Raw genomic sequence first — 57,554 nt, 5'->3', positions numbered from 1 at the left:
TTAAGTGAAGAGGCCATCCGCAAGGATGGCCTTTTTGCGTTTCTGCGCTGCACAAACTAATCCCCCAACGCCCTGCTTATACGGTAAACTACCTGCGTTTTTGCATCAGGATAGCGTCTATGAACCACTCCCTTAAGCCCTGGAATACCTTTGGCATTCAACGTAATGCTAATCAAATTGTACGTGCCGATACTGCACAGCAGCTGCTGGATGCATGGCAAAGCGCAACAGAAAATAACGAACCCGTACTGATTCTGGGCGAAGGAAGCAATGTCCTGTTTCTCGACGATTATGCGGGAACGGTGATCGTTAACCGCATCATGGGCATTGGTGTGGAAGAGCATGCCGATAGCTGGCATCTGCACGTGGGGGCCGGAGAAAACTGGCATCAGTTGGTGCAATTTACCCTCGAAAAAGGGATGCCGGGTCTGGAAAACCTGGCGCTGATCCCAGGCTGCGCCGGATCGTCACCCATCCAAAACATCGGTGCCTACGGCATCGAACTGAAACATGTCTGTGAATATGTCGACTGCATCGAACTGGCGACCGGAACGGCTAAGCGCTTAACGGCAGAACAGTGTCGGTTTGGCTATCGTGACAGTATCTTCAAGCATGAATATCAGGATCGCTACGTGATTGTCGCCGTGGGCCTGCGTCTGCCAAAGAACTGGCAGCCGGTGCTGACCTATGGCGATTTAACGCGTCTCGATCCGGCAACCGTCACTCCCCGCGACGTATTTGACTCAGTTTGCCATATGCGAATGACCAAACTTCCCGATCCGAAAGTAAACGGAAATGCAGGAAGCTTCTTCAAAAATCCGGTTATTAGCAGCGAAAATGCAAAAGCCTTTCTTGAAGGATGGCCCACTGCGCCACATTATCCTCAGGCAGATGGCAGCGTGAAGCTGGCCGCTGGCTGGCTGATCGATCAATGCCAGTTAAAAGGCACGTCCGTAGGTGGCGCTGCCGTTCACCAGCAGCAGGCTCTGGTACTGATTAATCAACGCGATGCGACCAGCGATGATGTTGTACAGCTGGCGCATTATGTTCGTCAACGTGTGGGCGAAAAGTTTAACGTCTGGCTGGAGCCAGAAGTCCGCTTCATTGGCCGCACAGGTGAAGTGAATGCCGTGGAGACCATTGCGTGAAGGACAATACCATTCCGTTAACCCTGATTAGCATCCTTGCTGACGGGGAGTTTCACTCTGGCGAACAGCTGGGCGAGCAGCTGGGCATGAGCCGTGCCGGCATTAACAAGCATATCCAGACGCTTCGCGACTGGGGCGTCGATGTGTTCACTGTGCCGGGAAAAGGCTACAGCCTGCCGGAGCCAATTCAATTGCTGAATGAAGACGTCATCCGCAGCCAGCTTGGACACGGCAACGTTGCGGTGCTGCCGGTGATTGATTCGACGAACCAGTACCTTATGGATCGGCTGAGCGAACTCTCATCTGGCGATGCCTGTGTTGCTGAATACCAGCAGGCCGGTCGTGGCCGTCGCGGTCGCAAATGGTTCTCGCCATTTGGCGCCAATCTCTATCTGTCCATGTACTGGCGTCTGGAGCAGGGGCCTGCAGCAGCCATTGGCCTGAGTCTGGTCATTGGTATCGTCATGGCGGAAGTGCTGCACGATCTGGGTGCCGATCGGGTCCGCGTTAAGTGGCCAAACGATCTGTACCTTAACGATCGTAAACTTGCCGGTATTCTGGTCGAACTGACGGGAAAAACCGGTGATGCGGCGCAAATTGTTATTGGCGCGGGCCTCAATATGGTGATGCGTACTGTCCAAAACGACGTGGTGAATCAGGCCTGGACCAATCTCCAGGAGGCGGGGATTGTCATCGATCGTAACAACCTTGCCGTGCGCATGATTAAAGAGCTGCGCAGTTCACTCACGCTTTTTGAACAGGAAGGCCTGGCACCGTTCCTGTCTCGTTGGGAAAAGCTGGATAACTTCATCAACCGTCCGGTGAAGCTGCTGATTGGTGATAAAGAGATTTACGGCATTTCCCGCGGTATTGACGCACAGGGCGCGCTGCTTCTGGAGCAGGATGGCGCGATCAAGCCCTGGGTGGGCGGTGAGATTTCCCTGCGAAGCGCCGAATAACCGGATGGAGTAAACGATGCGAAAATCCGTCTGCGCTACCCAGGCATTTAACGATGGGGCAGCCTTCCAGAGAGCCCGAAATCACCTCTAAAGACGACGACGCTTCGGCAAGTCTGAAAATGCGGGTGTGGATTTCAGCGCAATAATGACGCACTGACTATCCCCTCTCCCCTGTGGGAAGAGGGGTAAATCAGTTACTGCGGATACGGTACCCAGTCCCCGCCGTTCAGGCGAACGTACGGTTTGTTTTGATACTGAATCACTACCGCGTTGGCGTTCTCGGAGACTTCAGCCGTTTGCGGCAGGTTGCTGGTGAGCTGATCCCAGTTAACGCTATCTTCCACAAACAGCTTCCCGTCAACGGCGCGGGCAACCAGTTCTGAAATCGCCAGATAGCTGCTTGGCTGGGTAATCTCAATTGGTGTGCCCTGGTGCGGTGCCTTCATACCAAAGAATTTAATGCCTGCAGGCACGTTGGTAATGGACGGGCTTGGGATATCGCGCAGGCCGGATACCTGCATTCTGTCGCCTTTCAGCGCGCCACCGTGCTCAGGTACCACGACCACCATCACTTTACGGCCAGATTTTTCCAGCTCCGTGAAGAACGCGTCCAGCTCGTCGAAGAATTTCTGCGCCCGCACTTTGTAATCCGCCGTTTTACTCACCCCCGGGAAGTGGTTACCGTCGTGAAGCGGCAGGGTGTTATAGAACGTTGCACTGCGCGGATTACTGTCTTTTTCGATGGTCTGCAGCCAGCGCTGCAGCACGGCGGTATCGTCATAAACCGGCGAGCCATCGAAGCCCAGCAGCGTAACGGGAAGACCGGTTTGATCCATCAGTGGCGCCTGCATGCCACCCTGTTCACGTACCTCTTTCAGGAAGTTACCGAACTGACCGTTATGCCCCAGCATCAGGTGCTGCGTAAAGCCCAGCTTCGCGAGATTATCGAATAAATAACACTGGTTGCCAGCGGGCTGATACAGGTTTTTATGCGATGCCTGACCGCAGCTTGCTCGCAGCAGGCGGATTGCCGCCGGGCCGCTGTATGAGGTGGCAGAGTTAAAATCTTTAAACTGGATGTCAAAGTGGGACCACAGCGGGTGAGACATCAAACCGGCGGCATCCACGTCGGCCCAGGAGAGGGAACAGATGTTAATCACCAGCAGCTCAAACGGCTGTGCATCGGCTGGCAGCGCATCCGGGAATTTCGTCTGTCGCTTATCTTCAGCGGTATAGAAGCTGGAGAGCCAGGCATTAAGATTGGTGGAGGTCGGCGGTGCAGTCTGCGTTGGAATATCGCCCATCACCGGCGTATCGCCTGCCGTTGTAACGGTAGCCGCTGCGCTTCCTCCCGTCGTGGTCACCGTTGTCGTCGGCTGGCCGGCAGGCCACAGCGAAAAGCTTGGCCCCGCCAGCGTCAGCACGTTAAGCCAGATCATAATGGCGACGACAAACACCGTGACGCGGATCCACTGAGACAGGAACAGCCAGGCAACCAGCAGGACAAAGACGGCGCCAATCATCTGCCAGTTAATGAAACGCTCAACCAGGTCAAGCATATAGTCTGCGCTGAAGCCCGCGACCTGCGATCCCTGGCTCATTATGCTTTCCGGACCAGGCAGCCAGGTATCGTGCCAGAACAGCGCAAAGCCGATGGGGATGGCCACCCAATGGCGTAAACGATGCAGCCTGATGTTCGGCAGAGGCATCAGCAGGAAGGCCATAAACACCAGGTTAAGCAGGGGATGGAAATTCAGATAACCTGCCCAAAGCAGGCCAAACTTCACCAGAAAGTAGAAGTTCCAGCCGGAAAGGCCGCGCCAGTATTGCCAGAGCGGCGAGGGTGACGAAGCGGTATAGGAAGAATTAGTCATGTTTACGGTCTGCCTTGACGTGTGATGCCCGTGTCAGTGTTCCGGCTGGTTTTACATAGCGAGGTTTTACAAACATCACTCTGGCCGTATCACGGATACGGCGTATGGAATGGCGTGCATAGTAGCCAAGCGGGAAAAAGATCAGCGCGCAGAATACGACCAGTTGGATGATATCGCTGATATTCATGATGGTGCGTTCTCCCCGTTCTCAGTTAATAAGCGAAGGGGTTCCGGAACCCGACGCCAGACATGTCCGTCATGTCTGGCATTGAGGAGCGGTTTTACATCGCTCGTGATTGCGAGCGGTTTAACCCATTGTTCAGGCTGGAGAGCGCGCATTTGCACCAGCTCTGCGCTGATAGCATTATCTTCGAACCAAATCATACGGTTCGAGAAAATATCCCCGGTAGGCAGGGGGAAGATGTGGTTAAGCGCGGTATCAAGATCGTTGACCCGGCAAAACGACAAAAACAGCACCAGGCGATTGTCGCCAATGGTCATGATGTCCCCTGTACGGTTCGGGCGACACAGGGTGAGCGCCTGCTCAACGCGAATGCCCGGGACCGGCCGCAGAGCAACCATAACCCCTTTCCCGTCCGCCGGAAGTAACGTGTTGCTCATCATGTTGCCGACGGAATCGCAGAACGTATCCCATTTCTGGTAGCCACGCAGCTTCATCGGCTGGGTCATGGAGAGCAGCGTGGAGATATCTTCCGGTACATGGCGGCTGAACTGCTGACCCTGAACGCTTTCAATAAGCGTCAGGCAGCGTGACAGTGGCGCATTCCAGGGGATCACCATATTTGCCCCGCAGCCCAGAAGCAGACGCTCATCGGTAGCGCGCAGGCTGGTATTATTTTCGCGCACCACAATTTTTAACGCGCTGCCACGCTGGCGGCGCAGGGTGTGAATTTGTCTCGCCAGCGTTTCAATCTGATTATTCTGCATCAACGAGAAAACGAGGGTGGCTGCCTGGGTGGTGCGGGCTTCATGAAAAAGCGCTTCGTTAGACTCAAACAGTGACCAGTTTTCCGAAAGCGCGGGCGCGCCCTCTAAAACCGCGATATGGCTCAGGATGCGCTTTTCATCGCTGCGCGGCTGCACCACGGTTTCTTCCTGCTGTGCCAGGTGCCATTTCCCCTCAATATGTTTAAGAGTCAGCTGTTGCCTGGCGCTCACGCCCTTTTCATTGCACCAGAAGGCAATATCGTAGAGATAGCTGCCTGCCTGGTCACGAAGACTTGCCAGTCCGAACAGGGAGCGATATTCGCCCATCAAAAGTGAGAACAGCTTGTCATTATTACTGCCGGGGTTGACGACCAATAGCGTGCAATTTTGAAACTTTGCCCATTTATTGATTTTTTCCAGCCACGACAGCAGTTTTTCAGCAGGAATATTTTGCAGTATGTTATTTGCACATTTAAGAATCACTAAATAGTGATCCGGATCAATAGAGCACTGAACGTCGCGGGACAAAAAGTATAGACTATCCGCTTCCGCTGACATAGAAAACAAACGTACTTTCTGGGGGCCGCTGCCGCTTTCCAGCGTAATTATTTTCTTCGGCTCTTCGCCCATGCTAATGACGGCCACGCGGGAATCCTTATCCTGAGCGGCAATTGTCTGGTTTACCAGGCTGATAGCGTCTTCATTACGATCCGTATTAATCCACCAGACTCCACCGACTGGCATGTGGCTCAATTCGTCCCATAATGACTGGATGCCAATAGAAAATATGGAGTCCACGATGTCCCTCTTTTCGTCTAATTTGCCTGTATCTCAGTTTACTAGCGAAAGCGTAGAAATAAACCTAACATTGAAATTAAAGAACATCAGATTTAGCATGTAAATGAAATTTGTCAGGGCAGGATGCCCCGCAACTTCCGAGCGTGCGATTTTCCTCAAAGGGATGGAATAAGAATGGATAATAACGAACCTGCAACCCCAGTCGACTCGACTCTGGGTTACACATTCCAAAACGATTTTCTGGCGCTGGCGCAGGCCTTTTCTCTACCTGAAATAGATTACACCGATATTTCCCAGCGGGAACAGTTGGCTGCTGCTATTAAACGCTGGCCGTTATTAGCTGAATTCGCCCATCAACATTAAGGGAGCCATTGATGGCCATACTCGGATTACAGGGCGTCCGTGGCGGTGTGGGTACCACATCTGTTACCGCGGCGCTGGCGTGGTCATTACAGCTTTTAGGTGAATCGGTGCTGGTGATTGACGCCTGCGCCGATAATTTGCTGCGTATGTCGTTCAACGTCGATTTCACTCGCGAAGAGGGCTGGGCCCGCGCGCTACTTGATGACAAAGACTGGCGGGATGCGGGGCTACGCTATACCTCCCAGCTGGATTTACTGCCTTTTGGCCAACTGACCACCACAGAACGCGAGAATGAAGCCGCCTATCAGCGTCTGTTTTCGCAGTTCACGCTTGCGCTGCAGAGCCTGAAAGAAAAGGGGCACTACCAGTGGATCCTGCTGGATCTGCCGCACGGCGCCGGGACGCTGACCCGGCAGCTCATCGCCCAGTGCGATCATGTACTTTCCGTGGTGAACGTCGATGCGAACTGCCATATTCGCCTGCATCAGCAGGGGCTGCCTCAGAACGCGCATCTCCTGATTAACGATTTACGTATCGGTAGCCAAATCCAGGACGACCTCTATCAGGTGTGGCTGCAAAGCCAGCGCCGCCTGCTTCCCATTGTGATTCATCGGGATGAGGGGATGGCGGAATGCCTCGCCTCCAAGCAGCCGCTGGGCGAATACCGCAGCGACTCGCTGGCAGCAGAAGAGATCCTGACGCTGGCGAACTGGTGTCTGCTGAACTTCGCCAGCAAGGCGGAGCCTGCTGGGAGTTCGGTATGAGTCGACTCGCCAGCTGGCTTCTCATTCCGCCGGTCAGTTCGCGTTTGAGCGATCATTACCGGCACTTTCGCCGGCATGGTGCTCCGGCATTCAGCGCCGCGCTCGGCTGTTTCTGGCTGATTCTGGCCTGGACGTTCATTCCACTCGAGCACCCGCGCTGGCAGCGCATCCGTGCGCGTCACGGCGAATTATACCCACACATTAACCCCGACCGACCACGGCCTTTGGACCCGGCGCGCTATCTTATTCAGGCCGTCTGGCTGGCAATATCGTCATCCCGAACGGAGAAAATAACGCCGCACTGGCGCAGCTATTCCCGCGTACAGCAGTTACGTGAACGCTATTACCAGTGGCTGGATAAACTGCCCGCTAACGTCAGCGATAAGACCAGCCATCTGGATAACCATAAAGAGCTTGGGCATCTCCACCCAGGCTTGCGGCGTTTTATTCTCGGCGTGATTGTCGTGTTCTCGCTCATTCTGGCGCTGGTCTGTATTACGCAACCTTTCAACCCCCTGGCGCAGTTCATCTTCCTGATCCTGCTGTGGGGCGTGGCGTTACTGGTTCGTCGTATTCCGGGCCGTTTCTCGGCGCTGATGCTGATTGTGCTGTCGCTGACGGTTTCCTGCCGCTACATCTGGTGGCGTTACACCTCAACGCTGAACTGGGACGACCCGGTCAGCCTGGTGTGCGGTCTGGTGCTGCTCTTTGCTGAGACCTACGCGTGGATTGTGCTGGTGCTAGGCTATTTCCAGGTGATCTGGCCGCTCAACCGCCAGCCGGTTCCGCTGCCTAAAGACACCACGCAGTGGCCGACCGTCGATCTCTTCGTCCCGACCTACAACGAAGACCTGAGCGTGGTGAAAAACACCATCTATGCCGCGCTGGGCATCGACTGGCCGAAAGATAAGCTCAAAGTCTGGATCCTGGATGACGGCAACCGTCCGGCGTTTCGCCAGTTTGCGGAGGAGGTCGGCGTTGAGTACATCGCCCGCCCGACTCACGAGCACGCGAAGGCCGGGAATATCAACAACGCCCTGAAGTATGCCTCCGGGGAGTTCGTCTCGATTTTTGACTGTGACCACGTGCCGACGCGCTCGTTCCTGCAGATGACCATGGGCTGGTTCCTGAAAGAGAAAGAGCTGGCGATGATGCAGACGCCGCACCACTTCTTCTCGCCGGACCCGTTTGAACGTAACCTTGGCCGCTTCCGCAAAACCCCGAACGAAGGCACGCTGTTCTATGGGCTGGTGCAGGACGGGAACGACATGTGGGATGCCACCTTCTTCTGCGGCTCCTGCGCGGTTATCCGCCGTAAGCCGCTGGATGAAATCGGCGGAATTGCCGTTGAAACGGTAACGGAAGATGCGCATACCTCGCTGCGCCTGCACCGTCGGGGCTATACCTCTGCCTATATGCGTATCCCTCAGGCCGCCGGTCTGGCGACGGAATCACTCTCCGCGCACATCGGTCAGCGTATTCGCTGGGCGCGCGGCATGGTGCAGATTTTCCGCCTCGATAACCCGCTGATAGGCAAAGGGCTCAAGCTGGCGCAACGTCTCTGCTACGTCAACGCCATGTTCCACTTCTTGTCCGGCATCCCGCGGCTGATCTTCCTGACCGCGCCGCTGGCGTTCCTGCTCCTTCACGCCTATATCATTTACGCCCCCGCGCTGATGATTGCGTTGTTCGTTCTGCCGCACATGATCCACGCGAGCCTGACGAACTCGAAGATTCAGGGCAAATACCGGCACTCCTTCTGGAGTGAAATCTACGAAACGGTGCTGGCGTGGTACATCGCGCCGCCGACGATGGTCGCGCTGATTAACCCGCACAAAGGGAAATTCAACGTCACCGCGAAGGGCGGTCTGGTGGAAGAAGAGTACGTCGACTGGGTGATCTCCCGCCCGTATATCTTCCTCGTGCTGCTGAATATTGTCGGCGTGATAGCCGGTATCTGGCGCTACTTCTACGGCCCGGAAAACGAAATCCTGACCGTCTTTGTAAGTATGGCCTGGGTGTTCTACAACCTGATTATCCTCGGCGGCGCGGTGGCGGTGTCGGTAGAGAGTAAACAGGTTCGTCGCGCGCATCGCGTTGAAATCTGCATGCCTGCGGCAATCGCCCGTGAAGATGGTCACCTCTTCTCCTGTACGGTGCATGACTTCTCTGACGGTGGCCTGGGGATCAAAATCAACGGCCAGGCGAAAGTGCTGGAAGGGCAGAAGGTTAACCTGCTGCTTAAGCGCGGTCAGCAGGAGTATGTCTTCCCGACGCAGGTTGTGCGTGTGGCAGGCAGTGAAGTGGGTCTGCAGCTGATGCCGTTGACCAAAAAGCAACACATTGATTTTGTGCAGTGTACGTTTGCCCGTGCGGATACATGGGCTCTCTGGCAGGACAGCTTCCCGGAAGATAAACCACTGGAAAGCCTGCTGGATATTCTGAAGTTGGGGTTCCGTGGCTATCGTCACCTTGCAGAATTTGCCCCGTCGTCGGTGAAATTAATTTTCCGGTCACTTACTTCGCTGGTTTCCTGGGTCGTGTCGTTCATTCCTCGTCGTCCCGAGCGGGATGAGACGAAGCAGGCGGACCCGGTTATGGCTCAACAATGATGATAACGCGATGAAAACAAAACTTTCCTGGTTATGTGCAGTGGCAATGGGAGTGAGTGCACTTCCCGCAACAATGGCTAACGCAGCACCCGGTAACGCAGCGGCGACGCCTGCGCCGACGGTCCCTGTCGTCGCGCAGGCAACCGATCCGGTTGTTACGGCGGCACCCGGTCAAACAGAAAACATCATTCCGAACCAGCCAACGGAGGGGAACACCCTGCCGGTCGAGAATCCGGTCATCGGGCAGGTGATGCCGGGCGTGCGGGGGGCTAACGCGCCCGTTGTCGCGGATAATGTGCCGTCGCGGGACGTGAAGCTGACCTTCGCGCAAATTGCGCCGCCGCCGGGCAGCATGGTGCTGCGCGGCGTCAACCCTAACGGCAGCATTGAATTTGGTATGCGCAGCGATGAGGTTGTTTCAAATGCGGTACTGAACCTTGAATACACCCCGTCGCCATCCCTGCTGCCGACGCAGTCTCAGCTGAAGGTCTACCTGAACGATGAATTGATGGACGTTCTGCCAGTGACCAAAGAGCAGCTGGGTAAGAAAACACAGGCGCAGGTACCGATTAACCCGCTCTTCATTACCGACTTTAACCGTATCCGTCTGGAGTTTGTTGGTCACTACCGCGATGTCTGCGAAAACCCCGCCAGCAACACGCTGTGGCTGGACGTCGGGCGTAACTCCTCGCTGCAGATGACCTACCAGCCGCTGGCGCTGAAAAACGATCTGTCGGCGTTCCCGGTTCCGTTCTTCGACCCGCGTGATAACCGTCCGCTCACGCTGCCGATGGTGTTTGCATCGTCCCCTGACGTGACCGAGCAGCTGGCGGCGACCATTGTGGCCTCCTGGTTTGGCTCCCGCTCCGGCTGGCGCGGTCAGAACTTCCCGGTCATGTATGACAAAATGCCGGACAGGAACGCGATTGTCTTTGCAACCAACGCGAAGCGTCCGGGCTTCCTGCGCGACCACCCGGAAGTCAAAGCGCCAACCATTGAGATGGTAAGCCACCCGGATAACCCGTACGTGAAGCTGCTGGTGGTCTTTGGTCGTGATGATAAAGATCTGGTCCAGGCCGCGAAGGCGATTGCTCAGGGCAACGTCCTTTTCCGCGGCAACAGCGTGGTGGTGGACGAAGTTAAGCCGCTGCTGGCGCGTAAACCTTATGACGCGCCAAACTGGGTGCGTACCGACCGCGCCGTGACGTTTGGTGAACTAAAAACCTATGAAGAGCAGCTGCAGGCGTCCGGGCTGGAGCCATCGCCGATTAGCCTGTCGCTGAACCTGCCGCCGGATCTGTACCTGCTGCGCACCAACGGCATTGATATCAATCTCAACTACCGCTATACCGCGCCAGCGACGAAAGACAGCTCGCGCATGGATATCAGCCTGAACAACCAGTTCCTGCAATCGTTCAGCCTGCAAAGTACCCAGGACACTAACCGTCTGATGCTCCGCCTGCCGGTGCTGCAGGGGCTGCTGGACGGAAAAACGGACGTCTCTATTCCGGCGCTGAAGCTTGGCGCGATCAACCAGCTGCGTTTTGATTTCCAGTACATGAACCCGATGCCTGGCGGTTCGGTGGATAACTGCATCACCTTCCAGCCGGTACAAAACCACGTTGTGATCGGCGATGAGTCGACCATCGACTTCTCGAAGTACTACCATTTCCTGGCGATGCCGGATCTGCGTGCCTTTGCTAACGCAGGTTTCCCGTTCAGCCGCATGGCCGATCTCTCTGAATCCATTGTGGTGATGCCAAAAGCGCCAAACGAAGGTCAGGTGACGACCCTGCTCGACACCATGGCAACCGTAGGCGCGCAAACCGGATTACCGGCAGTTAACGTCACGTTGACGGACGATGGCAGTCAGATCCAGAACAAAGATGCGGATATCATGGTGATCGGCACCATCCCGGACATGCTGAAGGATGAAAAACGTATCGACCTGCTGGTGAAAGCCACCGAGTCGTGGGTTAACACGCCGCTTCGCCAGACCGAGTTCCCAAGCATTATGCCGGACGTGAACGACCGTAAGGCCAGCGCGCAGACGGCCGTAACCTCTCAGGGGGCGATGGCTGCGGTGGTGGGCTTCCAGTCTCCTTACAACGATCAGCGTAGCGTGATAGCCCTGCTGGCGGACAGCCCGCGTGGCTATGAACTGCTGAATACCGCGATGAACGACAGCGGCAAACGTGCCGCGATGTTTGGTTCTGTGTCGGTGATCCGCGAGTCCGGTGTCAACAGCCTGCGCGTGGGTGATGTGTATTACGTCGGCCATCTGCCGTGGTTCGAGCGCCTGTGGTATGCGCTGTCGAACCATCCGGTTCTGCTCGCCATCCTGGCTGCGGTCAGCGTGGTCTTGCTGGCATGGGTGCTGTGGCGTCTGCTGCGCATCATCAGCCGTCGTCGCCTTAACCCGGATGAGTAAGACGTGATGAAAGCCTTTCGCTGGTGTGTAGTCGCAGCGTTGATGCTGGCGGCGATCCCTCTTCGCGCCGCCTGTACCTGGCCTGCCTGGGAGCAGTTTAAAAAGGATTACATCAGCGAGGGCGGGCGCGTCATCGATCCGAGCGACACGCGCAAAATTACAACGTCGGAAGGGCAAAGCTATGCGTTGTTCTTTGCCCTGGCCGCTAACGATCGCAAGGCGTTTGACCAGTTGCTGACGTGGACGCGCGATAACCTCGCCAGCGGCAATCTCAACGATCGTCTGCCCGCCTGGCTCTGGGGACAGAAAGACAAAGAAAACTGGGGTGTGATTGATACCAACTCCGCCTCAGATGCCGATGTCTGGATTGCCTGGTCGCTGCTCGAAGCGGGCCGGTTATGGAAAGACCCGGACTATACCCAAACGGGCAAGGCACTGCTAAAACGCATTGCCAGCGAGGAAGTGGTGAAAGTGCCGGGGCTCGGCTCAATGCTGCTTCCCGGTAAAGTCGGTTTTGCCGAAGAAAACGCCTGGCGCTTTAACCCCAGCTACCTTCCTCCACAGTTAGCGAGCTATTTCACCCGCTACGGTGCCCCGTGGACCACGCTGCGTGAAACCAATCTGCGGCTGCTGCTGGAAAGTGCGCCGAAGGGATTCTCGCCGAACTGGGTGCAGTATCAGAAAAACAAAGGCTGGCAGCTACAGCAGGATAAAACGCTGGAAGGGGGCTATGACGCCATCCGTGTCTATCTTTGGGTGGGCATGATGAGCGATAAAGATCCTCAAAAAGCCCGGCTGCTGACGCGCTTCCAGCCGATGGCGGCAAAGACAATTAAACAGGGCGTGCCGCCGGAGAAAGTGGATGTGGCGACGGGTAAACACACCGGCAATGGCCCGGTCGGGTTCTCTGCCGCGATGCTGCCGTTTTTACAGCAGCGCGATGCCCAGGCGGTTCAGCGCCAGCGCGTGGCAGATCATTTTCCCGATAACAATGCCTACTACAGCTATGTATTGACTCTTTTTGGTCAGGGATGGGATCAGCATCGTTTTCGCTTCACCGCTAAGGGTGAATTAATACCGGATTGGGGCCAGGAATGCGCAAGTTCACAGTAAATCTACTCACTCTATCGCTTGGGCTGGCACTGATGCCGCTGGCGCAGGCCGTTAACTCTCCGCAGCAGAAACAGCTGCTGGAGCAGGTTCGGCTGGGCGAATCGACCCATCGCGAGGATTTGGTTCGTCAGTCGCTCTACCGTCTTGAGCTGATCGATCCGAACAACCCTGACGTCATTGCCGCTCGCTTTCGCTACCTGCTGCGCCAGGGCGATAACGCCGGAGCGCAAAAAGAGCTGGACCGCCTGAAGGGAATCGCCCCTGACTCCGGCGCGTACCAGTCCTCACGCAATACCATGCTGCTTTCCACCCCGGATGGCCGCCAGCAGCTTCAGCAGGCGCGCTTACTCGCTACGACAGGGCACACGCAGGAGGCGATTGCCGCCTATGACAAGCTCTTTGACGGCAACCCGCCGGGCGGCGACGTGGCGACGGAATACTGGAATGTGGTGGCGAAAGATCCTGCCCGTCGCGCTTCGGCCATCAACCAACTGAAAAAAATAAACAGCAGCAGCCCCGGGAATACCCAGCTCCAGACGACGCTGGCCCAGCTTCTGTTCCAGAGCGGACGCCGTGATGAAGGCTTTGCGGTGCTGCAGGAGATGGCTAAATCCACCGGTGGCCGCGGCCAGGCCTCTGACATGTGGTATGAGCAGATCAAAGACCAGCCTGCCAGCAGCGCCAGCGTCACCGCGCTGCAAAAATACCTGACCGTCTTCAGCGACGGCGATAGCGTCGCGGCGGCGCGCGCCCAGCTTGAGGCACAGCAAAAGCAGCTCGCTGACCCGGCGTTCCGCGCGAAAGCGGAAGGGCTGGCGGCAGTGGATGCCGGGCAGGGGAGTAAGGCGGTGGCGGAGCTGCAAAAAGCCGCCAGCGCCAACCATGCCGACAGTGAAGCGGTGGGGGCTCTGGGGCAGGCCTATTCCCAGAAAGGCGACCGCGCCCGCGCGGTGGCACAGTTTGAAAAAGCGATTGCCCTCGATCCGCAGAGCGATAACCGCGGGAAATGGGACAGCTTGCTGAAGGTTAACCGCTACTGGCTGCTGATCCAGCAGGGGGATGCGGCGCTGAAGGCGAATAACCCGGCGCAGGCGGAGCGTTACTATCAGCAGGCGCGCAACGTCGACAATACCGACAGCTATGCGGTGCTGGGGCTGGGAGATGCTGCCGCCGCGCGTAAAGATAACGACGCGGCGGAGCGTTATTACCGCCAGGCGTTACGTATGGACAGCAGCAACAGCAATGCGGTTCGCGGCCTTGCCAATGTTTACCGCGCGCAGTCCCCGGAGAAAGCCTCGCAGTTTATCCAGTCTCTCTCCGCCAGCCAGCGCCGGAGTATTGATGATATTGAGCGTAGCCTGACTAACGAGCAGCTTTCCGCCCAGGCAGAACAGTTGGAGAGTCAGGGGAAATACGCTCAGGCGGCAGAAATTCAGCGTCGCCGTCTGGCACTCTCGCCCGGTGACGTCTGGATAACGTATCGTCTCTCGCGCGATCTCTACAGCGCGGGCCAGCGCAGCCAGGCGGATACCCTGATGCGCCAGCTTGCCAGCCAGAAACCGTCTGACCCGGAGCAGGTGTATGCCAACGGGCTCTACCTGTCCGGAAACGATCAGGACCGGGCCGCGCTGGCGCATCTGGAGACGCTGCCGCGCAGCCAGTGGAATGGCAATATTCAGGAACTTGCCGACCGTCTGCAAAGTAACCAGGTGCTGGAAACCGCCAACCGCCTGCGCGACAGCGGCAAAGAGCAGGAGGCGGAAAATCTTCTGCGTCAGCAGCCTGCCTCCACCCGCATCGACCTGACGCTGGCGGACTGGGCGCAGCAGCGTGGCGATCTGAACGCGGCGAAAACGACGTACAGCGCCGTCCTGCAGCGTGAGCCGCAGAACGAAGACGCGATCCTCGGTCTGACCGAAATTTACAGCGCGGAAGGTAACAAAGATGCCGCCCGTGCGGAGCTTGCGAAACTGCCCGCCGCGCAAAACGGCCAGCCGCTGTCGCTCAATATGCAGCGCCGGATCGCGATGGCGCAGGCAGGTCTGGGCGATTCTGCTGCCGCAGAACAGACCTTCAGCAAAATCATTCCGCAGGCCAAATCGCAGCCCGCCTCCATGGAAAGCGCGCTGGTGCTGCGTGATGCTGCTCGCTTCCAGACGCAAAACGGCCAGCCGCAGCAGGCGCTGGAGACGTATAAAGATGCGATGGTGTCGTCCGGCATCACCACGACGCGTCCGGTGGACAATGACAGTTTCACCCGTCTGACGCGCAACGATGAAAAAGATGACTGGCTGAAGCGCGGCGTGCGCAGTGACGCCGGTGATTTGTACCGTCAGCAGGATGTTAACGTCACGCTGCAGCACGACTACTGGGGCTCCAGCGGCACGGGCGGCTATTCCGACCTGAAAGCGCATACCACCATGCTCCAGGTGGACGCCCCGCTCTCTGACGGGCGCATGTTCTTCAGAAGCGATCTGGTCAACATGGACGCCGGCACCTTTGATAACAATAACGGAACTTACGACCCTAAATGGGGGACCTGCTACGACACGCCGTGTAGCGGCAACACCAGCCAGAGCGACAGCGGCGCCAGCGTCGCCGTTGGCTGGCAGAATAAAACCTGGGCGATGGATATTGGTACCACGCCAATGGGCTTTGACGTCGTCGACGTGGTGGGGGGTATCAGCTACAGCAGCGATTTAGGCCCCATCGGCTACACCGTCAACGCCCATCGTCGGCCTATCTCCAGCTCTCTGCTGGCGTTCGCCGGGCAAAAAGATACCAATACCGGCACCACCTGGGGCGGCGTGCGCGCGACGGGCGGCGGGGTAAGCATCAGCTATGACAAAGGCGAGGCGAACGGCGTCTGGTCAAGCCTGAACGCGGAAACGCTGACCGGTAAAAATGTGGAAGATAACTGGCGCGTCCGCTGGATGACGGGTTATTACTACAAGCTCATTAATAAAAACAACGAGCGCCTGACGGTCGGCGTCTCCAATATGCTCTGGCACTACGATAAGGATCTGAGCGGCTATTCCCTCGGTCAGGGCGGCTACTACAGCCCGCAGGAGTATGTCTCCTTCGCGCTGCCGGTGACCTGGCGTAAGCGTACGGAAAACTGGTCCTGGGAGCTGGGTGGCTCGGTGTCCTGGTCCCACTCCAAAACCAAAGACGAGCTACGTTACCCGATCCAGAGCCTGATCCCGACTGATGAGCCAGGCCGCTATACCGACCGTGGCGCGATGGAAACCGGCAGCTCCTCCTCCGGGACGGGTTATACCGCGCGGGCAATTATCGAACGCCGGGTCACCTCCAACTGGTTTGTGGGCATGGGCGTGGATATTCAGGAAGCGAAAGATTACACCCCAAGCCATGCGCTAATTTATGTGCGCTACTCTGCTGCAGGCTGGCAGGGCGATATGGACTTACCGCCGCAGCCGCTTATTCCTTATGCGGACTGGTAATCGGATTTTCCTTAATCCATTTGTAAGTCTCTCTTAATAGCGCGGCAATCGGGTATACTCAGGCGCGCCAGGTTTACACCCTGGCGCGCCCTGCGCTTCGAGTTTTGTGGAGAGTCATTTTGCGTGTCAGCCGTTCCTTAACGATCAAACAAATGGCGATGGTCTCTGCCGTCACTATGCTGTTTGTACTGCTCTTCTGCGTAATTTTGCTGTTTCATTCCGTACAGCAGAATCGCTATAACACGGCTTCGCAGTTAGAAAGTATCGCCCGCTCGGTGCGCGGCCCGCTCTCCGCCTCGATCCTGAAAGGGGACATTCCCGAAGCGGAAACCATCTTAAAGCGCATTCAGCCTGCCGGGGTCGTTAGCCGCGCCGATGTCGTCTTACCCAACCAGTTCCAGGCGTTGCGGATGAGTTTTATCCCGGAGCGTCCCGTCCCGATGATGGTGATGCGCCTGTTTGAACTGCCGGTGCAAATTTCTCTGCCTCTCTATTCGCTGGAACGTCCTGCCAATCCGCAGCCACTGGCCTACCTGGTTCTGCAGGCGGACTCGTACCGGATGTATAAATTCGTCATGAGTTGGGTGGTTACGTTAGTGACCACTTGCTTACTTATGACCCTGATCATCAGCGTAGCGCTGACGTGGTGTATAAACCGCCTCATTGTTCACCCGCTGCGCCGTATCGCCCGCGAGCTGAATGGGCTTTCGCCGCAGGATCAACTGGGGCACCAGCTTGAGCTGCCGCGTCTGCATCAAGACGATGAGATCGGTATGCTGGTGCGCAGCTACAACCTCAACCAGCAGCGCATCCAGCGTCATCAGGATGAGCTAAACAACAGCGCCACGCGCTTCCCGGTGTCGGAGCTACCTAATAAAGCGTTTCTGATGGCAATGCTGGAGCAGACCGTTGCGCGGCAGCAAACCACGGCGCTGATGGTGATTGCCTGTGAAACCCTGCAGGACACGGCGGGCGTACTCAAGGAGAGCCAGCGTGAAATGCTGCTGCTGACGCTGGTGGAAAAGGTGAAGTCTGTCCTTGCCCCGCGCATGGTGCTGACCCAGGTCAGCGGTTACGACCTGGTGGTGATTGCCAACGGCGTGAAAGAGCCGTGGCACGCCATCACATTAGGTCAGCAAGTACTCACTGTCATAAATGAGCGGCTGCCCGTGCAGGGCATCCAGCTTCGTCCGAGCGCCAGTATCGGTATCGCCATGTACTACGGTGATTTAACGGCGGAGCAGCTGTACCGCCGCGCGTTCTCGGCGGCGTTTACCGCCCGGCGCAAAGGGAAAAATCAGATCCAGTTCTTCGACCCGGAGCAGATGGAAAAGGCGCAGCAGCGCCTGACGGAAGAGAGCGATATCCTGACCGCGCTGGATAACCGTCAGTTCGCCCTCTGGCTACAGCCGCAGGTGAATTTACAGACGGGGGAAGTGAAAAGCGCCGAGGCGCTGCTCCGCCTGCAGCAGCCGGATGGCTCCTGGGAGCTGCCGGAGGGGCTGATTGAGCGCATCGAATCCTGCGGCCTGATGGTCACCGTTGGCTATTGGGTACTGGAGGAGTCCTGCCGCCAGCTTGCCGCCTGGCAGGAGCGCGGCGTAACGCTGCCGCTGTCGGTCAACTTGTCTGCCCTGCAGCTTATGCATCCGACGATGGTCTCCGAGATGCTGGAGCTGATCCACCGCTACCGGATAAAGCCTGATACGCTGACGCTGGAAGTGACGGAGAGCCGGCGCATTGACGATCCTAACGACGCGGTGGCCATCCTGAAGCCGCTGCGCAATGCCGGCATTCGCATCGCGCTGGACGATTTTGGTATGGGGTACGCCGGGCTGCGCCAGCTTCAGCACATGAAAGCCCTGCCGGTGGACGTGCTCAAAATCGATAAATCGTTTGTCGACGGGCTGCCGGAGGACAGCAGCATGGTGCAGGCCATCGTCCAGATGGCGCGCAGCCTCAAGGTGCACCTTATTGCCGAGGGGATTGAAACCGAAGCGCAACGCGTCTGGCTGGCAGAGGCGGGCGTCGAGAGCGGCCAGGGCTACCTTTTTGCCCCCGCAGTGCCGCCGGATGTCTTCGAGCAGCGATACCTTTCTGGCGCTGACCATAACGCAAAAGTGTAATTTTGTTGCTGGCTTGTGCGAGCCAGTTCAAAGTTCTTAACATTTGTGTTTCAAATTTGAACCGGGTTTATTTCTGTCCTGTTATACGGGTGTTATTTTAGAGCCGCAGGTTAACCATAACCTTACAAAGCCTGTGGTTTTTCTTCCCAAGGACACCCTATGAAAACCTCACTCTTCAAAAGTCTTTATTTCCAGGTCCTGACAGCCATCGCCATCGGTATTCTGCTGGGTCACTATTACCCGGAGCTGGGCGCGCAAATGAAACCGCTTGGCGACGCGTTCGTTAAGCTCATTAAAATGGTCATCGCCCCGGTGATCTTCTGTACGGTGGTAACGGGCATCGCTGGCATGGAAAGCATGAAGGCGGTGGGCCGTACCGGTGCAGTGGCGCTTCTCTACTTTGAAGTGGTCAGTACCCTTGCGCTGATTATTGGTCTGGTCATCGTCAACGTGGTACAGCCTGGCGCGGGTATGAACGTTGATCCCTCTACGCTGGATGCCAAAGCGGTTGCGGTCTATGCCGAACAGGCGAAGGATCAGGGCGTGGTCGCCTTCCTGCTGGACGTCATCCCTGGCAGCGTCATCGGCGCCTTCGCCAGCGGAAACATTCTGCAGGTGCTGCTGTTTGCCGTGATGTTTGGCTTCGCCCTGCACCGTCTGGGCAGCAAAGGCCAGCTTATCTTCAACGTGATTGAAAGCTTCTCGCAGGTCATCTTTGGCATCATCAATATGATCATGCGCCTGGCGCCGATCGGTGCCTTCGGTGCGATGGCCTTCACCATCGGCAAGTATGGCGTTGGTACGCTGGTGCAACTGGGTCAGCTGATCATCTGCTTCTACATCACCTGTATTCTTTTCGTGGTGGTGGTGCTGGGCTCCATCGCCCGTGCGACAGGCTTCAGCATTTTCAAATTCATCCGCTACATCCGTGAAGAGCTGCTGATTGTTCTGGGGACCTCCTCTTCAGAATCGGCGCTGCCGCGTATGCTCGACAAGATGGAAAAGCTCGGGTGCCGTAAATCGGTGGTCGGCCTGGTGATCCCGACGGGGTACTCCTTTAACCTGGACGGTACCTCGATATACCTGACGATGGCGGCCGTGTTTATCGCCCAGGCGACCAACAGCCATATGGATATTTTCCATCAGATCACCCTGCTGGTGGTGCTCTTGCTGTCGTCTAAAGGGGCTGCGGGCGTGACGGGCAGCGGCTTTATCGTGCTGGCGGCCACCATTTCTGCGGTGGGGCATCTGCCGGTGGCGGGTCTGGCACTCATTCTTGGTATTGACCGCTTTATGTCTGAGGCGCGTGCCCTTACCAACCTGGTGGGTAACGGCGTGGCCACGGTGGTGGTCGCGAAATGGGTGAAAGAGCTGGATCACAAGAAGCTCAACGATACGCTGAATAATCGCGCGTCTGATAGCAAAAATCCTGGTTTAACCTCCTAATCTTGTCACAATTGCCCGCATTCCCTTGTCGGGATGCGGGCTCCTGCGCATAATAACTGTTCATACCTGTCATAATTCGACAAGATTTTTTTTGGGTATATTTCACTTCGGACCGTGACGTTTTGCCGAACGCGCGGTCTAATCGACGTGTTTTCATCGTCATCTTTTAGAGTGCAGCGCGTCGCGAGACACTCTTTTTAACCAGGAATGTTGATCAGGGGTTCACATGCAGGGCACAAAAATTCGACTCTTAACCGGCGGTTTGCTGATGATGGCAGCAGCCAGTTATGTGCAGGCAGATGCGCTCCAGCCAGACCCGGCCTGGCAACAAGGCACGCTAGCGAACGGTTTTCAGTGGCAGGTGTTATCTACTCCACAGCGTCCCAGCGATCGTATTGAAATCCGTCTGTCCGTAAATACCGGCTCCCTTACGGAAAGCACTCAGCAAACCGGTTTTAGCCATTTTATTCCCCGTCTGGCGCTCACGCAGAGCGGCAGCTTGCAGGCAGTACAGGTGCGTTCGCTGTGGCAACAGGCCATCGATCCGAAACGCCCCCTTCCTCCGGCTGTGGTCTCCTATGACTACACCATGTTTAACCTGAGCCTGCCAAATAACCGTAACGACCTGCTTAAAGAAGCCCTTACCTATCTCTCCGATGCCTCTGGCAACCTGGCGATTACGCCGGACACCGTGAACTATGCGTTGAGCAACGGCGACATGGTGGCGACCTGGCCTGCGGATACCAAAGAGGGCTGGTGGCGCTACCGTCTGAAAGGCTCAACGTTGCTGGGGCACGATCCGGCAGAGCCGCTGAAGCAGCCGGTGGACGTCGAACAGGTAAAATCGTTCTACCAGAAATGGTACACCCCGGACGCGATGACGCTGATCGTCGTCGGCAATGTGGATAGCCGCGCGGTGGTTGAGCAGATCAACAAAGCGTTTGGCGATCTGAAGGGCAAACGTGAAACGCCAGCCCCTGTCCCGACGCTCTCTCCGCTGCGCGCCGAGCCTGTCAGCATTATGACGGACACCGTGCGCCAGGACAGGCTCTCCGTGATGTGGGATAACGCCTGGCAGCCTATTCGCGAGTCTGCGGCGCTGCTGCGCTACTGGCGTGCCGATCTGGCGCGTGAAGCGTTGTTCTGGCACGTTCAGCAGACGCTCAGCAAAAACAACGTGAAGAACATTGGCCTTGGCTTTGACTGCCGCGTGCTGTTCCAGCGTGCGCAATGTGCCATTAACGTTGAATCGCCGGGCGATAAACTGAATGCGAACCTGGGTGTGGTGGCGAAAGAGCTGGAAAAAGTACGTAAAGAGGGGCTCTCTGAAGAGGAGTTCAACGCGCTGCTGGCCCAGAAAAAACTGGAGCTGCAGAAGCTGTTTGCCACCTACGCTCGCGCCGATACCGACATTCTGATCAGCCAGCGGATTCGCTCCCTGCAGAATCAGGTTGTCGACATTGCGCCTGAGCAGTACCAGAAGCTGCGTCAGGACTTCCTGAACGGTCTGACTGTGAATATGCTGAATCAGGATTTACGTCAGCAGCTGTCGCAGGATATGGCGTTGATCCTTCTGCAGCCGAAAGGCGAGCCGGAATATGACATGAAGGAGCTTCAGAAGACCTGGGATTCCATTATGGCCACCGCGTCGCAGCCGGCGCAGGCTGCAACGGCTGATGATCTACACCAGGACGCGACGGATATTCCGCAGGGGCAGTAACCCCCTCACGCTGACCCTCTCCCGTTTGGGGAGAGGGTTAGGGGAAACTAAACAGGCATCGCCTCGCGCGGAATAATCGCCCCGCGATACTGAATCACGGTGCTGGCCGTCAGGTGCCCACGCTGTGCCGCCGCTTCCGGCGTTCCCCCCGTCAGGCGTACCGCCAGGTAGCCCGCGCTGAAGGAATCCCCCGCCGCAGTGGTATCAATCACTTTCTCTTTGGCCAGCTTCACCGCAGGGACCTCAACCACCGCTTCACCCGCAATCGCGACCAGGCACGACTCCGCGCCGCGCTTAATCACCACTTCGCTCACGCCTGCCGCCTGCGTGCGGGCAATCACGTCCTCTACCGGCTTTTCACCCCACAGGGCGTCTTCATCGTCGAGCGTCAGGAAGGCGATGTCCGTGCACTGCAGCATCTGCTGATAAACCTGCTGCGTCTCTTCGCGGCTGGCCCACAGGCGCGGGCGGTAGTTGTTATCAAAAATCACCTTCCCGCCGTTGGCGCGGCATTCGCGCAGCAGCGAGAGCAGCTTTTCGCGGCTGGTCGGGCTTAAAATCGCCAGGCTAATGCCGCTCAGATAGAGATAGTCAAACGTCGCCAGCTCTTCGCAGATGGCCGCAGCGGCGTCGCTCTCCAGCCAGAATTTGGCCGCGGCTTCGTTACGCCAGTAATAAAACGTGCGTTCGCCGGTGCTGTCAGTTTCGATGTAGTAAAGCCCAGGCAGGCGGTTTTCCATACGCTGGATCAGCGAGGTGTCAACATGTTCACTTTGCCAGGCTTCCAGCATCTGCTGGCTGAAGCTGTCCGTGCCGAGGGCGGTGACGTAGTTCACGGTGAGTGCCTCAGGCGCAACCTGACGGGCAATGTAAACCGAGGTGTTTAACGTATCGCCACCAAATCCGCGGCTGACTTCCGCGCCTTTTTGTGACAGCTCAATCATGCATTCGCCAATCACGGCAATTTTTTTGGACATAGTCGTGAACCTGAACAGAAGAATTTTCAGCAGTGTGCGCCGAGTGAATTAGATGGTCAACTATATTAAAACGGTGTTCCATTATTTTATTTGAGCCAGCGCGTGTTCCGGCAAATTTCTGTCATCTTAATTTCATTTCCACGGTGAATTGAACATAAAGTTCTCAATTATCGCGCCGATAATCCTGTGACGAGTCCAGAAAGGCTATCCCAACAACAGGACATCTGAAATGAAGTCAGAGCAGGTTATCCAGCGGCTGAGCACTACGCCTGAGGCAAGTATTGAGAACTTGCAGGAGCATCGCTACTGGCTGCAATGTGAGCGCGCGTACACCTGGCAGCCGATCTATCGAACGGACGGTCGGCTGATGGCAATTGAGATTTTGACCGTCGTTACGCATCCCTCAAACCCTACTCAGCGCATCGCGCCGGATCGCTATTTTGCCGAAGTTGCCGTTCGCCAGCGTCTGGACGTGCTGGAAGAGCAGCTCCGTATGCTGGCGACGAAACAGGCCTTTTTCGAGCAGCATACGATCCTCGCCTCGGTGAACGTGGATGGCCCAACTCTGCTGGCGCTGCGTCAGAACGCGAAGCTGCAGGAGCTGATCGCCACCCTGCCGTGGCTGCGCTTTGAGCTGGTGGAGCACGTGCGCCTGCCGCAGAATTCCTCGTTTGCGTCAATGTGTGAATTTGGCCCGCTGTGGCTGGATGACTTTGGCACCGGTATGGCGAACTTCTCGGCCCTCAGCGAAGTGCGCTATGACTACATCAAGGTGGCCCGCGATCTGTTCATCATGCTGCGCCAGACCCCGGAAGGGCGGAATCTGTTTACGCTGTTATTGCAGTTGATGAATCGCTATTGCCAGGGGGTGATCGTTGAAGGCGTGGAAACGCTGGAAGAGTGGCGTGATGTGCAAAACTCTCCCGCAGCGGCGGCGCAAGGCTATTTCCTCTCTCGCCCCGTGCCGATGGATCTCCTCGAAAGCGCCAGAACGACCCTCTGATAGCCCCGTTTCCCTTTGTCTGGACTATAGTTTTACAGGACAGGTCATCAGGAAAGGGGATAAAAATGACAAAAACAACCAGGGTCATTTCCTGGATTACAGGGATTTTCTTGTTGTTGATCGCGATCGTCGTCATCATTATCGCGACGTTTGACTGGAACCGCCTTAAGCCGACCATCAACCAGAAAGTCTCAACTGAGCTGAACCGTCCCTTCGCCATTCGTGGCGATCTGGGTGTGGTATGGGAGCGTCAGAAAGAGGAGACCGGCTGGCGAAGCTGGATCCCCTGGCCGCACGTCCACGCCGACGACGTTATTCTCGGCAACCCGCCGGATATCCCCGAAGTAACCATGGTGCATCTGCCGCGCGTGGAAGCCACGCTGGCGCCGCTGGCGCTCCTGACCAAAACCGTCTATCTACCGTGGATCAAGCTCCAGCAGCCCGATGCGCGCCTGATCCGCCTCTCTGAAAAAAACAATAACTGGACGTTTAACCTTGCCAGCGACGGCGAAAAAGATCCGAATGCCCAGCCCTCTTCGTGGTCATTCCGTCTGGACAATATTCTTTTCGATCGCGGGCGGATCGCCATCGACGATAAGGTCAGCAAGGCAGACGTCGAGATCCTGGTCGATCCGCTGGGCAAACCGCTGCCGTTTAGCGAAGTTACGGGCAATAAAGCGAAAGGCGATAGCGCCAAAGCGGGTGATTATGTCTTCGGCCTGACGGCAAAAGGGCGCTACAACGGCCAGCCGCTTAACGGGAAAGGGAAAATCGGCGGCATGCTGGCGCTCCGAAGCGAAGGCACGCCGTTCCCGGTGCAGGCGGATTTCCGCTCGGGGAATACGCGCGTGGCGTTTGTGGGGACGGTCAACGACCCGATGAACATGGGGGGCGTCGACCTGCAGCTCAAGTTCGCCGGTGACTCGCTTGGCGAACTGTATGAACTGACCGGCGTACTGCTGCCGGATACCCCGCCGTTCGAAACGGACGGGCATTTGGTTGCCAAAATTAATACCGAAAAATCGTCCGTTTTTGACTACCGGGATTTCAACGGCCGCATCGGCGACAGCGATATTCACGGCACGCTGACCTACACCACCGGAAAACCACGGCCAAAACTGGAAGGGGATGTCGAATCCCGCCAGCTGCGTCTGGCCGATCTTGGCCCGCTGATAGGCGTGGATTCGGGCAAAGGGACAAAGTCAAAAGAGGTTAAGAAGGACGTTCAGCCTGCGGGAAAAGTGCTGCCTTACGATCGCTTTGAAACCGATAAGTGGGACGTGATGGATGCGGATGTGCGCTTCAAAGGACGCAAGATTGAGCATGGCAGCACGCTGCCGCTGAGCGATCTCTCGACGCATATCATCCTGAAAAATGCCGACCTGCGCCTGCAGCCGCTGAAGTTTGGCATGGCGGGCGGGACGATTTCCTCCAACATTCACCTGGAAGGCGATAAAAAGCCGATGCAGGGGCGGGCGGAGATCCAGGCGCGTCGATTGAAGCTGAAAGAGCTGATGCCGAACGTGGAGCTGATGCAGAAAACCCTCGGTGAAATGAACGGCGATGCGGACATTCGCGGGGTGGGGAATTCCGTGGCGGCGCTGCTGGGCAGCGGCAACGGTAACCTGAAACTGCTAATGAACGACGGTCTGGTCAGCCGCAACCTGATGGAGATCCTGGGGCTGAACGTCGGTAACTTTATCATCGGGCAAATCTTTGGCGATGACGAGGTGCGGGTGAACTGCGCGGCGGCGAATGTGGATCTGGTTAATGGCGTGGCGCGTCCGCAGATTTTTGCCTTCGACACGGAAAACGCGGTGATTAACGTGACCGGTACCGCCAGCATGGCCTCCGAACAGCTGGATTTGACCATCGATCCGGAAAGTAAGGGGATTCGTATTATTACCCTGCGCTCGCCGCTTTACGTGCGTGGGACCTTCAAAAATCCGCAGGCGGGAGTCAAGCCCGGGCCGCTGATTGCGCGTGGTGCGGTGGCCGCAGCCCTCGCGACGTTGGTCACCCCGGCCGCCGCGCTGCTGGCGTTGATTTCGCCGTCAGAAGGCGAGGCGAATCAATGCCGGACGATTTTGTCGCAGATGAAGAAGTAACGCCTTTCTCCCTCTCCCTGTGGGAGAGGGCCGGGGTGAGGGCATCAGGCCGCAATGAATTACAGCGCCTGATGCTTAGTCTCATGCGTCAGCAGCAGCGCAATCAACGTCAGCGCCGCCATGGCCGCCAGATAAACGCCCACGTAGAACAGACCATAATTTGCCTGCAGCCAGGTGGCGATATACGGTGCCACGGACGCGCCCAGAATAGACGAGACGTTATAGGAGAACGACGCGCCGGTATAACGCACTTCCGTCGGGAACAGCTCCGGCAGCAGCGCGCCCATCGGGCCGAAGGTCAGCCCCATCAGGCTCAGGCCAATCAGCAGGTACGCCATCACCAGCGCCGGGCTACCTGAACTCAGCAGCGGCGGGAAGACGAACAGAGCAAACAGAATGATCAGCGTGGTGATCGTAATCATGCTCGCACGACGACCAAACTTATCCGCCAGCAGGCCGGCAATCGGTACCATCACGCCAAACCCAATCACCGCCATCATCAGCATCCACAGCACTTCGTTACGCGGCAGGCCCAGCCCAACCGGCGCGGCGGCGGTACTGTAGGTCATGGAGTACACCGTCATGATGTAGAACAGCGTGTAGGTCGCCAGCATGATAAACGTGCCCAGCACGGTCACGCGCACGTGTTTGGTCAGCAGGGTGCCCAGCGGCACTTTTACCTGTTTTTTCGCCGCGGCTACTTTTGCGAACACCGGCGTCTCATGCAGGGAAACACGCACATACAGGCCAATCAGCACCAGCACGGCCGAGAAGACAAACGGGATACGCCAGCCCCAGCTCATGAACTGTTCATCCGTCAGCAGCCAGGAGAGCAGCAGGAAGGTCCCGTTGGCAAAGAAGAAGCCAATCGGCGCGCCAAGCTGCGGGAATGAACCGTACAGCGCGCGTTTACGCGGCGGGGCGTTCTCGGTCGCCAGCAGCGCCGCGCCACCCCATTCACCGCCCAGCCCCAGACCCTGACCAAAACGCGCCAGCGCCAGCAGGACCGGCGCCAGAATGCCGATGGTTTCGTAGGTCGGCAGCAGGCCGATCGCCACGGTGGAGATGCCCATCGTCAGCAGCGAGGCCACCAGGGTGACCTTGCGCCCAATACGATCGCCGAAGTGTCCAAACAGCGCGGAGCCAATCGGACGCGCCACAAACGCAATAGCAAAGGTCGCCAGAGACTGTAGCGTCGCCGCCGTCGGGTCTCCCTGCGGGAAGAAAATATGCGGGAAAACGATGACCGCTGCGGTGGCGTAAATGTAAAAGTCGAAGAACTCAATGGCGGTGCCAATCAGCGATGCGACGACAACTTTATTGCGCGAGTTTACCGGGACGTTTTCCGCACCAGAGTCGAGTGTTGTGGCTGTTGATTGCATAATATTTTCTTATTTTTTGTCGAACGAAAGGCCATATTACGCACAGCAAAAGCGACATTTCAATCTGTAACAAAGTCGCTTCCTGATTATAAAATCAACAAAAAGCGGATAATGTTCAGGCCAGCCAAAATGCTTCCATGAAATGCTTCACGTTTTTTAAATATTGGTGGATAAAACTGGTTTTCGGTTAAATAAAAGTTACGGACTGGATTTATATGCTAAAATGATGAGTCGGGCTGAAATATCAGCCCGAGAGCGGAATTAACGATGTGTTTTTCCGGGCATTCGCGTGTCGCCTTTGTACTCGGCGGTGGCAATCCACGCCGCGCAGAACAGGGTTAAACGCGCGAAGAAGTAGAAGAACGCCATCAGCCCCAACACCGAGCCAAATGCCGCGCCGGACGGGGATTTCACCAGCGACGGCAGGGTGTAGGTCATCACGATCTTAATCACTTCAAAGCCGATCGCCGCAATCAATGTGCCGCGGAGCAGCGCCTTCTTACGCGGACGATGCCGAGGCAAGCGCCAGAAAATCCAGAAGAACAGCAGGTAGTTGGCGAAGATGGAAATCGCCAGTCCGATGCCGCGCCAGGCGGGCTTCAGCCATTCGATGTAATTAAGATAGAGCGCAGAAATAATCATCTGCTGCGCGGAGCCCGCCACGGAGGTAATGGAGAGCGTGACGACGAGCGCGATAAGCAGGCCAATCAGCGAAATAAAGTCGCGGAAATATTTAACCCAAATTTTCTCCTGATCCTGCGGTTTACGCTCCCACACCTCGCGCGACTGGGCGCGAATAGCTTCGCGGAGGTTGCCCATCCAGTTAACGCCGGAGTAAAGGGCGATGAGCAAACCGACGATCCCGACGGTGGTGCGCTGCTGAACGGCGGTGTTAATCGTGCTTTTCAGCGTGGTGGCGAGGGTGGGGTCACTGACGTTATTCAGGATCTTATTGAAAATATCCTGCAGCAGCGTTGGATGCGACGCGAGTACAAAACCGGCCGCAGCAAACGACACCATCAGGATGGGGATCATCGACAGGAACGAAAAATAGGTGATCGCGGCACCGAACTGGTTCCCCATGCGGTCATTAAAGCGCTCGGTCGCACGTATTAGATGCGCAACCATGGGAAACTGCTGAATTCTCTCCGCCAGGCTGGTGACGGTGCCCAGCGCCTTGCTGGCTGTACCAGGGGCTTTAGCCTCTTCCGGCTCGGTTTCCATCTTCTTGATGGGTTCATAATCTAAATGTTGGGTGGGTCGTTGCGGGTTATTTTCCGGCGTCACGCGTCTTTTCCTTTTTCGTTTGGCTGGATGTTATTGAATTATAGCTTGCGACTAGTCCACGTAAGCTTTTGTGAGTTCGGTTAGCCACTCCATAAACAGGTGAACCCGGCGAGAGAGGTTGCGCCGGTGGGGGTAAATCAGGGAGACAGGCATCGGTTCCGCACGATACTGCGGGAGGATCTCAATCAGTTTCTTTGCGCGCAGCAGGTCGCGCACCCCAACGCGCGGGGCCTGAATGATCCCCAGCCCGGCAAGGCAGGCGGCCTGGTAAGTTTCCGTGCTGTTGACGGTTAGCACCCCGCCCGTTTTTATCCACTGCGTCGTGCTGCCGTTATAAAATTCAAAGCCCTGAGGGCGGCTTCCCAGCATCGCGGCATAATGAATCACGGCGTGCGAGCCTAAATCGTCCAGCGTGTCAGGGTAGCCAAAACGCGCCAGATAATCCGGGCTGGCGCAGTTGATCACCGACAGCTTGCCCAGCGGACGGGCTATCAGCCCTGAGTCCTTCAGGGAACCCACGCGGACGACGCAATCAAACCCTTCGCGGACCACATCCACCAGACGATCGCTGCTGCTGAGCTCCAGTTCGATACCCGGATACTGCTGTAAAAAAGCAGGCAGTTTGGGGATGACGACATTTCGAGCAACGCCAACGGGCATATCCACGCGCAGCCTTCCGCTGATGCTGGAGGGATCGTGCTGAAACATACCGTCGAGCTCATCCAGGTTCGCCAGCAGATCTTTTGCCCGTTCGTAATAGACCATGCCGTCCTGCGTCAGGCTAACGCGGCGCGTGGTACGGTGCAGTAGCTGGGTGCCAAGCCGGTTTTCCAGTGCCTGAATTTGCCGGGAAACGCTGCCTTTCGGCAGCGTTAATGTCTCTGCCGCGCGGGAAAAACTCTCCAGCTCCGCGACGCGAACAAACAGCTGCATTGCGTGAATTTTATCCATAGATGAAGCTCATTGTTGTTTGCACTGAAACAGTGAAGCGTTATTACCCATCTTTATTGATCTTCTATCACCTAATAAGCTCTTTCTCAATCTCCATAACAGCCAAAACGAGGTTTATGATGACTGAACGTATCGCATTAGTGACGGGTGGTAGCCGCGGCTTAGGTAAAAACGCTGCGTTAAAGCTGGCTGCAGACGGCACGGGAATTATCCTGACCTACAATCGTAGCCAGCAGGAAGCGCTGGAAGTTGTGCGCGAAATTCAGGAAAAAGGCGTCAAGGCGGCGGCATTAAAGCTCAATGTCGGGGATATCGCCGGTTTCGAAAATTTTGCTCAACAGCTTCAGGAGATCCTGAAGAGCGTCTGGCAGCGCGAAACATTTGATTATTTATTGAACAATGCCGGAACGGGTTTATACGCACCCTATACCGAAACGACGGAAGCCCAGTTTGATGAGGCGCTGAACATTCACTTCAAAGGGCCTTTCTTCCTGACACAGCGCCTGCTGCCTCTGCTTAACGACGGGGGGCGGATCCTCAATGTCTCCAGCGGACTGGCCCGCTTCACCCAGCCAGGCTCAGGAACCTACGCGGCCATGAAAGGGGCGATGGAAGTGCTCACCCGCTATCAGGCGAAGGAGCTTGGAGCGCGCGGTATCTCCGTCAATATTATCGCACCAGGCGCGATCGAAACCGACTTTGGCGGTGGGCGCGTGCGCGACAACGCGCAGCTTAACCAGATGCTGGCGTCGCAGACGGCGCTGGGGCGGGTAGGTTTGCCGGACGATATCGGGGATGCCATTGCGGCGCTGCTTAGCGATAAGCTTGGCTGGATGAACGCGCAACGTATTGAAGTATCAGGCGGTATGTTCCTGTGATGACTGATGTTAAGCGGAGGGAACCCCTTAAGGAAATCCTTAAAATGAATGTGTCAAAATGCGGGTAAATATAAAAACCACTGGCGGATTTGTAACCTCTCCATTCATTGAGTTTTTTCTTAAATAGCGCCTATGTAGAATCCCCCTTCGCTATTCTCAGAGGGAGAAATACGATGCGAGTAATCATGTTTGACAGGCAGTCGATATTTATTCATGGAGCGATACACGGTTTGCAGAAATTAATTCCTGAAATAAATATAACGGGGGCTTGTCAGGCAGACGATTTATGGACGCAAATATCCGCGTCACCGTCTGCTATCGTCATGATTGACGGCAATTTAATTCAGGATGAGGGGAGTTCTTTCCTGGATGAAATTATGCATCGCTTCCCGTCGGTACGGGTGATGATGGTTCTGGCAAAAAAAGAGACCCGATGGGTTGAACAACTCATGCAGCGAAACGTGATGGCTATTATCCCCCGTAACGCTAACCCTGAGCGGTTTGCCGCCGTGCTGGATTCCGTGTCCAGAGGGATGGTCTGCTTTCCCGCTGAGTGGGTCAGCCAGCAATCGTCAGCGCAGGCGTTACTTTCCTTAAGCGAGCGTCAGCGTGAGGTGCTGAAGCTGCTGGCGGCGGGCGAATCAAACAAAGAAATTGGTCGCAATCTCAACATCAGTGCGGCCACGGTAAAAGCGCATCTGGAAGCGCTTTTTCGCCGGCTGGAGGTAAAAAACCGAACCCAGGCAGCCATGTACTACACCCGGGCGACGGCCTGAAGCAGCGCTTTCGGGAGTGAAGACGTCACGCCGAAACTCAGTATCATCAGTACCAGCGCGTCATGCTGCTGCTGGGTTAATGGATGTATACACTTTTCCCGCAGCAGCGTTTCACACAGCTGAATATCTTCATGGAGTAAATATTCCGCCTGAAGAGGCGTGATAAGGCCGTGAAAATTTTCCCGTTCGCGGATCACATGCCCATAGCCGATAACCCATACACCCTTTTCATCACGATATTTCTCCAGTGAAAGCCCTTGATGTTTCTTTATTAATTCTATGGCGGCAGAAGATATATTTAGCGCATGACCGTTCATATTCGTTTCCTCTTAATGGCGATACTGTAGAGGAATCGCGGTACGAGCAATATCCGCCAAATGGCTGTTGTTCAGGAATTATTGTTCAGGTATTCCTGCCGTAATAACCCAAATAACCAGTCATTTTGCCAGCGACCGGAAAGGTAATAGCTTTCACGTAGCTCGCCTTCCAGCTGGAAGCGGGCTTTTTCCAGCAGGCGCCTGGAGGCGACGTTTCCCGCGGTGACGGTGGCGGTGAGCCGACGAATACCGCCCTGATGAAAGGCGTAATCGCAAAGCGCCTGCAGGGATTCGAAGCCGTAACCTTTGCCCTGCGCCTCGGGGGCAAAAAGAAAGCCCACTTCGGCGCAATCTTCTTCCCGATGAATATACCCGGTAACGCCCAGCGGGGCCTGTGAGAGGGCATCACGTACGACGAGGCACAGCCAGTGCGCGCTGCCTGGCGTCCAGGGCGTCAGGCGCGAATCAAACGCCTCCCGGATCGCTGCGACGGGGCGGTTCTCCGCCACAAAGCGCATGACTTCGGGGTGTTGCTGCAACGCCAGAAAAAAGGGCCAGTCTTGCTCCTGCAGGGGCGAGCAGTTCAGGCGTGAGGTCATTAAAACTGGCATTAAGATTCTCCTGAAGCATTTTAAATGATTTTAGGGTTGTCACTTTATTTCAACAGAAAGTCAGGTATGGTTAAGCGCGTATAAATAAAAAGAAAAACGGCCGTTAGTGCCCATTCCGGATGTCTTCGCTGTCGCTTAAGGAAAACAATGACTCTCAGCACATCACATCATATCCGCGAACAGTTTGAACACTGTCTGGCGGTCATTCGCCAGGCGTCGGTGGAAATCTTGCTTCTTCTGAATGTACATGTTTCTGAGGGGAAAGATCCACGCTGGTTTCTGGAACAGCTGGACAGCGCGCGTTTAGGCCTCGGGGGATGGGCTACGGTTGCGAAGAAGCTTAACCTGAATGATGCCGAGATGTCGGAATTTACGCTGCAGCTGCGCCTGCTGCAGCAGCGCGTCCCGCAGTACGAAAGCGGGCAGGATGTCAGTGAAAACCAGCTTATTGCGGCGATGCGGTTTGTGACTACGCTGGAACATCTTCGTCTGCAGCAGCCGCTTCTGACCTACAGCACCGAGCTGGCCCCGGGAAGCGAACTCCAGCAACAGCAGGCGCACAAGCAGGTACGCGCAATTGAGTTAATGATTAAAGGCCTCATTCAGCAGGCCTGGCCCGATCAGGTGCGGCTCAATAATCATCTTAAAACCTTATTTAACGCTGACCGCGTACGGCGCTGGCTGAAGCATGGCGAAATCAACGATGTCCTGAGCGGCATGATGTTCAGTGAACTGGCGCAAATGCTGGTGGATAAAAAAGAGTTCAGCCGCTATTACGCCTCGCTGTTTAACGACCCGTCCATGCTGACGCTCCTGGTGGAGCCACGCAAAACGCTGCAAACCTTCCTTGACGACATTCGACAAATTCGCAACAGCATTACGGTGCAGAAAACGTTAAGTTCGGCGCAAATTCAGCTGCTGGATAACTACTACATGCAGATCTCCCGTCCGGTTCAACGCGCGTTTGAGGAGGGGAGAACGCGCGTCAACCCGGCCGGATTCATGGCGGTGGATGCCAGCGAGCTGAACGCGTTCTGGGAAAGGGCGCAAAAAATGGATCGGGTTACCGGTGGGGATCTATTTGAAGTCCGCGACACGATTGAAAAGCCGACCCAGCGCGCCCCGCGCACGCCCGAACAGCGTGAGCAGCTTATCTCCGGTGCGCTATGGGGAGCGGTCGGCGTGATGGTGATTGCCATCGTGGTAGGCGGCTTCTGGCTGGTGACCAGCAGCAAACCGCAGCCTGCGGCCGAAAATACGGCGCAAGCGGCGGCTCCGCCGCAGGAGATGCGCGAAACCCCTTCCTCGCGCGAGACGCTGACGCGCATGGGAGTGACCTGGGACGAGAGTAATTTCCGTTCGGCGATTAACCGCAACGATACCCGCGTGGCGCTGCTCTTTTTGCAGGGTGGGATGGACTGGAAGCTGTCATGGACCGAAGAGGCGATGTCGGCAGGCTATGACGACGTTCTGGAGCTTATGCTGCGCTATCGGCAGAACATGGCAGAAGAGAAGCCGTGTCGTCGTTTCATCAATACGCTCAGCCACGCCATGTCAAACGGCGAGTCCCTGACGTCAATACGTAAAGAGTATCTGAAAGCGTTCTGCACCGTGCCGGCCGTGGTGAAGCGCCAGAAGCACGATCTTGAGATGGCAACGCGACGCGCGCAGTCACAGCCGGATGCCACCACGAAAAAATGGCAGTCTATTCAGACCGCCATTTATGAGGTGATTCGCTAAAGTTGTCCCCCTCTCCCCAGAGGGGAGAGGGGCCAGATCGCACCCCTCTCAAGGCTCCCCATACAACCCAATCAACCGTCGCACCACGCCGTTCGTCCAGCCGAAGCCATCCTGTAGCGGATACTCACCGCCGCCCCCTTCGCGCGGCGTACTGCTGGCGATGTGGTACTTCTCAATCAGCTTGTGGTGCGTCTTGTAGAAGTGGTTCACCGTATGCAGCCAGCTCCAGGCGATTTCATCCCCCAGCGAGTCGTTGCCGTACTGCTTGAACCCCTGAATCGCCATCCACTGCAACGGCGCCCAGCCGTTGGGTTTATCCCACTGCTCGCCGGTTTCGTACTCGGTTGCCAGAATCCCACCCGGCGTCAGCAGACGCGCTTTAACCGCGTCAGATAAACGTTCTGCCTGCTCGTGCGTCGCCATTCCAACATACAGCGGCACAATGCTGGCGGCAGAAAACAGCGCCATCTGCTCGCGTCGCCAGTCGTAATCGCGGTAACAGCCACTCTCCTCGTCCCACAGATAGCGGTTCACCGCCGCGCGGCGATCGGTGGCCTTCTGGCGGAACAGCTCGGCCGTCTCTTTATCCCCTTTCGACGCCGAGATATTGGCAATCGCACTCTCCAGCTTAAACAGGAAGGCGTTCAAATCAATGGGGATAAACTGCGTCGTGCGAATGCTGGCGAGTCGCGCCGGATCGCGCAGCCAGCGGGAGGAGTAATCCCAGCCAGACGCTGCACCCGCACGCAGATCGCGATAGACCTCATTCGGCGGACGGCCCGAGTGGCGGGCGGTTTCCACGTCCTCAATCCACGATTCGTCGCGCGGGGTGTCACGGTCGTCCCAGTAGCGGTTCAGCAATGAACCGTCCGGCATGCGCACCGCGCTGCGGTAGGCCTGATTAAGCAGGAGCGACTCCGCGCCGTCCATCCAGAAGGCATGCTCCATTTTGAGGTGGTCGAGGTAACGCTTCGCGCCGCGCACGCCGTCCTCTTCAAACAGCTCCACCATCAGGGCAAAGACCGGCGGCTGCGAGCGGCTGAGATAATAGGTGCGGTTGCCGTTAGGGATATGGCCGTAGCGTTCGATCAGCCACGCGAAGTTATCCGCCATGCACTTCAGCAGATCGTTACGGCCACTTTCCGCCAGCCCCAGCATGGAGAAGTACGAATCCCAGTAGTAGGTCTCGCTGAATCGCCCGCCGGGCACGATATAGGCCTGCGGCAGCGCCAGCAGGGACGACCAGGGAATATGGTCCTGCGGTTCGCGCGTCAGGACGGGCCACAGGCTATCAATGTGCTCTTTCAGCGACAGTCCGGGGTCGGAGACATATTCGGTGCTGTAGGTTTCAGGCAGCCAGAAGTGGTTCTCCACGAACTGACGCAGGTCGAAATCCCGGTGCCGTCTGACCTTGCGGTAGCGGATCAGGATATCCAGCGGATCCATCTTCGGCGCGCAGTCGGGGAAGGTTTTGCTGTCCGCAAACAGCCGCGTCGACTGGACGTGCTCGAACAGTTCAAGGTAGCGATCGGCGGGCGTCAGGGCATCGGAGGCGGGTAGCCCCTCGATCATTTCGGGTTCCGGCTCCGCCTCAATCATCTCATCCAGTTTTAACTCGCAGGGATCGGTCTCGTAGCGCAGCTCTTCTGCAATCTCGAATTCGATGTTCTCGGTAGCCTGTAGTTTCTGGTTGAACATGGTGATAGGGACCTCCGGTTATGTGTTCTGAAGACAGGTTTCTCCGGGCGTCCTATAAGCGTAGACATTCGCTTCGGTAGATGTGGAGGGATATGTGCGGTAGATCACTCTTTTCGGAGCATTCGTTTTGCAACGATTTATGTATGTGAATAAAAAAAGCCCCTCGGGAGAGGGGCTTCTGCATTATCGCATGGTGACAAACTCTTCCGCCGCCGTCGGGTGGATCGCCACGGTGTTGTCGAAGTCTTTCTTGGTCGCACCCATCTTCAGCGCCACCGCAAAGCCCTGCAGGATCTCATCCATGCCGAAGCCGATGCCGTGGATACCGACAATCTTCTCTTCCGGGCCCACGCAGACCAGCTTCATGCGGCACGGCTGACGGTGAGAGGTGACGGCGGTATACATCGCGGTGAATGCGGATTTATACACTTTCACCTGGTCGTCGCCGTACTGCTCACGGGCCTGCGGCTCGGTTAAGCCGACGGTGCCGATTGGCGGGTGACTAAAGACCACGGTCGGGATGTTGCTGTAGTCCAGATGCTCGTCCGGCTTGTTGTTGAACAGACGCTCGGAGAGACGACGGCCTGCCGCAACGGCCACCGGCGTCAGCTCAACCGCACCGGTGTTATCACCGACGGCGTAAATGCCCGGTACGCTGGTATTCTGGAACTTATCGACGACGATGTAGCCTTTTTCGTCGGTTTTCACGCCGGTCACCGCCAGGTTAAAGCTGTCGTTCGCCGGTTCACGGCCAATCGCCCAGATCAGGCAATCAACGGTCTGGCTGCGGCCATCTTCCAGCTCAAGGGTCAGGCTGCCGTCCGCGTTTTTAACGACCGCTTTAGGCACGGCGTTGGTGTGCAGGGTTGGGCCTTCGGTGTTCATCACTTCAACCAGCGTATCGACGATCAGCGGGTCAAAGCTGCGCAGCGGTGCGTGTTTACGCACGAACAGGTGCGCTTCTGCACCCAGGCCGTTAATCACGCCAGCCAGCTCTACCGCGATATAGCCCGCGCCCACCACGGCAACGCGCTCAGGCAAGGCAGGCAGCTCGAAGAAGCCGTCAGAGTCGATGCCGTATTCCGCGCCCGGAATATTCGGGTGGCTCGGGCGGCCGCCGGTGGCGATCAGGATATGATCGGCGGTGATCGTCTCGCCGTTCACTTCGATCGTTTTCGCGTCCACAAAGCGGGCGAAGCCGTGAATCACGTCGACGTTATTTTTGCCCAGCACGTTGTCGTACGAGGTGTGAATGCGGTCGATGTAGGCGGTACGGCTGGCGATCAGCTTGTCCCAGTCGAAATTGTTGATGGTGGTGTCAAAGCCGTAGTCCGGACCGTACATATGGATCGCTTCACGAATTTGCGCCGCGTGCCACATCACCTTTTTCGGTACACAACCCACGTTCACGCAGGTGCCGCCCAGCGCTTTGGCTTCAATCAGCGCACATTTCTGGCCGTACATGGCCGCGCGGTTGATGGAGGCGATGCCGCCGCTGCCGCCGCCGATTGCGATGTAGTCATAATGCTTAGTCATAGCTTTTGTCCTTAATCGTGAATTGCCGCGATTGTATACCTGAAATCAATAGTTTCCACCGATGGCTGCAATTACTCCGGCACGATCCAGCTGACGGTGGCGTGGCCCGTTCCGGCTGGCACCAGCGTTTTGTGCAGCCACGGCAGCACGTTGTTCATCTGCGCTTCCAGCTTCCACGGCGGGTTAATGACGATCATGCCGGAAGCGGTCATGCCGCGCTGGTCGCTGTCCGGGCGTACCGCCAGCTCAATCTGCAGGATTTTACGAATGCCGGTCGCCTCAAGGTCTTTGATCAAGCGCTTGATCTGCGCGCGCAGCACCACCGGGTACCACAGGGCATAGGTTCCGGTCGCAAAACGTTTGTAGCCTTCGTGGATACCGGTCACCACCGCCTGATAGTCGGTTTTGATTTCGTACGGTGGGTCGATCAGCACCAGGCCGCGACGGGAGACCGGCGGCAGCTTGGCTTTCAGCTGCTGGTAGCCGTCGGCTTTTTCCACGCGGGCGCGGCTGTCTTTCTGGAATTCAGAACGCAGCAGCGGGAAGTCGCTCGGGTGCAGCTCGGTCAGCTGGATGCTGTCCTGCTCGCGCAGCAGCTGGCGGGCAATCAGCGGTGAGCCAGGGTAGTAGCGCAGCTGGCCGTTGCGGTTGAAGTGATTCACCACGCCAATGTAAGGCTCCAGCTCGGCGGGCAGGTCGTCCTGCTGCCAGATGCGGGCGATGCCCTCAAGATATTCGCCGGTACGCTCGGCATGCTCGCCGCTCAGCTGATAACGGCCCGCGCCCGCATGGGTGTCCAGATAGAGAAACGGCTTCTCTTTCTCTTTAAGCGATTCAATGATCAGGCTCTGAACGGTGTGTTTGAGGACGTCGGCATGGTTGCCAGCGTGGAAGCTGTGGCGATAACTGAGCATGGGTAATGGTATTCCGCTGAATTGACGATTTGCCACAGTTTACAGCAGAACGGCACAGATTACCCGCAGGCCCGGTAAGCGCAGCTATTGAAATCCTCTACACTTAACCCCATTACTGAAAACAATATGCACAGCGCCGGATGCGCGCTTCATTCACCTATTTCAACAGGACAGCGTTTATGACCAATCCATTACTGACGCCTTTTTCGTTGCCACCGTTTTCTAAAATCCTCCCTGAGCATGTGGTTCCAGCCGTTACCCAGTCGCTGGACAACTGCCGCGCGGCGGTAGAAAGCGTGGTTGCGCAGGGCGCGCCGTACACCTGGGAGAATCTGTGTCAGCCGCTGGCCGAAGTGGACGACGTGCTGGGGCGTATCTTCTCTCCGGTAAGCCACCTGAACTCGGTGAAAAACAGCCCGGAACTGCGTGAAGCCTACGAACAAACCCTGCCGCTGCTCTCTGAGTACAGCACCTGGGTCGGCCAGCACGAAGGGCTCTACAAAGCCTACCGCGACCTGCGCGACGGTGACCATTATGCCGCACTGAACACGGCGCAGAAAAAATCGGTTGATAACGCCCTGCGTGATTTCGAACTGTCCGGTATCGGTCTGCCAAAAGAGAAGCAGGTTCGCTACGGTGAAATCGCTGCGCGCCTGTCCGAACTGGGTAACCAGTACAGCAACAACGTCCTTGACGCCACCATGGGCTGGACGAAGCTGATTACCGACGAAGCAGAGCTGGCGGGTATGCCGGAAAGCGCACTGGCGGCGGCGAAAGCCCAGGCCGAAGCGAAAGAGCAGGAAGGCTTCCTGTTAACGCTGGATATCCCGAGCTATCTGCCGGTGATGACCTACTGCGACAACCAGGCCCTGCGTGAAGAGATGTACCGCGCCTACAGCACCCGCGCCTCCGATCAGGGGCCGAATGCCGGTAAGTGGGACAACAGCCCGGTCATGGCGGAAATCCTCGCCCTGCGTCACGAGCTGGCTCAGCTGCTGGGCTTCGACAGCTACGCGGATAAATCCCTCGCCACCAAAATGGCCGAGAACCCGCAGCAGGTGCTCGATTTCCTGACCGATCTGGCCAAACGTGCTCGTCCTCAGGGTGAGAAAGAGCTGGCCCAGCTGCGCGCCTTCGCGAAAGCGGAGTTTGGCGTGGACGAGCTGCAGCCGTGGGATATTGCTTACTACAGCGAAAAACAGAAGCAGCACCTCTACAGCATCAGCGACGAGCAGCTGCGCCCGTACTTCCCGGAAAACAAAGCCGTCAACGGCCTGTTTGAAGTGGTGAAACGCATTTACGGCATTACCGCTAAAGAGCGTACTGATATTGACGTCTGGCATCCGGACGTGCGCTTCTTTGAACTGTATGACGAGAAAAACGAACTGCGCGGCAGCTTCTACCTCGATCTCTACGCGCGTGAGAACAAGCGCGGCGGGGCGTGGATGGACGACTGCGTGGGCCAGATGCGTAAAGCAGACGGTTCTCTGCAGAAGCCGGTCGCCTATCTGACCTGTAACTTCAACCGTCCGGTAAGCGGCAAACCTGCGCTGTTCACCCACGACGAAGTGATCACCCTGTTCCACGAGTTCGGTCACGGCCTGCACCACATGCTGACCCGCATCGAAACCGCCGGCGTCGCCGGTATCAGCGGGGTGCCATGGGATGCGGTCGAGCTGCCAAGCCAGTTTATGGAAAACTGGTGCTGGGAGCCGGACGCGCTGGCGTTTATCTCCGGCCACTATGAGACCGGCGAACCGCTGCCCAAAGAGCTGCTGGATAAAATGCTGGCGGCGAAAAACTACCAGGCGGCGATGTTCATTCTGCGTCAACTGGAGTTCGGCCTGTTCGATTTCCGTCTGCACGCCGAGTTCAGCCCGGAGCAGGGGGCGAAAATCCTCGAAACGCTGGCCGAGATTAAAAAGCAGGTTGCCGTTATTCCAGGGCCAACCTGGGGCCGATTCCCGCACGCGTTCAGCCACATTTTCGCGGGCGGCTACGCGGCGGGCTATTACAGCTACCTGTGGGCCGACGTGCTGGCGGCGGATGCCTTCTCTCGCTTCGAGGAAGAGGGGATCTTCAACCGCGAAACCGGCCAGTCGTTCCTTGACAACATCCTGACCCGCGGCGGTTCTGAAGAGCCAATGGTGCTGTTCAAACGCTTCCGTGGCCGCGAGCCGCAGCTGGATGCGATGCTTGAGCATTACGGGATCAAAGGCTGATTGTTACGTGAAGATCTGCTTAGTGGATGAAACGGGCGCCGGAGACGGCGCCTTATCTGTTCTGGCGGCCCGCTGGGGACTGGAGCACGATGAAGAGAACCTGATGGCGCTGGTGATGACGCCGGAACATCTGGAGCTTCGCAAGCGCGACGAGCCGAAGCTCGGCGGGATTTTTGTCGATTTTGTCGGTGGCGCGATGGCGCACCGGCGTAAGTTCGGCGGCGGTCGCGGCGAAGCGGTGGCCAAAGCGGTCGGCATCAAGGGGAGCTATCTCCCGGACGTGGTGGACGCCACGGCGGGGCTGGGACGCGATGCGTTTGTGCTGGCGTCGGTGGGCTGCCGGGTGCGGATGCTGGAGCGTAATCCGGTTGTCGCCGCGCTGCTCGACGACGGGCTGACGCGAGGCTATGCGGACCCGGAAATCGGCCCGTGGCTGCAGGAGCGTTTGCAGCTTATCCACGCGTCAAGCCTGACGGCGCTGACGGACATCACCCCGCGTCCGCAGGTGGTCTACCTCGACCCGATGTTCCCGCATAAGCAGAAAAGCGCGCTGGTGAAGAAAGAGATGCGGGTATTTCAGTCGCTGGTGGGGCCGGATTTAGACGCAGATGGCCTGCTGGAGCCGGCTCGTCAGCTCGCGACGAAGCGGGTGGTGGTGAAGCGCCCGGACTACGCGCCGCCGCTGGCGGACGTTGCGACTACTAACGCGGTGACCACGAAAGGACATCGGTTTGATATTTATTCGGGTACGCCAGAATAAAAAAAGCCGGGTGGCGGCTTCGCCTTACCCGGCCTACTTTCAGTGCCGCTTTTTTTGCACTTACTCGTCTTCTTCGTCGCGCAGCGGAACAATCAGCATGTCCACGTGAACGGTGTTAATCAGCTGGCGTGCTGAAGACATCAGCTTGCTCCAGAAGTCCTGATGGTGACCGCATACCACCAGATCCATATCGTATTTCTTAATCGCATCAACCAGCACCTGACCCAGGTCGCCGCTGCCGCTCAGGGTTTCGGTGATCGGATAGCCCGCGTTGGTGGAGAGCTCGCTCAGCGCGTGATGCGTTTCTTCAGAGATGCGTTTCTGCATATCGCCCAGATTGACGTCGATCAGACCGGTGTAGAGGTCGGAGTAATTCACATCAACGTGAATCAGGGAGACTTTCGCGTTGTAGGGACGTGCCATAGATACCGCTTTATCAACCAGCACTTTGCTCTCCGGGGAGAGATCTACCGCGATAAGAATGTGTTTGTAAGCCATAGTGTTACTCCTTCCTTAAGTTATCGATGACTAAATGGGAAAGCCGTCGTCTGATGCTTTCATTACGGCCCAGTTAAACATATTTTTCAAGCTTTGGTGTTGATAACGATTAACCTTGTGGCAAAAAAATTAACGGATCTCCTACACTATTTAATGAGCCGTTCGGATATTAAAACGCGAACCGGATCGACTTTTAGTCATTCTTTCACTGAACTGTCTGTCAGGGCATTGGGGTGCGGTAGCTCAGGAGCCTTGCTTCGTGGGCGGACGCCGGGGAGGATGTATGATTAGCACCGTCGCATTGTTTTGGGCGTTATGCGTAGTTTGCATAGTGAATATGGCGCGCTACTTCTCATCGTTACGTGCGCTGTTAGTGGTACTTCGTGGTTGCGATCCGTTGCTGTATCAGTATGTGGACGGTGGAGGGTTCTTCACCTCGCATGGACAGCCCAGCAAGCAGATGCGTCTGGTGGGGTATATCTACTACCAGCGCTACCGCGATCATCACGATGAAGAGTTTATCCGTCGCTGCGAGCGTCTGCGTCGTCAGTTCATTTTGACCAGCGCCCTGTGTGGGCTGGTCGTGGTCAGTATGATTGCGTTGATGATTTGGCACTGAGCATAAAAAAAGCGGGTCAGTTTCCTGACCCGCTTTTTGTCGCCTTCAGCCAATTAAATCAGCTTCAGCGAAATCCAGTACAACCCGCCTGACAGCAGGATAGAAGCCGGAAGCGTAAACACCCAGGCCATCAGTATGTTGGTCACGGTTTTGCGCTGCAGACCGCCGCCGTCAACAATCATGGTACCTGCCACGGACGAGGAGAGTACGTGGGTGGTGGATACCGGCATACCGGTGTAGCTCGCCAGACCGATAGACACTGCCGCCGTCATCTGCGCGGACATACCCTGCGCATAGGTCATGCCTTTCTTACCGATCTTCTCGCCGATGGTGGTCGCCACACGGCGCCAGCCAATCATCGTACCGATACCCAGCGCCAGCGCGACGGCCATGATGATCCAGATTGGCGCGTACTCAATGGTATTGAGCATATCACTTTTCAGTTTCTTCAGCAGACGCTTGTCGTCACCATTCACCTCTGGCAGCTTCGCGACTTTATCGGTCACGTCGGAGATACAGAGCATGATACGACGCAACTGACCACGCTGTTCAACGGCCAGTTTATCGTAGCTTTCGATGTTGCCCAGCATACCTTTGGCACGTTCCAGCGCGTTAATCGCGTTAGCCGGATGGCAGTGGAATTCGCCAGGCGAGGTGGTGGCACCGGCTTCCGGAGAAGGGATCAACTGGTCAACGCCGGTCGCTTTTTTCAGCAGCTCAGGGTGCTGCTGGAAATAGGTTTCAACGTTGTTGACCGCATCACGGGTACGGGTGATTTCGTAACCCGAGGCGTTCATATTCACCACGAAGCCCGCCGGTGCGACACCGATCAGAACCAGCATCACCAGACCAATGCCTTTCTGCCCGTCGTTCGCGCCGTGAGAGAAGGCCACGCCGATAGCAGAAATGATCAGGGCGATACGCGTCCAGAATGGCGGCTTTTTCTTGCCGTCTTTCTTCTCACGCTCTGCTGGCGTCAGGTGGATACGCGCACGTTTCTTCGTGTTGCTCCAGTAGCGACGCAGGATGAAAATCAATCCACCCGCAACCACCAGACCCACGATAGGGGAGACGATGAGAGAAGCGAAAATGCCCAGTACTTTAGGCAGATTCAGCGCATCAACAACCGATGTCCCGGTCATCAGGGCGTTGGTTAACCCGATACCGATAATCGCGCCGATGAGGGTGTGAGAGCTGGATGCAGGCAGGCCAAAATACCAGGTACCGAGGTTCCAGATAATGGCAGCAAGCAGCATTGAGAACACCATGGCGAGGCCATGACCGGAACTCACGTTAAGCAGCAGATCCGTTGGCAGCATATGCACGATCGCATACGCAACGCTCAGTCCGCCCAGGAGGACACCAAAAAAGTTAAATACCGCCGCCATAACAACCGCAAGCTGCGATCGCATTGCGCGAGTGTAGATAACCGTTGCTACTGCGTTTGCAGTGTCGTGGAAGCCGTTGATCGCTTCGTAAAACAGTACAAAAAACAGAGCAAGCAATAGTAAAAGCCCGGTATGTAAATCCAGGCCGGCAAACAAATGTAGCATAGGACGTTACGCCATTTTGAGGACATGAACGCGGCGCATTATCCAGGACAAATGCGCAACGGGCAAAGTGAAATATAGACTTTTTTTGACATACCACCTGATTTGGGAAAAGTGCCTGAAAGGATAATCGTTAAATTTCAATGGAATGGCTTTGTAATATCTTTTTACGCTGGTGTGACCACAGAGGAAACTTTACAATCCGCGGCAGTTAACGAAGAGGGTTTTGACGTGGAAAGGTTTGATGCCGTGGTAATTGGCGCCGGTGCGGCGGGTATGTTTTGTGCGGCGATGGCCGGACAGGCGGGTCGTCGCGTGCTGTTGCTGGACAACGGAAAAAAGCCAGGCCGCAAGATCCTGATGTCAGGCGGCGGGCGCTGCAACTTCACCAATCTTTATGTCGAACCCGCGGCCTATTTGAGCCAGAACCGCCATTTTTGCAAATCTGCGCTGGCGCGTTACACCCAGTGGGACTTTATCGACCTGGTGGGTAAGCACGGGATCGCGTGGCATGAAAAGACGCTCGGGCAACTCTTCTGCGACGACTCCGCGCAGCAGATTGTCGATATGCTGGTGGACGAGTGCGAGAAGGGCGGCGTGGTCATGCGCCTGCGCACTGAAGTGCTGGAGGTGGCCCGCGACGAGCAGGGGTACACGCTGCAGTTGAATGGTGACACCGTCAGCGCCGATAATCTGGTGATCGCCAGCGGCGGTCTGTCGATGCCGGGGCTGGGCGCGTCACCGTTCGGCTACAAGATTGCCGAGCAGTTTGGCCTGAAGGTGCTGCCAACCCGCGCCGGGCTGGTGCCGTTCACGCTGCATAAGCCGCTGCTGGAACAGCTTCAGACGCTGTCCGGCGTCTCTGTTCCCTCCGTTATTACTGCCGAAGACGGGACGGTGTTCCGCGAAAACCTGCTCTTTACCCACCGCGGTCTCTCCGGCCCGGCGGTCCTGCAAATCTCCAGCTACTGGCAGCCGGGGGAATTTGTCTCGGTGAATCTGCTGCCGGACAGCGATCTGGACGCGTTCCTCAACGAACAGCGTACCGCACACCCGAATCAGAGCCTGAAAAATACCCTGGCGATGCAGCTGCCGAAGCGTCTGGTGGAGTGTTTGCAGGGGCTGGGGCAGATCCCGGATGTGTCGCTCAAGCAGCTTAACAGCCGCGAGCAGGAGACGTTGGTGGATACGCTAACGAACTGGCGCGTTCAGCCAAACGGTACCGAGGGGTATCGCACGGCGGAAGTGACGCTGGGCGGCGTTGATACGAATGAGCTTTCTTCACGCACGATGGAAGCGCGTAACGTACCGGGGCTCTACTTTATCGGCGAAGTGATGGACGTGACCGGCTGGCTCGGCGGATATAATTTCCAGTGGGCGTGGTCGAGCGCCTGGGCGTGCGCGCAGGCGTTGCAAAATGCGCAATAAATTGCCGGGGAGTCTCCTCCCCGGCGGTGTTGCCCATTCAGATGATGTAAGCATTAATCCGGTATAGCGTAATCCGCAATGCGGAAGGTGACCTTACCCGTCCAGGTGTTATCACGGTAAGAACCAATGGCGAGACTGTCCTGAGTGAAGCCATTGAAGCTCCCGGCCGCAATGGACGCGCCGAATTTTTCATACTGATTTTTACCCCAGTAGACTTTCGCAACGCCTTCTCTCACCAGCGTATTAATATTGATCATGCCTTCTTCATCGTCAGCGTAGTCATCCAGGCTTTTACCGCCGTTGATGACGTACACGGCGCCCACCTGCGTGCCGCTGCCGTTTACCGCATTCGGATCGCCAATCACCAGATCCTTTTTACCATCGCCATTCAAGTCCACATTACCGAGAATGCTGTTCCCGAACCCTGCCAGCTTGCTGCCAGGCCTGTCGGCGTAAATAGCATAGCCATCGTGTACGCTAAATGTTTTGTTGTAGTTCAGCCGGGTGTGCGCCGCATCGAGGAACAGAGACGATGGCAGCTTACTGCCGCCGGCCTTACCTTTAATAATCCAGACCAGCCCGGAACGTTTTTTATCAATACCCATGTCGGCAGGGGCGCTAATCGCAAAAGCGTTAGCGTGAGCATTCAGGAAATTACCTAATGGCGTAATGGTGCCGTTATTGGGCTTATCCTGCGTATACGCGCTATGATCGTTACTTCCTTCACCTCCGCCGGACTGACCACCCAGGAAAGCCGCCCCCATACCGTGAATGCGGGTTGCCTGTGTCGCGTTTAGCGAGGCGATGTCGAGATTCCCCTGGTTGAAGCTGCTGCCGTAGACGAGATAGGCCGTGCCGCGTCCATCAGTGCCGCTGTTCTCTGATTTACGGCCTTCATTGACCGATTCCGGGTCGACGATCAGGTAATCACTGAAGCCGTCGCCGTTAATATCCCCGACATCGCTGATCTGCTGCCCAAGGTTGTAGTTAAGGGGTTTATCCGGACCGTTGGTGGCGGTCATCTGCGGACGAATATAGGCACCGGTCGCGGCAGGGATCTCCCAGTCGCCCAGGTTGTTGCGCTTAATATCAATGTTCTGCCACTGATCGCCTGGCTTTTGAGCGCCGTAGATAATGACGGCGCCGCCGCGTCCGCCCGTGCCTTCGATATCGCCGATAGCAAGATCGACCATCTTGTTAGCCACGGCAGAATTTTTATATTTAATTGGGCCTACCGCGGCGCCAAACCAGCCGCCGGTATTCGCATTGCCTGAAGAATTCACCGTACGGATGCGAATACCCAGGCGAGCGTCGCCGTTGTCGATATCATTGAGGTCAATCTGATTAGAAAGACGCGCGCCGGTACGGTGATGCGGTCCGCCCCAGATAATATAGACCTGATCATGCCAGTGGGAGGCGATGACTAAATCATCATATCCATCGCCGTTAATATCACCTATTTTACGTACCGCGACGCCCATCCATTTTGTCGTCACTGAGCCAGGCTTATTCGCTTTATTGCTGTGGATAATTTTAAGCGCGTTTTGCGGATCGAATTCACCTACGTTATTGACTTGCTGCATGGGTTTCCCACCGGAAGTCCCGAAAATGACGTACGCGATCCCTTTTGCGCCATCCCCCCAGGGGGCCGTAATGACAATATCTTCACCCGCGATATGCGAACCATTGTCCTTATCGGAAAACTTACCGATCGTGGTCATCGTCATACCGAAATAGTCTTTTTGTTTTTCACCCTTAATAGATACAGGGACAGAATAAGGCTCGATATCGCTGGCGATAACCTGTGATGCCGTGATGCCAGTACCTGATAAAGCTGCAACGCAAAGCGCTACACGCGTTTTCGTTTTGAGTTTCATAGTATATATCCTTATACAAATCCATTTTTCATACCCGGCAACTCATTTGTATAGCGCTATGTGTTGCCGGGAAATAAGAGGTTTCTACGCTGTATTAAGTTTTTTCTTTATTTAAACTCGAAATCCAGCGTGGATGTGGCTTCAAATTTTCCCGGTTGTGGAGACTTTTCTCCTTGTTGGACAGGTGTTGCTATAATAGTGACATTCCCCTCCTGCGTTGGTACGGCCGAACTGCTGCCATCAATTTTATTCCCGTTGTGTTCAAGTTTTATCCCTAAATCATTGCGCTCACCTTCATCATTATGGGTCTTGATAAAACCAGAGCCATTAAAATCGGACGCGCGGAACTTAATACTCACCTTGCTTTCATCTTCAGGATTTTTGCAAGTCACACGAATATCCACTTTTTTTTGCTTACCGGTGGCCTCGGGCTTAAATTCATTCGCGGTAATACTGCCAAACGGGACCTTGATGGTTTGCCCGTCATTAATCATGCATTGTGGTGGAATATCAATTGACAGTTGGAAATTAAGTGTGACAAAAGGTCTGGAGGTGTCATAACTCCCCGTCTGTTTTTTGGCAAAAATGGTCACTAATTCCTGCATAGGAATATCAATGCGGCCTGAAGGAAGCGGTTTAGTTAATTCCAGAGAGACAGTCCCGCTGGAGCCGGTTGCGAACAGAGTATGGTCGTTTTTATCATCACAGTTATTTGTCGCAGGACGTCCATTATCAACACCGGCGGTATTACTCAAATCAACCGGTATATACCGCAATTCATCCTCGCCACCAAGAACGACATTTATACCGATATTAATACCCTTTTCCGCATCCAGAGGATAATAGATAAAGTCTGCGTTACGTTTGCCGCCTACTGTGCCCAGTTTCGTACTGGTAAATCGAAATAAGATACTTTCTGGCACGCTGGAGTCCTGACAGAGGCAGATACCATTAAAATTACCTTTATTATTCCATGTGGATTGGGTTGTGCCGGGTACGTCGTCGGCAGTAAGGTTTTCGATAATATCAAACTTGTGCGCCTGGCCAGATACGGTTGATGTCGGCCAGCAGCTTCCTACAACATCAGCATAAGCTGGCGCGCCCATCAATCCCCCTGCTGCCAGGCACGCGAGTAATGTTAATTTTTTCATTTTTAATTCCTTTATTTATTAACGGATGATTTGCAGGTCTGCGTTAACTGCACAATTCCGCTAATCGTGGGTTCCTGGCCAGAAAGCTGATAGTGAACCTGGCAACGCTGATCGGGTTTCTTACCCCAGCTCACGTCTAACGTTCCTTTTGCCGCCATCCCGGTGAGGAATACGCTGCCTTCATCACCCACAATGCTGGTGGTGGTATTCTGAGAAACAATGGCACCGAACGGAACGGGTTTGCCCTGCGCATCTTTCAGCGTCATCATCAGGCGTTTACCCACCGCCGTGGTGAAACGTGCCCGAACGATAGCCCCCCGGGTGGGAACGACTTTATGGCTGTTACTTTCCAGCTCGACATCGTCAGGTAATGTATCGGGACGCAGCTGGATATTGCTCTCCTGATAAGGTGTCAGGTAAGGCACCACCGCATAGCCCCAGGGGTCGGTGCGCACGCCAGTGTGGTTACGGACGCTGACACCTGCGGCATCCGGCGCTTCAACCAAAGCGACCGTTTCACCCAGCGACTGCGCCAGCGTGACGCCATGAGGATGAACCAGCACGCCCCCGCGCAGGCTGTAATTCAGCCGCTGCGCGTCCCGGCTATAGCCATACCCGGCGCCAACCTGCGCATAACGTCCGTTATAGCTAAGCGAGGCATCGCTACTGTTTGCCTGGCTTCCTGGGTTGATATTCTGCTGTACGCTCCAGTTCAGGTTATTGTCCTCAAGGGCGCTGCCGCTCAGGGAAACACTGTGGCCCGGCGAGCGTTTTTCCGCCGCAGAGAAGGTGTAACCGGCACGTGTGGAGCGGAGCCATTTGTCCAGAGGGACGCTCACGCTCAGGCTGAACAGATTGTCCTGGTTATAGAGACGCTGGTTATCCTCTTTTGTCACGTTCAGATAGTGGTTGTAATTCAGGCTATAGCTGATCCCGTTCCAGCTGTTGCCATAGCCCAGCGTGGCGGAGGTCGTGCGTTTTTGGCTCGTGTGGTAGTCCTCGCTGACCAGCATGGCGGAGAGATAGCCGAGGTTTTCTCCCAGGTTTTGGTTTAGCGTCAGTTCTGTACGGCTACGGCGTCGATCCAGGCGCGAGGGTTGCGAGTGATAGCTGCTCAGGGTTTCACCGAGCGTGTAGAAATCGGACGTCGAGTAGCGATAGCCCGCAATCGCAACGTTAGTGCCGGTAGACAGCAAATTTTTGTTATAGCGCAGGCGTAGCGACTGTCCCCGGTTTTTCTCTGCCTGTTTAGTGGTGGCCCAGGCCTGGGTAATATCAAATGACAGTGCGCCAAAATCGCCCATGTTTTTACCCATGCCAAAAAGCAGGGACTGATATTGACTGGCGGCCTGCATGCCTCCGTATATCGAGGTTTCCCACGGCAGACCGTAAATCAGGCTCCCTTGTGAAAACAGGGCATTCTCAGCATCGCTGCTGCTGGAACGATAGCTGCCGCTAATGACTTCATATTTGTATTGCCCTTCCCGCTGCATAACCGCTAACGACGCGTAAGGCACTAAAGAGACTTGTTCGCTGCCATCCGCCTCTTTCACCACAACTTTCAGCTCGCCGCTGCTGCCGAGGTAAAGATCGTTGATGACAAATTCACCGGGCGGGACATAGCTTTGATAAATGCTGTAGCCGTTCTGAAAAATAGTGATCTGGGCATTAGTACGAGCAATACCGCGGATCACCGGCGCATAGCCTCGCAGGCTGCCCGGAAGCATCTGTTCATCCGAGTAAAGCTGAACGCCGCGAAACGGGGTGCTATCAAAGACTTCTGCGGTAGAACTGTTATCCCCGACAATCAGCTGGCTATTCAGGGCGCTGATATCACGCTGCAGATAGGTATAAACCGATTCCCAGCGCCCAGCTTGTCCCTGGCTGTTACTCCAGGTCGAGAAATTGCGTAAACGCCAGGGTCCAACGTTCAGTCCCGGACGCAGGCTGAGGTACTGGCTATCGGTTCCCGTCCCGTTGTGCGAGGTCCACGTGGCGCCGCTGTAGTTGTAGCTGAGCATCAGGCCCGGAATACCCTGTTCCCGACGCGCAGGATCGATGTAGCCGTGAGCGTGGCTGTCCAGGGCCGCCTGGGGAATGCTGAGCCTTAACGCCTGCTCGCTGAAGTCAAATTCGCTGCTTGCGAGAGGGATCGCCGACAGATTCGCGCAGCCCTGGGTATCGTCCCGGAGCAACGGGAATGCCGCCGTTTTAACACCAAACGACTGGAGCGTCTCCTCGCTGAGGCACGGTGCGAGGATATTTTTATGCTGCGCGTTCTCTTCGAGTCGAAACGTGATATCGCGCGTGTCGTACATTTTATTGTTAAGAAACAGGTCAACACGATAAACGCCGGGTGTCTGGCTCTCTTTGTTCTCAAAGAGAGAAAGATCGACGGCGGTACGCGGCGCGCCACCCGTTTCCAGAAAGGCCGGGTCGAAGTAATCACTGGCGTATAATGCGCTGGGTAATATCCAGGCAAAGCAAAGCGCTGGACGAATGCCCCAAAATATAGTCATGAAAAAATACCCCTGTGAGGTTATTGTTTTAAAATCGTTATTCTATTTTTTGTGTGATTAACTGGCTGTTGCCGCCATAATCATTGATATATTTCCATTGCACGGTGGCATTGTTTTTCAAAAGCGTGTTCCTGAGCGTGAATGTTGTGCTGCTTTTAGGCGCGAGCATGTCAATCTCTGACCATGCTTTGTTATTGATCTTCACCTCCGCAAAGGAAATGTAATAAGACGAGTTGTTGCGTACAATGAGTTCGTTATTTTTAACAGACCATTGCACATTCTTACTAATATCCGTGGGTTCATCCATTAAATTTGACGGACGATAGAATAATTTGATCCGGGTATTTACCGCTATCTGCAGTTTATTAATGTCCTCTCTGGAAGAGGAGGGGATCGATTTTACGTTGATCCAGAAAAGCGACTCGCGATCCTGCGGTAAAGGCGCGCCGTTATAGATAATACGGAGCGCGTTGGACTTACCTGCATCCATGCGAAAAAGCGGTGGCGTCACAATAAACGGGGCTTTGGTGCCCTGTGAAACTTTGCCCTGTACCCAGCTCTGTACCAGGAACGGGCTGGCAGTATTATTTCTGACTGTAATATTGCTCTCTTTCTTGTCCGCATGATACACCACTCGCGTATTGGATAAGGTCACACTGGCGTGTGACATACAAGAGCCAAAGAGCAGAGCCAGCAGCGTCAGATAGCGTTTCCTTAACATAAAACGTCCTTGCGTTCCGGGCTGTTATTCATTGCCCGGAACTGAGTTGAATGATTTATTTATAGATAATGGTGTAATCCGCAACCGCATCTGCCTTACCGGCGGTCACAGCATCCAGGGATGATTTATAACGGGCTGAATACAGCAGGGTGGCTGCCCCCGTGGTGCCATCACCGGTAATAGGAACAAATTTATTCGGGTTGTCGCCCAGTTTTAACGATGTTCCATCTTCATTCAGGAATTCAATACCCAAACCCGTTGCGGCGTCGCCACCGGTTTTAAGCGCGAGCAGATTATTATCATTAGCATCATAGGCACCGCCAAATCGTGCTCCGGCTGATTTAAGTACGGCGGTATCGCAGTTAGACAGTTCTATCTGGATACGGTGAATACCCGCAACGTCACCTTTTTCTTTAAATGCTGAAGACGAGATGGTACCCATATCGATCGTTGGGTTCCCCCCCTGGCCGTTAATATCGACATCACAGGTGCTCGCGGTAATCATACCCGTGAATTCAATGGTCCCTGCGCCTTTACCTGGCGCTGCATGGCTGGAAGGACTGGCAATTGCAGCCAATAAAAATCCCATGGTAATAACGGATTTATTCATTTTTTAAAATATTCCTCAGTGTGTAAAAGGTAGAACAGTATTATTTCGGGTTAGTCACTCGAAAGCGTTGTTGTGGTCACGGGATGTGGATATTCCGCTAATATGAAACATTAAGGTGGATATTCATCATCGCTTACCAGTCCATGTGAAAAACTTCCATCACAAGAAGTCTGAATATTTTTCTGGGTCAGGTTAACAAGCGTTTAAAAAAAATAAAGTGAGAACATTATGATTTGTCTTTGGTTGTTTTAAAATCAATGAGTTAGATTGTTTTTATCAGGGTTTTATCAGCAATTCAGTGTGAGAATTTTACGGCTTATTTACTACTTGCCGTATGTCAGGTTCAGCTCAGATAATAAAACTTTCATAATAATGAAAGAATAATCTCCGGAAGAACACGTTGCCTTCCCGGAAGACGTAAGAGAAATCCTGGCACTTTTAACATCACATTTACATTGCCGGGCTGGCGTCAAGAAGTGTTATTATTATTCTCTTGCCCGGTGATACGGGCGTTTTCTTTTTTTTGTTGCAAACGTTGCCTCTGCCAGCGCGCAGATGAAGGTTAAGGATAGATTCATGGCTTCTGCTCATCTCGGTTTTCCGACTGAAACCGTTGTTGTCTTTGTGGTGATGGCCGTTGGGGCGATGTTTATCGACCTCTTCATGCACCGTCACGATAAACCTGTTTCGCTGAAAAGTGCGGCCATGTGGTCCGTTTTCTGGTTCTCGATGGCGATGGCCTTCGCCGGTTTTCTGTACATCCACCACGGCGCCGAGATGGCGAGCCTGTTCCTCACCGGTTACGCGCTGGAAGAGGTGCTCTCCATCGATAACCTGTTCGTGATGATGGCGATCTTTGCCTGGTTCGGCGTGCCGGATAAGTACCGTCACCGTGTGCTCTACTGGGGCGTGCTGGGGGCGATTGTCTTCCGCGGTATTTTCGTGGCGATCGGCACCAGCCTGCTGAGCCTGGGGCCTTACGTGGAAGTTATTTTTGCGCTGGTCGTCGGCTGGACGGCGGTGATGATGCTCAAGCGCAATGAAGAAAGTGACGAAGTGGAAGATTACTCGGGCCACCTTGCCTATCGCCTGGTGAAACGCTTCTATCCCGTCTGGCCCAAAATCAGCAGCAACGCGTTTATCCTGACGCAGAAAGAGGTCGATGCGGAGCTTGAAAAGCCGGAAAACCAGGACGTAACGGTTGGCCGCGTGAAGAAGGCGAAGCGCTACGCAACGCCGCTGCTGCTCTGCGTGGCGGTGGTGGAACTCTCTGACGTGATGTTCGCGTTTGACTCCGTACCGGCGATTATTGCGGTAAGCCGCGAGCCGCTGATTATCTACAGCGCCATGATGTTCGCCATTCTCGGCTTGCGTACCCTCTACTTTGTGCTGGAAGCGCTTAAGCAGTATCTGGTGCACCTGGAGAAAGCGGTGGTGCTGCTGCTGTTCTTCGTGGCGTTCAAGCTGGGTCTGAATGCGACCGATCACTTCTGGCACCACGGTTACAGCATTGGCGCGACGGCCAGCCTGTTTGTGGTGTTAGGTGTGCTGGCGCTGGGGATTATTGCGAGCGTGTTGTTCCCGGGGAAACGTGAGGCCTGATGCACCGATTTTCTCCCTCTCCCACAGGGAGAGGGCTGGGGTGAGGGCAACAGACCGCACCTAACCCTTAATCGGTGAATTCCGGCGCTTGCGCGGGTGATGGAAGTGCCGCCAGTGTGGATCCTGCGCCGCGGCCAGCAGTTCGTGGTCGCCGCGGGTGTCGCCCCAGGCTCGCAGATGATAGTCGTTCAGATCGCCATACACCTTCTCCAGCCTCGCCACTTTCTGGGCGCAGCGGCAGTTATTGCCCGTAATGCGTCCCGTCAGCTTGCCGTCCTTCACTTCCAGCTGCGTGCCAATCAGCTTAATGCCGAGCCTGTCCGCCCACGGCTGGAGCACCAGCGCCGGCGACGCAGAGCAGATCGTCACTTCCGCGCCGGAATTCACCTCAGCCGCCACCGCCAGAACCCCTTCGGGGCGCATCAGCTTGTTCCAGTATTTTTCGCAAAAGGCTTCCGCCTGCTGGCGTAGCCAGTGTTCGTCCACGCCTGTCAGGAACGTTTTAATCAGCACTTCCTTCAGCTCATCACGCGTCAGCTTGCGGCGCACGCAGTGGAGCGTGGGCAGCGCCATGCGCACCAGACGACCCGCAAAGTAGCGTTTCCCAAAGGCAAAACGCAGGAAAGGGATAAAGCTGTCGTGGTGCGTGAGCGTCCCGTCAAAGTCAAAGACAGAGAGCACGCTGGATTTCGCCACCGTCTCGTCGGCAATCATATTGGTCATAAATACGTCTTAGCTGAATTACACATTCTGTCGATCAGTTTACCTGCTTTATCTGAACAGTCCTTACATCACCACCCTTTTTTTTCTCAATCTTGCGATCTGAAAGTGAGTCCAATTTTGGCCTCAATAATGATTGGTGAAAAAGTGAGCAGTCTATATTATCGCCACATCGAAAGATATTTCGGGGGAACGTTGGCCCCCACAGGTAAGGATAAATTCACTCTTAGCTCCTGTTTAGATATGACATTCAGATCGCTTATTTCAATCCTCACGTTAAGTTTTGCTTCGTTTTCCGCACTGAGTTTTCAGTTGCCCGCATCGATGATCTCCGCCGATAGCACATTTGCGGAATCGCCGGTGAAGTCGGCCCTGCTTCACCAGGAGACAGGCCCACTCCGCTCCCGGATACTGGATCAATACCAGAAATGGAAAGGGACTCACTATCAGTGGGGCGGCACCACGCACCGCGGAGTGGATTGCTCCGCGCTTATGCAGCATCTGTTCAGCGATGCGGCGCATCTTTATCTGCCGCGCACGACGAGTGAGCAGATCCATCGCGGTGTACAGGTAGCGCAATACCGTCTGAAGGCGGGAGATTTGGTCTTCTTCCAGACGGGCCCGAACCGCAGGCACGTTGGCGTGTATATCGGTAACAGCCAGTTTATTCATGCCTCCAGCAGCCAGGGCGTAACGGTCTCAACCCTGACTGATGACTACTGGCAGGATCGTTACATTACCGCCCGTCGTGTCGCGGGCAGCGCCGCCTGACGACATTAAATAATGTCATCCACCACGCCACCATCGACGCGCAATGCCGCGCCTGAGGTGGCGGAGGCCTGCGGCGAACAGACATAAATCACCATATTAGCCACCTCTTCAACGGTGGCGGCGCGCTGGATAACCGAGCTGGGGCGGTTGGTCATGACAAATTCTTTCGCCAGCTGCTCCAGCGATTTACCGGTTTTCTCGATCTCATCTTTCATCATTTCAGCGAAACCGTCCGACATCGTCGGGCCCGGCAGCACGCTGTTCACCGTCACGCCGCTTCCCGCCACGAACTTCGCCAGCCCGCGCGCCAGCGAAAGCTGTGCCGTTTTAGTCACCCCGTAGTGGATCATGTCTGCCGGGATATTGCAGGCTGACTCGGAGGAGATAAACACCACGCGGCCCCAGCCTTTTTTCACCATACCCGGCAGCAGGGCGCGGGAGAGGCGCACGCCGGACATCACGTTGGTCTGCCAGTAGCGCTCCCAGGTTTCATCGTCGGTGCCATAGAAATCCTGCGGGCCGTAAATCCCGGCGTTGTTCACCAGAATATCGACGTCGCTCGCGACCTTCAGCAGCGATTCAACCCCTTCCGCGGTGCTGAGATCGGCAATGGCTGCACGCACCTGCACGCCAGGCACAACCTGCTGCAGCTGCTGAATACCTTTGTTCACCGAGTCGGTGCTGCGGCCATTAACGATCACTTCCGCGCCGCTTTCTGCCAGGCCTCTGGCAATGGCAAACCCGATCCCGCCGGTTGAGGCGGTGACCAGGGCCACTTTCCCTGCAAAGTCGATTTTCATCATCAGCTCCTTATCGTTTTAACGTTCGGACCTTAAAGCGTAGCAGGTGATGATGACGGCTCCTGGCTAAAAAGGCGCAGCAGGGTTTCAACCTGCTCATCCAGCGGGGCGAGGGTGCGCTTCACGATCAGATGCAGCGGCGTGGCCCGACGAACGCCGTGGCTCAGCGGGAGGATTTTTAGTACGCCTTGCTCCAGCTGGGGCTGAATGCGTTCCTCTGGCAGCCAGCCGTAGCCGACCTGCGAGACGACCGCCTCTATGGCTGCGTCGATGGTCGAGAACGTCCACGACTCGCCGGCAGCCCGCGCGGCGTTCTGGCTGTCCGCAATCTGGATTAGCGGCCACGGGCGCAGCATCTCATCATTCAGCGGCGCGTCGAGGCTAAAGAGGGGATGCCGGTGATGCGCCACGGCGACAAAGTCAATATTCATCAGCCATTCGCCGAGCCCGGTAATGTCCTGGCGGCGGGTTAAAACCATCACATCGGCCTCGTTGTTTATGGCATCGGCGCGGGTATTTTCCAGCACCTCCGTGAGGCGGACCTGAGTTTGCGGATACTGCTGCTGGAACTGACGCAGAATGGCGAACAGGCGGCGGCGTGGGAAAATCGAGTCCACCACCAGGTCCAGCCGCGTGCGCATCCCGTTACGAAGGGTCGCCGCGCGCGTCTCGACATACGAAAACGCTTTCAGCAGCGGTTTCACCTGGCCGAGAAGCAGTTCACCGGCCGGGGTCAACACCGCCCTGCGCCCCTCCGGCGCCAGCAACGCCACGCCCAGCCGCTCCTGCAGCAGCGACAGGTTATAGCTCACCGAGGACTGACTGCGGTGGGTTTCTTCCGCAGCTTTGGCAAAGCTGCCCGCATCCACCACTTTTTCCAGTAAGGCCCACTGTTCCAGCGTTGTCTTGTGCATAATTTATCTAAAATTTGGATGAATTTGATTAAAACATAGCGTTATTCATTCATTTTTTGAAGGCTTAAGATCGTCTCATCAAAACGAAGGAGACATCTTATGAGCACATTCGACAAACACGACTTAAGCGGCTTCGTTGGCAAACATCTGGTTTATACCTATGACAACGGCTGGAATTACGAAATTTACGTCAAAAACGAGACTACTCTCGACTACCGTATTCACAGCGGTCTGGTGGCGAACCGTTGGGTTAAAGATCAGCAGGCTTACATCGTGCGGGTAGGGGAGAGCATCTATAAAATCTCCTGGACCGAGCCAACCGGTACGGACGTTAGCCTGATTGTGAACCTGGGCGACAAACTGTTCCACGGCACCATCTTCTTCCCGCGTTGGGTCATGAACAACCCGGAAAAAACCGTCTGCTTCCAGAACGACCATATTCCGCTGATGAACAGCTATCGCGATGCGGGGCCGGCATATCCAACAGAAGTGATTGACGAATTTGCCACCATCACCTTTGTACGCGACTGCGGTGCGAACAACGAAAGCGTGATTGCCTGTGCAGCCAGCGAGTTACCGAAAAACTTTCCCGATAACTTAAAATAAGCGCGACAATTAACTAAAAAGAAAAGTTCCCGGTTATTTCTGCTTTTACAGAAATAACCGGGATTTTTTTTGTTTGTTGATGTTCGGTTTAAAATAACATTTTGTAAAAATTGAGTTTGATCACGAAATAAATAATTCATAATTACATAAGCTATTGTTTATAAATGAATTAATATTGATTTTGTTACAACTAAATTACGCATCTTAATTTTTCACTAAGAAATGAACTCTACCTTGATATG

45 protein-coding genes are annotated in these 57,554 nt (G+C 55.7%); 23 read left to right on the top strand and 22 right to left on the bottom strand.

Annotated features, from left to right (window positions below; all coding sequences use genetic code 11):
* The first annotated feature begins 119 nt into the window (after positions 1-119).
* Positions 120-1,148 (top strand): UDP-N-acetylmuramate dehydrogenase, encoded by a 1,029-nt coding sequence (murB, locus tag IM273_RS05350; RefSeq protein WP_047367234.1) that lies wholly within the window; start codon positions 120-122, stop codon positions 1,146-1,148.
* Positions 1,145-2,107: a bifunctional biotin--[acetyl-CoA-carboxylase] ligase/biotin operon repressor BirA gene (birA, locus tag IM273_RS05345; protein WP_193050698.1), complete on the top strand. Its 963-nt coding sequence runs from the start codon at positions 1,145-1,147 to the stop codon at positions 2,105-2,107. Before murB ends, birA begins: the two co-directional genes overlap by 4 nt.
* A 194-nt stretch (positions 2,108-2,301) precedes the next feature.
* On the opposite strand, the gene bcsG is transcribed toward birA, so the two are convergent.
* From bcsG to bcsE, 3 genes are read right to left on the bottom strand one after another with little or no spacing between them, the layout of a single operon-like run.
* Positions 2,302-3,981, bottom strand: coding sequence for a cellulose biosynthesis protein BcsG (bcsG, locus tag IM273_RS05340; protein ID WP_193050696.1), 1,680 nt, complete (start codon positions 3,979-3,981; stop codon positions 2,302-2,304).
* Positions 3,974-4,168 (bottom strand): cellulose biosynthesis protein BcsF, encoded by a 195-nt coding sequence (bcsF, locus tag IM273_RS05335; protein ID WP_072201618.1) that lies wholly within the window; start codon positions 4,166-4,168, stop codon positions 3,974-3,976. Before bcsF ends, bcsG begins: the two co-directional genes overlap by 8 nt.
* Positions 4,165-5,727, bottom strand: coding sequence for a cellulose biosynthesis c-di-GMP-binding protein BcsE (gene bcsE / locus IM273_RS05330; protein WP_193050694.1), 1,563 nt, complete (start codon positions 5,725-5,727; stop codon positions 4,165-4,167). The genes bcsF and bcsE overlap by 4 nt, the downstream gene beginning before the upstream one ends.
* 174 nt (positions 5,728-5,901) lie before the next feature.
* On the opposite strand from bcsE, the gene bcsR reads away from it, so the two are divergent.
* The 9 genes from bcsR (at position 5,902) to IM273_RS05285 (ending at position 21,766) form a co-directional block, all read left to right on the top strand.
* Positions 5,902-6,090 carry a cellulose biosynthesis protein BcsR gene (gene bcsR, locus IM273_RS05325; RefSeq protein WP_028014761.1) on the top strand — a complete coding sequence of 63 codons (189 nt, stop codon included), beginning with the start codon at positions 5,902-5,904 and terminating at the stop codon, positions 6,088-6,090.
* 11 nt (positions 6,091-6,101) lie between these two features.
* Positions 6,102-6,854 (top strand): cellulose biosynthesis protein BcsQ, encoded by a 753-nt coding sequence (bcsQ, locus tag IM273_RS05320; RefSeq protein WP_028014760.1) that lies wholly within the window; start codon positions 6,102-6,104, stop codon positions 6,852-6,854.
* A complete protein-coding gene (gene bcsA, locus IM273_RS05315; protein ID WP_193050692.1) occupies positions 6,851-9,466 on the top strand; it encodes a UDP-forming cellulose synthase catalytic subunit in 2,616 nt (871 codons plus the stop codon). The genes bcsQ and bcsA overlap by 4 nt, the downstream gene beginning before the upstream one ends.
* A gap of 10 nt (positions 9,467-9,476) precedes the next feature.
* Positions 9,477-11,897, top strand: coding sequence for a cellulose biosynthesis cyclic di-GMP-binding regulatory protein BcsB (bcsB, locus tag IM273_RS05310; RefSeq protein ID WP_045259409.1), 2,421 nt, complete (start codon positions 9,477-9,479; stop codon positions 11,895-11,897).
* A gap of 6 nt (positions 11,898-11,903) precedes the next feature.
* Positions 11,904-13,010 (top strand): cellulose synthase complex periplasmic endoglucanase BcsZ, encoded by a 1,107-nt coding sequence (gene bcsZ, locus IM273_RS05305; protein ID WP_047363559.1) that lies wholly within the window; start codon positions 11,904-11,906, stop codon positions 13,008-13,010.
* Entirely contained in the window at positions 12,992-16,474 is a 3,483-nt protein-coding gene (gene bcsC / locus IM273_RS05300) for a cellulose synthase complex outer membrane protein BcsC (RefSeq protein ID WP_193050690.1), read from the top strand. Before bcsZ ends, bcsC begins: the two co-directional genes overlap by 19 nt.
* Positions 16,475-16,593: 119 nt before the next feature.
* Positions 16,594-18,600: a biofilm formation regulator HmsP gene (gene hmsP, locus IM273_RS05295; RefSeq protein WP_028014755.1), complete on the top strand. Its 2,007-nt coding sequence runs from the start codon at positions 16,594-16,596 to the stop codon at positions 18,598-18,600.
* Positions 18,601-18,759: 159 nt separating this feature from the next.
* On the top strand, positions 18,760-20,046 hold the full coding sequence (locus tag IM273_RS05290) for a dicarboxylate/amino acid:cation symporter (RefSeq protein ID WP_028014754.1): 1,287 nt from the start codon (positions 18,760-18,762) through the stop codon (positions 20,044-20,046).
* 226 nt (positions 20,047-20,272) lie between these two features.
* On the top strand, positions 20,273-21,766 hold the full coding sequence (locus IM273_RS05285; protein ID WP_045259406.1) for a pitrilysin family protein: 1,494 nt from the start codon (positions 20,273-20,275) through the stop codon (positions 21,764-21,766).
* A gap of 47 nt (positions 21,767-21,813) precedes the next feature.
* Here the strand turns inward: IM273_RS05285 and IM273_RS05280 are convergent, their stop codons facing one another.
* Positions 21,814-22,743: a sugar kinase gene (locus IM273_RS05280; RefSeq protein ID WP_193050688.1), complete on the bottom strand. Its 930-nt coding sequence runs from the start codon at positions 22,741-22,743 to the stop codon at positions 21,814-21,816.
* A 229-nt stretch (positions 22,744-22,972) separates the two neighbouring features.
* Between IM273_RS05280 and pdeH the strand changes: the two genes are divergently transcribed.
* Both pdeH and IM273_RS05270 read left to right on the top strand, forming a co-directional pair.
* Positions 22,973-23,746, top strand: coding sequence for a cyclic-guanylate-specific phosphodiesterase (gene pdeH / locus IM273_RS05275; RefSeq protein WP_028014751.1), 774 nt, complete (start codon positions 22,973-22,975; stop codon positions 23,744-23,746).
* Positions 23,747-23,811: 65 nt separating this feature from the next.
* On the top strand, positions 23,812-25,854 hold the full coding sequence (locus IM273_RS05270; RefSeq protein WP_193050687.1) for an AsmA family protein: 2,043 nt from the start codon (positions 23,812-23,814) through the stop codon (positions 25,852-25,854).
* Between the two features lie 59 nt (positions 25,855-25,913).
* On the opposite strand, the gene IM273_RS05265 is transcribed toward IM273_RS05270, so the two are convergent.
* From IM273_RS05265 to IM273_RS05255, 3 genes are all read right to left on the bottom strand, one after another.
* Positions 25,914-27,236: an MFS transporter gene (locus tag IM273_RS05265; RefSeq protein ID WP_028014749.1), complete on the bottom strand. Its 1,323-nt coding sequence runs from the start codon at positions 27,234-27,236 to the stop codon at positions 25,914-25,916.
* Between the two features lie 261 nt (positions 27,237-27,497).
* Entirely contained in the window at positions 27,498-28,523 is a 1,026-nt protein-coding gene (gene yhjD / locus IM273_RS05260) for an inner membrane protein YhjD (RefSeq protein ID WP_193050686.1), read from the bottom strand.
* A gap of 51 nt (positions 28,524-28,574) precedes the next feature.
* The gene (locus IM273_RS05255) at positions 28,575-29,474 is read right to left on the bottom strand and encodes a LysR family transcriptional regulator (protein WP_028014747.1); all 900 of its coding nucleotides are present in this window, start codon (positions 29,472-29,474) and stop codon (positions 28,575-28,577) included.
* Between the two features lie 119 nt (positions 29,475-29,593).
* On the opposite strand from IM273_RS05255, the gene IM273_RS05250 reads away from it, so the two are divergent.
* Both IM273_RS05250 and IM273_RS05245 read left to right on the top strand, forming a co-directional pair.
* Positions 29,594-30,352, top strand: a complete 759-nt coding sequence (locus IM273_RS05250) for an SDR family NAD(P)-dependent oxidoreductase (protein ID WP_088205124.1) — start codon at positions 29,594-29,596, stop codon at positions 30,350-30,352.
* 173 nt (positions 30,353-30,525) lie between these two features.
* Positions 30,526-31,128 carry a response regulator transcription factor gene (locus IM273_RS05245; protein WP_045259401.1) on the top strand — a complete coding sequence of 201 codons (603 nt, stop codon included), beginning with the start codon at positions 30,526-30,528 and terminating at the stop codon, positions 31,126-31,128.
* Here IM273_RS05245 and IM273_RS05240 read toward each other — a convergent pair.
* Complete coding sequence (locus IM273_RS05240) at positions 31,107-31,445, bottom strand: lysozyme (RefSeq protein WP_028014744.1); 339 nt, start codon at positions 31,443-31,445, stop codon at positions 31,107-31,109. The two genes, IM273_RS05245 and IM273_RS05240, sit on opposite strands and share 22 nt — an antisense overlap.
* Positions 31,446-31,516: 71 nt before the next feature.
* Positions 31,517-32,056 (bottom strand): GNAT family N-acetyltransferase, encoded by a 540-nt coding sequence (locus IM273_RS05235; protein WP_028014743.1) that lies wholly within the window; start codon positions 32,054-32,056, stop codon positions 31,517-31,519.
* Positions 32,057-32,203: 147 nt separating this feature from the next.
* Between IM273_RS05235 and IM273_RS05230 the strand changes: the two genes are divergently transcribed.
* Positions 32,204-33,796 (top strand): STY4199 family HEPN domain-containing protein, encoded by a 1,593-nt coding sequence (locus IM273_RS05230; protein WP_193050685.1) that lies wholly within the window; start codon positions 32,204-32,206, stop codon positions 33,794-33,796.
* Positions 33,797-33,844: 48 nt separating this feature from the next.
* Here IM273_RS05230 and IM273_RS05225 read toward each other — a convergent pair whose 3' ends face one another.
* From IM273_RS05225 to IM273_RS05215, 3 genes are all read right to left on the bottom strand, one after another.
* Positions 33,845-35,494, bottom strand: a complete 1,650-nt coding sequence (locus tag IM273_RS05225; RefSeq protein ID WP_028014741.1) for an alpha,alpha-trehalase — start codon at positions 35,492-35,494, stop codon at positions 33,845-33,847.
* A gap of 183 nt (positions 35,495-35,677) precedes the next feature.
* Positions 35,678-37,030: a glutathione-disulfide reductase gene (gorA, locus tag IM273_RS05220; protein WP_041911861.1), complete on the bottom strand. Its 1,353-nt coding sequence runs from the start codon at positions 37,028-37,030 to the stop codon at positions 35,678-35,680.
* Between the two features lie 71 nt (positions 37,031-37,101).
* Positions 37,102-37,944 carry a 23S rRNA (adenine(2030)-N(6))-methyltransferase RlmJ gene (locus tag IM273_RS05215; protein WP_193050684.1) on the bottom strand — a complete coding sequence of 281 codons (843 nt, stop codon included), beginning with the start codon at positions 37,942-37,944 and terminating at the stop codon, positions 37,102-37,104.
* Positions 37,945-38,123: 179 nt separating this feature from the next.
* Here IM273_RS05215 and prlC point away from each other — a divergent pair, with 179 nt between their 5' ends.
* Both prlC and rsmJ read left to right on the top strand, forming a co-directional pair.
* On the top strand, positions 38,124-40,166 hold the full coding sequence (gene prlC / locus IM273_RS05210) for an oligopeptidase A (protein WP_048957400.1): 2,043 nt from the start codon (positions 38,124-38,126) through the stop codon (positions 40,164-40,166).
* Positions 40,167-40,173: 7 nt separating this feature from the next.
* The gene (rsmJ, locus tag IM273_RS05205) at positions 40,174-40,926 is read left to right on the top strand and encodes a 16S rRNA (guanine(1516)-N(2))-methyltransferase RsmJ (RefSeq protein WP_032644932.1); all 753 of its coding nucleotides are present in this window, start codon (positions 40,174-40,176) and stop codon (positions 40,924-40,926) included.
* A 60-nt stretch (positions 40,927-40,986) separates the two neighbouring features.
* Here rsmJ and uspA read toward each other — a convergent pair whose 3' ends face one another.
* Positions 40,987-41,424 carry a universal stress protein UspA gene (gene uspA / locus IM273_RS05200; protein WP_003861223.1) on the bottom strand — a complete coding sequence of 146 codons (438 nt, stop codon included), beginning with the start codon at positions 41,422-41,424 and terminating at the stop codon, positions 40,987-40,989.
* A 283-nt stretch (positions 41,425-41,707) separates the two neighbouring features.
* On the opposite strand from uspA, the gene uspB reads away from it, so the two are divergent.
* Positions 41,708-42,043, top strand: a complete 336-nt coding sequence (gene uspB, locus IM273_RS05195; protein ID WP_003861224.1) for a universal stress protein UspB — start codon at positions 41,708-41,710, stop codon at positions 42,041-42,043.
* A 53-nt stretch (positions 42,044-42,096) separates the two neighbouring features.
* Here the strand turns inward: uspB and pitA are convergent, their stop codons facing one another.
* Entirely contained in the window at positions 42,097-43,596 is a 1,500-nt protein-coding gene (gene pitA / locus IM273_RS05190; protein ID WP_193050683.1) for an inorganic phosphate transporter PitA, read from the bottom strand.
* A gap of 228 nt (positions 43,597-43,824) precedes the next feature.
* Here pitA and IM273_RS05185 point away from each other — a divergent pair, with 228 nt between their 5' ends.
* Positions 43,825-45,021 (top strand): NAD(P)/FAD-dependent oxidoreductase, encoded by a 1,197-nt coding sequence (locus IM273_RS05185; RefSeq protein WP_193050681.1) that lies wholly within the window; start codon positions 43,825-43,827, stop codon positions 45,019-45,021.
* Positions 45,022-45,074: 53 nt separating this feature from the next.
* Here IM273_RS05185 and IM273_RS05180 read toward each other — a convergent pair whose 3' ends face one another.
* The 5 genes from IM273_RS05180 to IM273_RS05160 form a co-directional block, all read right to left on the bottom strand.
* Positions 45,075-46,898, bottom strand: coding sequence for an integrin alpha (locus IM273_RS05180; protein ID WP_193050679.1), 1,824 nt, complete (start codon positions 46,896-46,898; stop codon positions 45,075-45,077).
* 107 nt (positions 46,899-47,005) lie between these two features.
* Positions 47,006-48,049, bottom strand: coding sequence for a fimbrial protein (locus IM273_RS05175; protein WP_193050678.1), 1,044 nt, complete (start codon positions 48,047-48,049; stop codon positions 47,006-47,008).
* A gap of 11 nt (positions 48,050-48,060) precedes the next feature.
* Complete coding sequence (locus IM273_RS05170; protein ID WP_193050677.1) at positions 48,061-50,568, bottom strand: fimbria/pilus outer membrane usher protein; 2,508 nt, start codon at positions 50,566-50,568, stop codon at positions 48,061-48,063.
* A gap of 37 nt (positions 50,569-50,605) precedes the next feature.
* Positions 50,606-51,289, bottom strand: a complete 684-nt coding sequence (locus IM273_RS05165; RefSeq protein ID WP_088205118.1) for a molecular chaperone — start codon at positions 51,287-51,289, stop codon at positions 50,606-50,608.
* A gap of 55 nt (positions 51,290-51,344) precedes the next feature.
* On the bottom strand, positions 51,345-51,899 hold the full coding sequence (locus IM273_RS05160) for a fimbrial protein (RefSeq protein ID WP_028014728.1): 555 nt from the start codon (positions 51,897-51,899) through the stop codon (positions 51,345-51,347).
* 576 nt (positions 51,900-52,475) lie between these two features.
* On the opposite strand from IM273_RS05160, the gene IM273_RS05155 reads away from it, so the two are divergent.
* The gene (locus IM273_RS05155) at positions 52,476-53,501 is read left to right on the top strand and encodes a TerC/Alx family metal homeostasis membrane protein (protein ID WP_045259396.1); all 1,026 of its coding nucleotides are present in this window, start codon (positions 52,476-52,478) and stop codon (positions 53,499-53,501) included.
* A gap of 60 nt (positions 53,502-53,561) precedes the next feature.
* On the opposite strand, the gene IM273_RS05150 is transcribed toward IM273_RS05155, so the two are convergent.
* The gene (locus tag IM273_RS05150) at positions 53,562-54,224 is read right to left on the bottom strand and encodes an HAD family hydrolase (protein ID WP_028014726.1); all 663 of its coding nucleotides are present in this window, start codon (positions 54,222-54,224) and stop codon (positions 53,562-53,564) included.
* Between the two features lie 240 nt (positions 54,225-54,464).
* Here IM273_RS05150 and IM273_RS05145 point away from each other — a divergent pair, with 240 nt between their 5' ends.
* Complete coding sequence (locus tag IM273_RS05145) at positions 54,465-54,992, top strand: NlpC/P60 family protein (RefSeq protein ID WP_028014725.1); 528 nt, start codon at positions 54,465-54,467, stop codon at positions 54,990-54,992.
* A gap of 5 nt (positions 54,993-54,997) precedes the next feature.
* Here the strand turns inward: IM273_RS05145 and IM273_RS05140 are convergent, their stop codons facing one another.
* Positions 54,998-55,792: an SDR family NAD(P)-dependent oxidoreductase gene (locus IM273_RS05140; protein ID WP_041911873.1), complete on the bottom strand. Its 795-nt coding sequence runs from the start codon at positions 55,790-55,792 to the stop codon at positions 54,998-55,000.
* A 32-nt stretch (positions 55,793-55,824) separates the two neighbouring features.
* Positions 55,825-56,706: a LysR family transcriptional regulator gene (locus IM273_RS05135; RefSeq protein ID WP_193050676.1), complete on the bottom strand. Its 882-nt coding sequence runs from the start codon at positions 56,704-56,706 to the stop codon at positions 55,825-55,827.
* A 99-nt stretch (positions 56,707-56,805) separates the two neighbouring features.
* On the opposite strand from IM273_RS05135, the gene IM273_RS05130 reads away from it, so the two are divergent.
* Positions 56,806-57,312, top strand: a complete 507-nt coding sequence (locus IM273_RS05130; RefSeq protein WP_126327227.1) for a phenolic acid decarboxylase — start codon at positions 56,806-56,808, stop codon at positions 57,310-57,312.
* Positions 57,313-57,554 lie beyond the last annotated feature (242 nt).

Source organism: Enterobacter cloacae complex sp. P13B (assembly GCF_014895915.1).
GTDB lineage: Bacteria > Pseudomonadota > Gammaproteobacteria > Enterobacterales > Enterobacteriaceae > Enterobacter > Enterobacter bugandensis.
This window is presented reverse-complemented; position numbering and strand designations above follow the sequence as displayed.

Bases quoted from the DNA above. Each gene is read 5' to 3' on its own strand.
- murB (WP_047367234.1), top strand. From the start codon at position 120: ATGAACCACTCCCTTAAGCCCTGGAATACCTTTGGCATTCAACGTAAT.
- bcsG (WP_193050696.1), bottom strand. From the start codon at position 3,981: ATGACTAATTCTTCCTATACCGCTTCGTCACCCTCGCCGCTCTGGCAA.
- bcsF (WP_072201618.1), bottom strand. From the start codon at position 4,168: ATGAATATCAGCGATATCATCCAACTGGTCGTATTCTGCGCGCTGATC.
- bcsR (WP_028014761.1), top strand. From the start codon at position 5,902: ATGGATAATAACGAACCTGCAACCCCAGTCGACTCGACTCTGGGTTAC.
- bcsQ (WP_028014760.1), top strand. From the start codon at position 6,102: ATGGCCATACTCGGATTACAGGGCGTCCGTGGCGGTGTGGGTACCACA.
- bcsA (WP_193050692.1), top strand. From the start codon at position 6,851: ATGAGTCGACTCGCCAGCTGGCTTCTCATTCCGCCGGTCAGTTCGCGT.
- bcsB (WP_045259409.1), top strand. From the start codon at position 9,477: ATGAAAACAAAACTTTCCTGGTTATGTGCAGTGGCAATGGGAGTGAGT.
- bcsZ (WP_047363559.1), top strand. From the start codon at position 11,904: ATGAAAGCCTTTCGCTGGTGTGTAGTCGCAGCGTTGATGCTGGCGGCG.
- bcsC (WP_193050690.1), top strand. From the start codon at position 12,992: ATGCGCAAGTTCACAGTAAATCTACTCACTCTATCGCTTGGGCTGGCA.
- IM273_RS05290 (WP_028014754.1), top strand. From the start codon at position 18,760: ATGAAAACCTCACTCTTCAAAAGTCTTTATTTCCAGGTCCTGACAGCC.
- IM273_RS05285 (WP_045259406.1), top strand. From the start codon at position 20,273: ATGCAGGGCACAAAAATTCGACTCTTAACCGGCGGTTTGCTGATGATG.
- IM273_RS05280 (WP_193050688.1), bottom strand. From the start codon at position 22,743: ATGTCCAAAAAAATTGCCGTGATTGGCGAATGCATGATTGAGCTGTCA.
- pdeH (WP_028014751.1), top strand. From the start codon at position 22,973: ATGAAGTCAGAGCAGGTTATCCAGCGGCTGAGCACTACGCCTGAGGCA.
- IM273_RS05270 (WP_193050687.1), top strand. From the start codon at position 23,812: ATGACAAAAACAACCAGGGTCATTTCCTGGATTACAGGGATTTTCTTG.
- IM273_RS05265 (WP_028014749.1), bottom strand. From the start codon at position 27,236: ATGCAATCAACAGCCACAACACTCGACTCTGGTGCGGAAAACGTCCCG.
- IM273_RS05255 (WP_028014747.1), bottom strand. From the start codon at position 29,474: ATGGATAAAATTCACGCAATGCAGCTGTTTGTTCGCGTCGCGGAGCTG.
- IM273_RS05250 (WP_088205124.1), top strand. From the start codon at position 29,594: ATGACTGAACGTATCGCATTAGTGACGGGTGGTAGCCGCGGCTTAGGT.
- IM273_RS05245 (WP_045259401.1), top strand. From the start codon at position 30,526: ATGCGAGTAATCATGTTTGACAGGCAGTCGATATTTATTCATGGAGCG.
- IM273_RS05240 (WP_028014744.1), bottom strand. From the start codon at position 31,445: ATGAACGGTCATGCGCTAAATATATCTTCTGCCGCCATAGAATTAATA.
- IM273_RS05235 (WP_028014743.1), bottom strand. From the start codon at position 32,056: ATGCCAGTTTTAATGACCTCACGCCTGAACTGCTCGCCCCTGCAGGAG.
- IM273_RS05230 (WP_193050685.1), top strand. From the start codon at position 32,204: ATGACTCTCAGCACATCACATCATATCCGCGAACAGTTTGAACACTGT.
- IM273_RS05225 (WP_028014741.1), bottom strand. From the start codon at position 35,494: ATGTTCAACCAGAAACTACAGGCTACCGAGAACATCGAATTCGAGATT.
- gorA (WP_041911861.1), bottom strand. From the start codon at position 37,030: ATGACTAAGCATTATGACTACATCGCAATCGGCGGCGGCAGCGGCGGC.
- IM273_RS05215 (WP_193050684.1), bottom strand. From the start codon at position 37,944: ATGCTCAGTTATCGCCACAGCTTCCACGCTGGCAACCATGCCGACGTC.
- prlC (WP_048957400.1), top strand. From the start codon at position 38,124: ATGACCAATCCATTACTGACGCCTTTTTCGTTGCCACCGTTTTCTAAA.
- uspA (WP_003861223.1), bottom strand. From the start codon at position 41,424: ATGGCTTACAAACACATTCTTATCGCGGTAGATCTCTCCCCGGAGAGC.
- uspB (WP_003861224.1), top strand. From the start codon at position 41,708: ATGATTAGCACCGTCGCATTGTTTTGGGCGTTATGCGTAGTTTGCATA.
- pitA (WP_193050683.1), bottom strand. From the start codon at position 43,596: ATGCTACATTTGTTTGCCGGCCTGGATTTACATACCGGGCTTTTACTA.
- IM273_RS05180 (WP_193050679.1), bottom strand. From the start codon at position 46,898: ATGAAACTCAAAACGAAAACGCGTGTAGCGCTTTGCGTTGCAGCTTTA.
- IM273_RS05175 (WP_193050678.1), bottom strand. From the start codon at position 48,049: ATGAAAAAATTAACATTACTCGCGTGCCTGGCAGCAGGGGGATTGATG.
- IM273_RS05170 (WP_193050677.1), bottom strand. From the start codon at position 50,568: ATGACTATATTTTGGGGCATTCGTCCAGCGCTTTGCTTTGCCTGGATA.
- IM273_RS05165 (WP_088205118.1), bottom strand. From the start codon at position 51,289: ATGTTAAGGAAACGCTATCTGACGCTGCTGGCTCTGCTCTTTGGCTCT.
- IM273_RS05160 (WP_028014728.1), bottom strand. From the start codon at position 51,899: ATGAATAAATCCGTTATTACCATGGGATTTTTATTGGCTGCAATTGCC.
- IM273_RS05155 (WP_045259396.1), top strand. From the start codon at position 52,476: ATGGCTTCTGCTCATCTCGGTTTTCCGACTGAAACCGTTGTTGTCTTT.
- IM273_RS05150 (WP_028014726.1), bottom strand. From the start codon at position 54,224: ATGACCAATATGATTGCCGACGAGACGGTGGCGAAATCCAGCGTGCTC.
- IM273_RS05145 (WP_028014725.1), top strand. From the start codon at position 54,465: ATGACATTCAGATCGCTTATTTCAATCCTCACGTTAAGTTTTGCTTCG.
- IM273_RS05140 (WP_041911873.1), bottom strand. From the start codon at position 55,792: ATGAAAATCGACTTTGCAGGGAAAGTGGCCCTGGTCACCGCCTCAACC.
- IM273_RS05135 (WP_193050676.1), bottom strand. From the start codon at position 56,706: ATGCACAAGACAACGCTGGAACAGTGGGCCTTACTGGAAAAAGTGGTG.
- IM273_RS05130 (WP_126327227.1), top strand. From the start codon at position 56,806: ATGAGCACATTCGACAAACACGACTTAAGCGGCTTCGTTGGCAAACAT.